Here is a 57,091-nt window from a genome sequence, read left to right as displayed (position 1 = left end):
GCAGAGCGAAGTGCTGGAAGACCATCGAAATGCGCTTGCGCCGGATCTCGCGCAGGCGAGCCGGGGAGGCGTCGGAGATGGACTCGTCGCCAATGGTGATGGAGCCTGCCGTCTGCGGGTGCAGTCCGTTGAGCATGCGGATCAAGGTGGACTTGCCCGAGCCGGACAGTCCCATGACGACGAAGATCTCCCCGCGGTTCACCTCGAAAGAGGCGTCGATCACGGCGGCGGTGGCTCCGTCGAGCTGGTCCCGTGGGGTTCCCCCGCGGAGCTTCTTGACGGCCGCCTCTGGGTGGCGGCCGAACACCTTGTACAGTCCGTCAGCTCGCAGCGCGATGCTGTCGTTCACGCGATTCCTCAGCACCCCGTGCGTCAGTCGGGGCTTGATTCGCGGCCTCGCAGTAACGAGGGGGCTCGCAGCCGTCGGACGGCAGTCACGGGCCCACGTGGCAACGGCCTTGGGGCTGTTGCCAGCGCTCGCCAACAGGGCTCTCGCTTGTGAGGCGGGCCCGAGGCCTGGGCTGGTCGATGGCGCTTCGGTCGTGACTGACGCGAACCCCGAAACGGCCCTTGGACGCTATCAACGTGGGGGAGTGTGCTTCAAGCCGACGCGGGCGCTCGGGGGCGTTTGGCGCTCACCGGCCGTCGATGTTATCCCTGGTAGAAGGGTGACATGTCGAGTTGAGTAACGTTTTGGTAAAGGCTCGGCATGGAATGTGCCGCATGGTGTGGTATGTCCACTCTCGACCACTTTGCGTCGGGTCGCTACTGTGGTGCCACGGGCGCGGGGGCGGCCGTGGCACTGCCTGGGAGGGGACCGAGAGGTAGGCGAGCATGGGTGGCATCGCTTTTGTGAGCCCGTTCACGAACACCGAGAACCCGTACATCGCGCGTCAGCAAGAGCAGGTGAGCGCCGTGGGCTGGCAGGTGCGGCCGCTGTCGCTGGGCGCGTTGGTGCGCGGGCGCTGCTGGGGTCTCGCGTCGCGCGACAACGTCGTGCTCGTCAGTTGGCCCGAGAACCGGATCTTCACGGTCGCGGCCGTGTCCCGCGGGCTCAGCGCCAAGGGTCTCGCGCAGTTTCTTGCCTACGCCGCGGTTCTCGCGCTGGCGCGAGCGCGGGTGGTCTACGTGGTCCACGACCACGAGGTGCACGACGTCAAGGCGTCACTGCGGCGCTGGTCTGTGCGGGCGATCGGCTTGCTGCGCCGCATGGCCGATGCGCGGATCGTGCACGACCCCAGCTTCACCGAGCGCTACGACGCCCACTACGTTCCCCACCCGCTCTACGAACAGCTCGCCGGTCCGTTGGCCCCGTCGATGCGCGACACGCCCACCTTCGCGGCCATGGGAGCGGTGCGGCCATACAAGCGCCTCGACGCCGTACTCGAAGCCTGGCCTGCGGGCGTCCCCCTCACCATCGCGGGCAAGGGCGACGACGACTACGTGGCGCAGTTGCGGGACATCGTCGCTCGCCGCGGGCTCGAGGACACGGTCACCATCGACGCGCGGTTCTTGAGTGACGAGGAGTTCCTGGGCCGCCTGGCCAGCCACGATGTGCTCGTGCTGCCTCACCGGGTGGGCGCCAACCTGGTCAGCGGCGCGTTCTTCGCGGCGGCTGGTCAGGTGCGCGTGGTCCTTGGCAGGCGCACGCCCTTCATCGACTGGGTGGGGACGCAGATGCCCGGGGTCGAGGCCTTCGACGGCGATGGAGAATTGGGCGAGGCCGTACTCGACGTCGTGCGCCGTTGGCCCGATCTGCGTGACGTCGACCCCTCGGCACCCGTGGAGGCGCTGTTCGGCGACGCTGCCTGCATCGCCGCCTATCGCGAGGTGCTCGGCCAACCCCGGGCGAGTGCCACCCAAGCCCACACCCCAGAGGGCCCGGCCAGCGCATCGGCCGGGCGAGTCCTTACCGCCGAAGGGAAGACGCATGGCTGATCATCTGTCGGGCTATCAGGCCAGAGACTGGGACGTCGTCGACTATCAGATGTACGTGGATCCCACCTCGGGGCTGTCGTTTCGCGGTCCGCGCCCCGAGGGCCTCACGCCCGGCCAATACGTGGTGTGCCTGGGTGCCGCGCAGACGTTCGGGTGCTTTGTCGACGAGCCGTATCCCGTGCTGCTCGAGCGCGACCTCGGCATGCCCGTGGTCAACCTTGGCTACGGCGGCGCGGGGCCACGGTTCTACGTGCGTCATCCCGAACTCCTCGTGCTCATCAACGGTGCCGCTGCCGTGGTGGTGCAGGTGATGAGCGCGCGCAGCGAGGACAACGGCCGGTTCGCATCGGGCGGGCTCGAGTACCTCACGGAGCGGGCGACAGGCGAGCGCGTGTCGGCCGCCGATGGGTATGCGCGGCTGCTCGCCGAGCACCCCGGCAGGGTCGGCTCGCTGCCCCGGCCGCTGCGCAAGGCAGTGCGGGTGGTCAAGGGTCCTCCGGCGGTGCGTGAGGTGCTCGCGCAGACCCGACGGTCGTGGGTCGAGAGCTATCGCGAACTCATGGAGGCGATCACCGTGCCCACCGTCATGCTGTGGCTGTCCAAGCGCTCGCCTGGACTGCACCGCTCGTCCAAGGCAGTGTGGTGGTGGCAGCGCTACGACGACGTCAACGCGATGTTCGGCGACTACCCGCAGCTGGTGAACCGCGCGATGGTGAGACAGATCCGTCCCCTCGCTGACCATTACGTGGAGTGCACGACGAGCGCGGGCTCCCCCCAGCCACTCGTGAGCCGCTTCACGGGCGAGCCCATCACCGTCGACTTTGGCCGCGACCGCGCCGATCTCGCCGAGGTCACCGGGGTCAACGCCTATTACCCGTCGCCCCAGATGCAGGCCGATGCGGCGGCGGCGCTCGTAGGCCCCGTGCGGCTGGCCGCCGGGCTGGCGCAGGGCCCCCGGGGCCACCAGGGACATCAGGGACACCAGGGCCGCGAGAGCGCCGGGAGCAAGCGGTGACGGCCGCGGCCGCCCAGCGGCCCATCGTGGTGACGGGATGCCCACGCTCGGGTACCACGTGGGTGGGATCGACCGTCGGCGCCTCGAGCGAGGTGTTCTACCTGTACGAACCTTTCAACGATCAGGCGCCGCACCCCCTCGACGTCTCCGAGCGGTACCTGTACGTGCCGCCGGACGCCCCGGCCGATGCGGTGGCTGACATTCCCACGCTCGTGCAGATGGGGGCCATGCGGGAGCGCGTCGCCGCCGGAGGCAGGGCCATGCGCTTGGGGCGCGGCTTCCGCACGGACCTGCCCGCGCACCTGGCCGCCCGTGAACTGCGTCACAGCCCCTCCGCGTTCGTGACCGCACGGCGCACGCTGTTCAAGGACCCGCTCGCCTTCTTCGCCGCGGAGTGGCTTGCGGCCAGGCACGATGCGCTCGTCGTGATGATGGTGCGCCACCCCGCCGGCATGATCAGCAGTTACGTCAAACTCGAGTGGCCGTGCGAGGTCGACAGCCTGCTGCGCCAGGAGGGGCTGAGCGACCGCTTCACCGCGCCGCTGACCGATCAGATCGACGCGTGGCGTGCGGACCCTGAGGATCGCTTGGGCGGGCTGATCTTGCAATGGTCGATCTTCGCTCACGCGGCGCTCGCGCTGCGGGAGGAGCACCCCGACTGGTTGTACATGTCCCACGAGAACGTCTGCGAGGACCCCGTGCCCCAGTTCACGGCGCTCTACGAGTACCTGGGCCTACGCTGGACGCCCGCACTCGAACGCAAAGTCATCGAGGATTCGACGGCCGCGCAGGTGGACCCCACGCGGCACACCCAACACCAGTTGCAGCGGGACTCAAAGGCGCTCGCCGGCGCGTGGAAGAGCCGGCTGAGCGCCGACGACCGCGCCCGCATCGAGGCCGAGACCGGCGACCTGTGGGCGCGGCTGTCGTCGCTCGCGTGGCGCACGGGTGAGCCATTGCCGCACGCCGGCGTGGCCCGAGAGGCGATCTAGGGGGACGGGGTGTCGTCAGGCGCGGTCGTCTTGGCACGTCCGCGCCCGCGGGGCATGAGCCGTGCGGCGAGGCCGCGTCCCTCGGCCCAGGCGCGTGCGACGTCGCTGCCCCCCGGCAGCAGGAAGTCGCGCGCGCGGACGTCCATGACGCGTGAGGCGGTCACCACGGCTACCGCTGTCATGGTGACGGTGCCAGCGATGGCCGCCCAGCCGGCACCCACGGCGCCGTGCGATGGCACCAGCACCAGGAACGCGCCCAGGTGCACCACGAGCGAGGCGACCTGGCTGGCGGAGCGCAGCCCAGGGCGCCCCCACGCCGCCAGGCCGCTGGTCGCCATCAGCCCGGGGATGAGAATGATCGCCGAGCCCAACAGGAGCAGGGTGGGCGCAATCGCCGCGGTGAACTCCTCGCCAAACAGTGGGCCGATCCACCACGGCAGAGTCAGGCCCATGGCCAGGCAGCCCGCGACCCCGAACAGCAGCGTGAGCCGCGACGTCAGGGTGACGCGCCCGGGATCGCCGGCCCGGCTGGAGACTCCGAACAGCGTGTTCTGGATCGCCATGGCCACGATGAGGGGCGCATCGGCGATCTGGGTGGCGACCGAGTACAGGCCCAGCGCCTGCGATCCCGACAGTGGCAGCATCAGCAGCGCGGGCAGGCGGGCGATCGCCATCGTCGCGATGCCCCCATGCCAGATCGCGGTGCCGTAGCGCATCATCGGGATGAAGACGCGGGGGTCGGGCGCGCCATCGTCAGCAACGTCGTGACCCTGCGGGGGCCTGCGAAGGACGGGGAGATACACCAGCCCCGACAGGATGGGAAGCGCGATGCTGACCAGCACGGCCACCTTGACCGTCAGCAGGTCCACAGCGAACAGGCCGAACAGCACGCCGATACGCGCGACGGTCAATGCAATGCGCTCCCACGCGATGACGCCCCACATCTGGCGGCCGGTGGCGGCCCCTCGCAGCACGCCCACCACCAGCGCGGGCACGTTCCACACGCTCGCGGTCATGATGAGCGCGGCGAGGTCCTCGTCGCCAGCGGACAGGAACGGCAGCGCCCACCACACCGCGGCCACGCTGAGCAGCCCCACGCCGGTGCTCACGAGCGCCGACCAGGCGATCGCCCGGCGAGCGATGGAGGGGCGCCGTGCCACGAGATAGACGAGGGCCTCCGGCAAGCCGAGCGTGGCGATGCCCAGCACAAGCGTGGCGGGTGCCAGTGCCGCCGCGACCTCGCCTCGGCCGTCGACGCCGAGTGCCTGCGCGAGCACGGGTGCGGTGACGAGCCCGCCCAGCGGCACGAGCACGCTCGTGGCGGTCATCAGCATGGTTGCCCGGCGGTATCCGCTCGAGGCCGCAGTCTCCGTCGTCACATCCCCCTCCGTGTGCTCGCCGCACGCCAGGCGCGCGTGACAGGCTCCCCCCTACAATGCCCACAGGCTCGCCCGAACACTATCGAGCGTCCGGGCGGGGTGGCTAGTGCCAAGGGGGAGTGGACTGCATGCGCCGGCTCAGCATTGTGATGCCCAACTACAACTATGAGGACTTTGTGGGCGCCGCCATCGACAGCGCACTCGCCGTCCGATGGCCCGACGTCGAGGTGGTCGTCGTGGACGACGGCTCGACCGATGGCTCTCGCGCGATCATCGCGGGCTACGGGGAGCGGATCACGGCGATCTTCCAAGCCAATGCGGGACCGCGAGCCGCGTGCAATGCCGGCTTCGCGGCCAGCACGGGCGACGTCGTGATCTTTCTGGACTCTGACGACATGCTCGATCCGGCCATCGCCGAACGCATCGCCGAGCATTGGCGGCCGGGGCTGAGCAAGATCCAGTTCGCCATGCAGCGCGTCGACAAGGCCGGTGCGCACGCCGGGGGAGTGTTCCCCGACTTTGGCTCGGTCCCGAGCCCTGAGCAGGTGCGTCACTGGATCGAGTCCACCGGCGCCTATCCCACGCCGCCTGGCTCGGGCAACGCCTACGCGCGCGAGTTCCTTGAACTGCTGTTCCCCTTGGATGGGACCTGTGGTGAGGACACCGACGCGTCCACGCTCGCGGCCGCGCCCTTCCTCGGCGACGTCATCACCGTGCCAGAACCGCTGGTCTACTACCGCTTGCACGGCTCCAACCGCAGCTACCTGCTGGCCGATGACGACCGCTTTCGGGAGCAGCTGGACCAGGCCTATCGCCGTCACCGGTACGCCCTGGCCGTCGCGGGCCGCCCCGAGCGCGACATTCGCGCGATCCTCAAGGGCCGCCACCTGCTGCAATTGCGGGTCGCCCACCATCGCATTCGCCCAGCTGAGCGGCCGATCCCCTTCGACTCGGGGGCGCAGATGGCGCGCGATGCCCTCACCACTCCGTTTGCGCCCGGACCCGAGGGGCTCGCGCATCGACTCATGGTGTCCGTGTGGGCGCTGACGGTGCTGGCCGCGCCGCAGGCGCTCGCACGCAAACTCATCGAGTCCCGCTTTAGCCAGTAGGTGGCACGCGGGGCAGTTGCTCCACCGATGTGGGCTCATGTGTAGACCCGCACCCAGTCGACATACATGTCCGCCGCATCGCCGGTGGGTGCGAGGTCGATGGGCCACCCGCCACCGAGCGCCAGGTTGATCAGGAAGTAGTACGGGAGGTCGTCCCTGAGCAGGCCTTCCTCGCTGTCCACGAGCGCGCCGTCGACGTAATAGTCGGCGCCGTGCGGGCGGATCCTCACGCCGTAGGTGTGCCACGTCATCGCCCAGTCGTCGGAGGACGCGTTCGCCTGGCAATGGACGCCCGCACCCTCGCGTGCGTCGACAGGCCAATTGTGCAAGGTGTGGCAGGTCGCTGAGGTGTCGTGGCCGTACAGTTCCAGCGCATCGACCTCTCCGGAAGGGCCCTCGGGCTCGACGGCGGAGATGGTGTCGAGCATCCAGAACGCTGGCCAGGTGCCGTGGCCTGCTGGTGCCAGGATGCGTGCCTCGAAGTAGCCGAACTGCGCCTGGATCCCCGAGCCTCCCACCCGGGTGGACGACAGCAATCCGCTGGCCATGGTGCGGCCCCAACCCCACGGGTCCTGGCCGTCCAGAGGCTCGGCCCTCAGGCGCATCGTGCCCTGCCATGTCCCCAGCAATGTCCTGCCCTCAGCCGGGTCGACAAAGACGGCCTCGCCAAACTCCGAGCCGCTCGCCCCCGCGGGTTTGGTGGCCGCGTAGACGGCCCCGGCGCCGTCCCACGTGGCCGACAGCGGCTCGTCAAAGGTGTCCTCGTACTGCAGGGTCAAGCCCCGGGGGGCGTAGCCCACCTCGGTCCGGTCCGCCCCTCCGGCGTTGAGAAGGTGGACGTACAGGGGGATACTGGCCGACGGCGACGTGATGCGCACGGTGACGGGCCCGGTGTGGAGCCGTGACAGGTCGAGGTCGAACGCGGCGCGTCCGTCCTGTCCCGCCGTGGCACGTCCGAGGACCTCGACGGCGCCTGAGACGAGGTCGGGCACCCACGCGTGGGCCGTGAGAGTCTCGCCCGGGCCGGCCTCGACGATCACCGTCGCCGTGTGCGTCGCCCCGACCCGCGCGCCCGTGGACGGGCACACGAGGGCGAGCTCCGATCCCTGTGCGTCACCGGTCGCCGCCTGTGAGGCGTCGCAGTCGGACGCCTCGGCGGCGCCGACGGTCCACTCGCCCGCGGACGGCCAGACGGCAGGAGTGGTCCCGGGGCCGTAGACGACGAACTCGCCGATGCTCGCGGCGCCCGCTAGTTCGAGTGTCACTGATGTGACGGTGCGGGGCGCGAAAGCGAGGGTGGTGAGGGGTTGGCGCCCGGAGCCGATGCCTGCCACCGCTACCTCGGACCCGTCGGAGAACCTGATGGTGCCGCCCACGCTCGGCTGCGTCACGTCCGGTCCGGCAATCTGGATGGCCGCGACCGCCACCGGGGTGGGCCAGGAGTAGGTGAGCGTCGCGCCTGACCGCTTCGCATCCCATGTTGCCCCCACCTTGCCGGCGCCGATATCTCCGTCAGCCACCGCATCGGCGCTTACGGGGGTGACCACACCGTCCGGTGAACCCGCAGGCGTGGAGGCGGGCGGCGCGCCAACCTCGGCGCCACCGTGGTCGACAGCGAACGCATGCAGGGCCACGGCCTCGACCCCCTCGACCGCGCCGATGAATCTCACGGTCGCGCTGGTCACGGTGCGGCGAGGAAAGGACACGAGGACATCACCGTGGGCGTCGGGCGTCACGTGGACCGCGCTGCCGTCGTCGAACATCACCAGGGCCGCGGCAAATCGACCGCCCGCGGCACCGTCGAGACGCACGCGGTTGACGTCGGTGGGCTGCTCCCAGCTGAGGGCAACCCACGCGCTCGCGGTCTCGCCGTCCGCCTTCCACGTCGCGTCGTCGCTGGTCTCGCTCGGAGAGGCGGCCGCTGCAGCGTCCACGAGAGCTTGCGCGTCGGTGCCGGTCGCGGTGGACGATGCCGTGGCCGTGACCGCCGTCTCGCCCTCTGTCGCGAGGATCGCCAGGGCGACGGCGACCGCGCCGGTCACCACGAGAGCGGCGATCACGGTGAGCCCCACGCGGCGGTTCACGGCGTGGACCTAGAGGTCGAGGATGCGTTCGGGGGTGATGCGCCCACGCAGCGCATCGCCCACGCCGAGTGCGTTGCCGCGCACGCGTTGGCGCCGCCAGGAGGCCTGGTCTCCCACCACCGCGTAGGCGAGGTTCTTCACGGTGGGACGGAAGATCTCCCAGGCCGCGAGCCAGAGCGGAAAGCTCCCTGTGCGGGCCAAGTGAACGGGGTTCATCAGTTGCGAATAGCCCAGACGCACGTGGTTGGTCCGGCCGCCGGAGGAGGCTCCGCGATGGACCACCACGCAGTCGTGAGCGCTGAGCAGGTGGCCGTGGTGCATCAGGCGACGCGCGAGGTCGTGGTCCTCGAGCCATGAATACAGCGGCAGGCGGTCATCGAAGCGGATGTCCGGCACGCGGTCGTGACGGAAGGCGAAGTTGCAGCCGTACAAGGTGCGGCCGCGAACGGTCGCGCCCGTGAGGGGCTCGGTGGTGGAGTGTGCGAGGGCTGCGAGCGCGCGCTCGCGCGAAACCTCCCCGGCCGAATGCGCCGCCCCGTCGAGCAGCACGCGACCCGTGAGCGCCACCGCGCAGGGGTGGCGCTCGAAGACGGCAAGCGACTGGGAAATGTAGTCGCTCCGGACCACGGCGTCGTCGTCGAAGAAGAACAGCACGTCGACCTCGCCCGCGATCGCCTCGATGCCTGCGTTGCGCTGGGCAGCCGCGCCGCGGGTGCCCACCACTGAGGTCCAATCCTTGAGGTCGGGGGGCAGGCTTGCGTGATCGGGAACTGAGATGACCTTGCGGGCGAAAGGGTGGTCCTGGGCGTCCAGGTCTGTCATCACGTCGGCCAGCAGGCCTGGCCTGCCGACAGAGGCGATGACCGCGCCCGCGCGCAGGGCATTCATCGGGCCCTCGCAGTGCAGTCGAGTGCTGCCTGAGCCACGACGGACGCTGAGGCGTCCCAGTCGAACCGTCTGAGATCGACTGCCTGGGTCGGGGTCAGTCCGTCGATGGCGAGCCGCAGTCCTTCGGCGATCGACTCGACGGAGTGAGGGTCCACGTAGTGGGCGGTATCCGCGCAGATCCACCGGAACACGGGGATGTCGGACACGACGAGTGCGGGGGCGCCCGCGGCGGCCGCCTCGACGAGCGGGAGGCCGAATCCCTCGGCTAGCGAGGGCATCGCTACCGCCAAGGTGCCGCGATACAGGCTCGCGAGCTCCGCATCGGTCACGTAGCCGGCCGCGCGCATGCCCTCAGGCCAGGCGCCGTCGACGTCGCGATAGATGGAGGCGCCGCCGCCGACGACGATGAGCGGGATCTCCTGCCGCACCGTCGCGGGCAACGACCCGTAGGCCCTGGCGAGCCGGGAGAGATTCTTGCGGGGTTCGAGGTTTCCCACCGTGAGCACATAGCCGCGCCGGCGTAGCCCCAAGGAAGCCAGCACCGCCGCGTCTGGCTCGGCGTCTCCTGCCGCGAATACGGCGCTGGGCGCATTGGGAGCCACGCGGACATCGACGCCAAAACGGTCTCGAACTTCGCGCGCGGCGGGCTCGCTGACCGACACCACAGCGGCGGCCGCGCGCACCTGAGCCCGCAGCGCAGGCGCATGGGTAGCGATATAGCGGCGCGAGTACCACTCGGGATGGGTCAGTACGAACAGGTCATGCACGACGAGCACCTGCGGGGTGCGCGCCGGAGCCCGTGACGTCAGTGAGACCAGGGTGCGCCCTCGGGCGAGGGTCGGCAGCCTGCCCAGCGTCCACGCCCATTCCTTCGCGGCAGAGCCAGCCCAGCGGCCGTCGGGGACCAGTTCGTCGAAATCGTGGTCGCTGAGAAGGCGATTGGCGATCTCGGTGGCATAGCGCTGCTGACCCGTGACGCGCTGGGGTCGGAACGCCCCGTTGACTACGACGTCCGTCATCGCCCCACCCACTCGCGGATCTCCTCGGCGAAGCGCTCGCGTGAGAACTGGCGCGCGTGTGAGCGAGCACTGTCCCGGCCCACGGTCAGCGCCTCCGACAGTGCTGCCGCGATCTCGGCGTCCGTCGAGAAGGTCGTGAGGGCGCCGCTCACGCCGGGCACGACGCTCTCCGCTGCGCCGCCGACGCTCTGCGCGAGCACGGGCGTGCCGCTGGCCATCGCCTCGATGGGCATGATCCCAAAGTCCTCGATCGCGGGGAACACGTAGACGCTGGCGCGGGCATACAGTGCGCGCAGCATCGCGTCGCTCGGGGCGATCTCGAAGTGCACGTCGACTCTCGCGTGGGCGGCCACGCTCCGCAGCGATGCCTCCTGCGGACCCTGGCCAGCGAGCACTACGGGCATGCCAGCGACCTCGCCCGCGCGCACCACGAGGTCGAGTCGCTTGTATGGGATAAAGCGAGAGGCCCCCAGGACATACCGCTCGGGCAGTGCCTCAAGCCGGTCGCGCTCCTCGTCGGTGAGTGCCTCGCTCCACGTGCGGGACTGGATGTGCGTCACCTCGACGGGCGGGTGGATCACGCGCGCGTCGACGCCCCACGCGTCCTTGATGCGACGGCGCACAAAGTCGCTGTTGGCAGCGAAGTCGGAGCCCTCCTGGGCGCGGCGGCGGTCGAGGTTCTTGAGCGCGGGGGCGGCCGCCCTCGCCGCCAGGCTCGCGCCGCGTGCGTCCAACTCGGGATTCCACAGGTACCGCGCGGGAGTGTGCACGTAGACGTAGCGCTCGATCTGGGGGTCGCGAAAGTTGGCGTGGTGGGCGAACAGGTGCGAGCTGATGAGCGCCCACTCGTACCCGTCGGAACGCAGCGCGCGCCAGGTGGCAGGCATGAGGGGCAGCGCGGCCGCCTTGGAGCGGCGCAGCGGCGATCGCGCGAGCCAGGTCTCGCGCACCCGTGCCGCGTCGAACCGACCTGTGGAGTCGTTCCAGAGACACACGATGTCCGTGTGCGGATAGACCCGACTCATCGCTTCGAGGACGTTCTCGCTGCCGCCCGCCTGCGCAATCCACTCGTGGACGAGGACGCCGGTCATGGCGTTCGCTCCGGCCGGGACGCCGCGGGCGCGCCGCCGTGAGCCGCCACGCATGCGTGCGCGCGCCCTCCCCCGAAATGCACGATCATGACAGGCCCCCCAGTCGACGGTGACTGAGCAGTTCAGTTCACCGACATCGAATCGCTGAGGCCGACGCTACCGGAGGAAGGTGCCCGCTGCCTATGGGGAGTGCGGCTTGTCGCCGCCCGGCTCCTCCGCAGGGGTGGCCGATGCGCGACCGTTCTTGGGTGCGCGCCGCGCCCTCGGCTTGGGCTCGGGCTTGGGTTCGGGCCCCGCCGATGTGGGCGCGCTGCGTTGCTCGCGGCCGTGGCGGCGCGCCTCGAGCGCGACCGCAACCGTGATGCCGATCGCGACACCGAGTGAGGTAGTGATGACCAGCACCCCTTTGGTCAGGGGGAAGGCAGGCGTGTCCGGGGCGCTGGCGGCCGCCAGGATCTCGATGGTCAGCGGCAGGTCGCCGTCCTCGCCGGTACCGCCCAGCAACTGGGGAATCTCGTCGCGAGCGGCAGCGGCTGCCGCGTTCGCGAGTGTGGCGGACAACTGGGGGTCGTCGGCGCGCACCACGATGTCAAGGGTGGACGTGAGCGTGCGTGGAGTCACCGTCGTCATGTCGACCAGGTGCTGCGCGGTGACCTCATCCGTCGCCGCTGATTCGAGCAAGGAGGGCGAGTCAATAATGGTGGCGACAGTCTCCGACAGTTGGATGGTGGTCGAGGCGCCCGACTGCGCATCGGGGATCGACTGAGGTCCGTTCGCGAGCAACACCACCGTTGCCGTGGCGTCATATTGCGCCGGGGTGACCTCGACGTACGCCAGGCCAGCACCCGCACCCACGAGCGTGCACCCGACAATCCACCACCAGCCGCGCACCGCTGCTCGCCGCAGGTCCCTCAGATCCATCAATCCTCCCGCCCCACCAAGCATCATTGCCCCTGTTGCGGGGCTTCATGCGCACGCTACCGTACGGATCATGATGGTCCTCTTGGGCACGACCGTGCTGGCGGTGGTGTACGGGGTCGTCTCGAAACGGTACGAGCGGGCGCTCGCGATCGGCGCCATCACGCCGACCGGGGCAGCGTTGGTCGCCGGGCCTCAAGCCGTGCCCACGTTCTATGCGGTGGCGCTCGCCGGTGTCGTGCTGTTGGTGTGGCAGTGGATCGCCAGTGGGGGAGTGCCCGGCGCGCCCCGACTGGCCCGCATCCCTGGTGTGCCCCTGATGATCGCGCTGGTGGTGTGGGCGGCTGTCGTGGTCGCGCTCGCCCCCATGCTGTTCCCTGGGCTCGAGACGGTGACCCAAGACGGTCGGTTGCTGACCCCAGGGATGCTTGACTCCTCGAACGTGGCTCAGGTGGTGTACCTCGCGCTCAGCGTCGCGGTCGTCGTCATCTTGGTGCGCTCGCCCACGACGTCGCCGGCAGTGCTGGCGATTCCCCTCGGTGCTGGAGTCGCCATCGCGTTGTGGCGTTACTTGTCGCTGCATGCGGGGGTGCCGTTCCCCGAAGGGCTGTTCGACAACTCGCCGGCGTTCCACTACAACGAGTCGGCTCCTGGTGGTGTCGAGCGCTTCCGCGGCATCCACTCCGAGCCTGCGGGCCTGGCAGGAACCGCCATCGTGGCGGCCGCGTACGGCCTGGCCTCCAGTGCGCGGGTGCGTGGCTGGGCGCGTGCGGCGGCGCTCGCCATGGCGGTCGCCGCTGTCTTCCTTGGCATCGTGTCCACCTCGACCACGTTCGTCATCGCGGGTGTCGTGTTGCTCATCCTCGCGGTGGCGAGTATCGCGTGGCGGCTGTTGACGCTCAAGTTGCGAGTGTCGCTCGCCAGCGTCATCGTGGCCGGGGTCGTCGTCGTGTCCACGATCGTGGCCCTGCCGGTGCTCACGGCGATGCTGCGGGCCCAAGTCGACGAGAAGGTCGCATCGTCCTCGTTCACCGAGCGGGCGGGCTCAGACAGCGAGGCATTCTCGGTGTTCCTCGACACGTGGGGCTTCGGGATGGGGCTGGGCGCCGTGCGCGCGTCGTCACTCGCGTTTACGGTGCTCGGGGCCGTGGGTACCGTGGGTGCACTTCTGCTCGTCGGAGCGATCGCCGCCATTGCCTTGCCAGCCATGCGCTTGCCCCAGTACGAGCCCGTGGTGTGGGCGCTCGCGGCCGCGTTGGTGGTCAAGGTGATCTCGAGTCCCGAACTCGCGGATACCTCCGGGCTCATGTGGTTGGCCCTCGGGGTGTTGGCCCACGGCGTGGTCACGCCGCGGCCTACCAGCGACGATGCGCTCACGAGAGGTGGCAAGCGGCCGCACCAGTCGCTCCCAGAAGCGGACATTGTTGCTTTAGGTGACGAACCGGTCCATCGGTAGTACAGTCGGAGCCAGGCCTGATGAGGGGTGACGGCCGAGGTCTTCACCCCTGCGACGGATCGGTTCGACTTCTGGGGTGGAGGCCACTGTGGCCACGATCGAACGGCTCGATTCGGGGGGTGCATCGGCTCGGCCCTCTGACGCTGCCAGCGCGGTGCACGCACCGCGTCGTGCGCTGCGCGTCGTGCACCTGCTCAAGCACACGTGGCGCGCCAACGGAAGCGTCCACGTGGCAGTCGATCTCGCGTGCGCTCAGGCCGACGCGGGCCTGGACGTGTGGGTGGCCTCGGTGGAGGGCTCGTACGACGACGTGCTGGCAGCGCATGGGGTGCGGGTGGTCGCCCTGCCCGCGCTCGGCGGTGCGCTCGGGACCGCGCGCCATGCTCGAGCGATCGCGTCGCTCGTGCGTCACGTCGATCCCGACGTGGTCCACGCCCACATGATGTCGTCCGCGGTGCTGGCGGCACCGGTGGTGGCTCTCAGCGGCGCGACGTTGGTGACCACCGTGCACAACTCGTTCGACAAGCACTCGTGGATGATGAGGACCGGCCGCACGGTCGTCGCCGTCAGTCAGGCGGAGCGAGACCTGCTTGTGTCGAGGGGCTTCCGTCCGGACCGGGTGCGGGTGGTCCTCAACGGCAGCGGCGACAGCGCCCGAGAGCCCTACTGCGAAGACCAGGTGGGCACGGTGCCCCGCCCGTGCGTGATGACTCTGTCGGGCCTACACGAGCGCAAAGCCATCGACGACGTGATCCGGGCGTTCGAGGTTCTCGCTCCCGAGTGCCCTGAGTGGCACCTGAACATTGTCGGATGGGGTCCCGCCCACGATGAACTCGCACAGCAGATCGCGCAGGCGGACCTCGGCGACCGTGTCCACCTCCTCGGACCGTCCTACGCGCCGTGGCACCCACTCGCGAAGGCAGACATCGTGGTCAGCGCCTCGTTGGCGGAGCCTTTCGGTCTGAGTCTGTCGGAGGCGCGTGCGGCGGGCTGCGCAGTGGTGGCGACCCGCGTGGGCGGGATGCCCGAGGTCCTGGAACACGGACGGGCGGGGCTCCTGGTGGAGCCGCGGGACCCGCAGGCACTGGCGGCCGCTCTGCGCCCGCTCATGACCGACCGCGAGGAACTCGAGCGCTGGCGTGCGCGTGCGCTCGACGGCTCCGAGCGTTTCACCGCCGCGCGCATGGCGCGTGACTATCTGTCCGTCTACCTGGACGCCATTGCGGCGCGCCGGGTCAGGCGGCTTGTGCAGGACGACCAGTTCGCACGGGCAGGGGGCCCGTCAACGGACGCCACGGTCGTATCACCGGATCGGACCCACAAGGCCATGTGATCCGGAGTTCATATCGGGGGGAGTACGTGTCGGCGGGGGCCGATGCGGGTGCACGGGGACGCCCACGGCGTCACCGGGCAGCACAACAGGGGGGAAGAACGTGGCAACGGCAGAAACGGTCCAGCAGCTCAGGACACCGCTCCTTGGGGAGCGCGCGCTCGCGTGGCGCACCGGCCATTGGGGCACGAGATACCGCGCCATTTTGCGCGTGACGGACACGGCCGTGGTCGTGGCGTCAGTGTTTGGGGGCACGGCGCTGTGGGCGCGGTTGTCGGGATCGACGCTCGGGGAAACCTACGTCGCGTCATGCACGGCGCTGGTCGTGTTGTGGCTTGGCGCACTGGTCCTGTTCGACACGCGCTCCGAGCGAGTGACGGGCGTGGGGATGGCGGAGTTCAAGCGGGTGTGGGACGCCTCGATCGCGTTGTCTGCTGGCATCGCGTTCGTGGTCGTTCTTGCTCCCCACGTCGCCTCGCCCGGCACGGTCATTGTGACCTTGCCCTTGGGGCTCACTGCGCTGCTGGTGACGCGGGTGCTGTGGCGCGAATGGCTGAAGGCACGCCGCCGCACTGGCGAATGGTGCACCCGCGTGCTGCTCGTGGGCTCCGCAGAGTCGGTCGACCACATCCGTGGCGAACTCTCGCGGGCGCCCTCAGCGGGCTTTCGGGTGGTCGGCGTCTGTACGGCGAGCGATGGGGTCGACGTCAAGACGGGTGCCATCATGGCTGCCCTCGACTCCACGGGTGCCGACACGGTGATCGTCACTAGCACCGATGACTTGCCGCCAGCCAAGGTCAAGGAGATCAGCTGGAGCCTCGAGCAAGGCCGCCACCACCTGCTCTTGGCTCCCAACATCACCGACGTGGCGGGTCCGCGCATCCATACCCGTCCTGCCGCTGGCCTGCCGCTGATCCACGTGGAGACGCCTCGCCTGGGGCGCCTGCAAACGCTCGCGAAGCGAGTGTTCGATGTCCTGGGGGCGGCCACGCTCATCGTGCTGCTCACGCCGGTCTTTGTGGTGTTAGCGCTGCTGGTGCGATCCTCCAGCCCCGGGCCAGTCCTGTACCGCCAACTGCGCATCGGCCAGCATGGCGAGGTCTTCCCCATGCTGAAGTTCCGCTCGATGAGGGTGGGGGCAGACGCCGAGCTGGCGGGCCTGCTCGAGGCTCAGGGAACGGGACAGACGCCCCTGTTCAAGGTGAAGGACGACCCGCGCATCACGCCCATTGGCAAGGTGCTGCGCAAGTTCTCACTCGACGAACTCCCGCAATTGTTCAACGTCTTGGGCGGGACCATGAGCCTCGTAGGCCCTCGTCCCCAGGTGGAGGCAGAGGTCGCGCTCTATACGAGTGTCGCACGCAGGCGGCTGCTGACGAGGCCAGGCATCACCGGTCTGTGGCAGGTGAGCGGCCGCAGCGAACTCGACTGGGAGCAGGCGGTGCGGCTGGACCTCTACTACGTCGAGAACTGGTCGATGTTCACCGACCTCGTGATCCTTGCGCGCACGGTGAAGGCCGTCGTGGCTCCCGGGGAGTCAGCGCACTAGGCCCGGACGTCGTCGGTCTGCGCCCCCTCAGGCCGGCGGCGGTCCGAGCCGGAACATGCCTTCTTGAGCGGCCGAGGCGACCAGGCGGCCGTCCTCGGAGAAGATCCACGTGCCGCCCAGTCCGCGACCACCTTGCGCGGTGGGGGCGTCCTGGACGTACAGGAGCCACTCGTCGGCGCGCACGGGCCGGTGCCACCACATCGCGTGGTCGAGGCTCGCGTAGTTCATCGAAGGGGTGGCCCAGGCCGCATCGTGTCGGCGCAGCAGCGGCTCGAGCATCATCGAGTCGCATCCAAATGCCAGCAGGGCTCGGTGAAGGAGATCGGAGCCTTCGATCGGCAAGCGCGTGCGCATCCACGCGGTCTGGTACGCCTTGGGCCGGGGGTCCGGCTTGGCGAAGACGGATCCCTCGACGTGGCGGATATCAAACGGCGTGCGCTCAAGCCAGTAGTCCACGGCGGGGTGGCCCTGCATGGGCGCCATGACGTCGACGCCGGACGGCAGCGTGTCGGGACCGGGGACCTCCGGCATACTCACCGAGTGCTCGGGGCCGTCCTGCTCAAGTTGGAAGGAACTGATCATCGACAGGATCGGCTTGCCGTCCTGGAGAGCGTGTGTGCGGCGAGCGCTAAACGAACGGCCGTCGCGCAGCACCTCCACCTCGAACTGAATGGGACGGCCCGCGTCGCCGGGGCGCAGAAAGTACGCGTGGAGCGAATGCACGGGCCGGTCTTCTGGCGTGGTCGCGCCCGCCGCAAGCATCGCCTGTGCGAGCACCTGGCCGCCGTACGCGCGCCCGTTGGGCATGGGCAGCGAGTCGCCCTCGAAGCGGGTGTCGGACAGCCGCCGAAGGTCAAGCACCGCCAACCCCGAGTCCACCGCCTGCTGTGCCCAGACGTCCTCGGTGCGCTCCATCAGTCGTTCTCCTGTCCAGGGGTGGGTTCAAAGGTGTTGATCATCGAATGGGCTGCCCGCTCGAGGTAGTCCATGAGGGTGACCGCGTGAAGGGGTGCGAGGTCCGCAGCCGCGACAGCATCCCGCATGTGGTGAATCCACCTGTCGCGGGCATCGGGATTGACGTGGAAGGCCACGTGACGCATGCGCAAGCGGGGATGGCCGCGCTGGTCGGAGTAGGTGGTCGGGCCGCCCCAGTACTGCTCAAGGAACAGGGTGAGGCGCTCAATCGCTCCCTCCATGTCGTGGGCGGGGTACATGGGCTGCAACACGGGGTCCTGAGCGACGCCGTCGTAGAAGCGGCGCACGATGCGCTCAAAGGTGGGGTGTCCGCCCACGGCCTCGAAGAAGCTCTGGCCGTGTTCCTGCGGCGGCTCGGCGCCCACGTTCATGCCGGGCGTCGTCACGTCAGTTGTTCTCCCCATCGCCATCGAGGTCATCGGACGCAGGCGGCAGTGGCTTGCCGTCGCCGTCCGTGGGCTGGTCATCGCCCGCCTTTCGGGGCGAGTCAGGGATCGTTCGGTCATCGTCGTCGCGAGCGTGGGACTCGACCACCATCGCGTCGCCGGGGATAGCCAGCCGGATGCCGCGCTCCGCAAAGATGCGTCGCATCTCGCGGCGCACCTCGCGTTGCACATCCCACTGCATGGCCGGGTTCACCTGGCACATGAGGCGCAGCATGACTGCGTTGTACTCTAGCGACTCGATGCCTGCCACCTGGGGCTCGCCCAGCAGCGCCTTGCGCACCGTCTCGGAGGATGCGGAGGCGGCGTTGAGGGCGTCGATCATCGCGTCCTTGGCTGCCTCGACGTCCGTGTCGTAGGCGAAACGCACCTCGATCATCACGCGGCTCCACAGGCGCGTCATGTTGCCTACCCGGGTGATCTCGCCGTTAGGGATGTACCACACGGTGCCGTCCAGCGACCGCAGCCTGGTGCAGCGCAGGCCCACCTCCTCGACCGAGCCGGACGCCTCGCCGAGGTCCACGACATCGCCCACGCCGTACTGGTCCTCGATGAGCATGAAGATGCCAGCGAGCACGTCCTTCACCAGCGACTGCGCGCCAAAACCGAGCGCTACACCGAGGATTCCGGCGGAGGCCAACAGCGGTCCCACGGGAACGCCGAGGACGCTCATCACTGCCATGAGCAGCATCGTGACGATGACGACGCCCAGCGTGGAGTCAAGCACCCGCCTGACCGTGTGAGCACGCTGACGCCGACGCTCCGCTTCGAGCCGCACCTCCGTGGTGTCGACCTCGGGAACGCGAATGCGCGCCTTGCGCAGCGCGGCGAGTGTGCGGGGGTCTCCAATCGGGGTGCCGCGCTCGATGCTCGCCGCGAAGGCCTTGATCACGAAGTGGCCCACGAGCCAGATCACGAGCGCGACGATCGCTGCGACGCCCAGCCCGGGTGCGCGGGATTCGACTCCCTCAAGCCATTCGCTGACCTCGTCGGGATCGACCTTGATCTCACTCACCGTGGGCTCGACGGTCGGCTCTGCGGACGCGGCGAGCAGGGCGCTGTAGATGGCATGCACGCCTCCCAGGGTAACCGGGTGGGTCATGCTCACTTCAAACGCGGTGGATCACCTGGCAGGATGGGTATGTGAACGAGGTGCCAGAGATCCCGTCGCCCGCGCTGGCGGAACTCGCCAGCGCCTGCGGCGTTGCCGTCGAGTACACGAGCTGGAACGGTCAGCCGGTCCACAGTTCCGTCGCTGCCGTGAGGGCGGTGCTGGCGTCGCTTGGCGTCGACGCGCGCGACGACGACGCCTGCCGGCGCTCGCTTGAGGACATCAAGGACCTCGAATGGCAGCGGCTCGCCCCGCCCGTCACGGTCGTCGTCGAGGGCGCGGGCGCGGACATTCACGTGCACGTCCCCGACGGCGCCCCCGCGGCGGCGTCCCTCACGCTCGAGCACGGCGAGACGGTGCCGCTTGAGCAGCTCGACGCCTACGTTCCGCCGCGCACGGTCGACGGTCGCCCGGTGGGGCGAGCCACGTTTGCCATTCCCGCGGACCTGCCGCTCGGCTGGCACCGACTCGAGGCCGCCACGACGGGCCGTCGCGGCAGGGGATGGGTCGTCGTGACCCCCGCGCGCATCGGCGTTCCCGACGCGGTGCGGCGCGAGCGGCCCTGGGGCCTGGCCGCACAGTTGTATTCGGTGCGTTCGGACCGCTCGTGGGGCGTGGGCGACTTCGGGGACCTTGCGGACCTGTGCTCGCTCGCGGCGATTCGCGAGGGCGCCGACTTCTTGCTGATCAACCCGCTGCACGCCGCCGAGGCGGTGCCACCGCTCGAGCCGTCGCCGTACCTGCCGACCTCGCGCCGGTTCCTCAACCCGCTGTACGTCCGTATCGAGGACATCCCCGAGGTCGCCTACGTGCCCTCGCAGCACCGCGCCGTCATTGAGTGGGAGTCCGAGAAGCCGCGCCGTGCCAATCACGACGCAGACAAGATCGACCGCGACGCGGCCTGGCGTGCCAAGTCGGCAGCGCTCGAGAAGGTCTTCGAGGTGCCGCGCTCGGCCGCGCGCCAGGCCCTGTTCGAGGCGTTCTGCCTGCGTGAGGGAGACGCGCTCGAAGAGTTCGCCACCTGGTGCGCCATCTCTGAGGCACACAAGGGCCTGCCGTGGCCCGCAGAGTTTTCCGGGCCGCGCTCACACGCCGTCGAGGCCTGGCGAGACGAGAACGGCGAGCGGGTCCTCTACTTTGCGTGGCTCCAGTGGATCGCCGACGAGCAGCTCGGCCGCGCTCAGGCCGCCGCGAAGTCGGCAGGCATGGGCATCGGCATCATGACCGACCTCGCCGTCGGGGTGCACCCCTTCGGTGCCGATGCGTGGGCGCTCGGCCGCGTGCTCGCTTCCGGCATGCAGGTGGGCGCACCGCCGGACATGTACAACCAGCACGGGCAGAACTGGTCCCAGCCGCCGTGGCAGCCACGCGCGCTCGAGGCCGCGGCGTACCTGCCGTTCCGCGACGTGGTGCGCACCGCGGTGCGTCACGCGGGCGCGCTAAGAGTGGACCACATCCTTGGACTTTTCCGTCAGTGGTGGATCCCTGCGGGACACCAGGCCAACGACGGCGTGTACGTCTACGTGGACCACCAGGCGCTCATTGGCATTCTCGCGCTCGAGGCGCAGCGCGCGGGCACCATCGTGATCGGCGAGGACCTCGGCACGCTCGAGCCGTGGGTCTCCGACTACCTCAACGAGCGCGGTCTGCTCGGCACTGTGGTCGCGCTGTTCGAGAAGGACCACGAGGGTCGCCCGCAGGCGCCCGAGAACTACCGCGCCGATGCGCTGGTGTCGGTGACCGTCCACGACCTGCCCCCCACGGCCCCCTTCCTCGCTGGCGAGCACGTCGCCGAGCGCGAGGCGCTCGGTCTGCTCGTGGGCGATCCGCAAGACGCGCACGACGCCGCTCTGCACGACCGCGACACCATGGTTGCCTACCTGCGCGAGCGCGGGTGGCTCATCGAGGACTGGGAAGAGGACGACCTGGTCGCAGGAGTCCACCGCCTGGCCATGCATTCGCCGGCGCTGCTCACCGCCGTCGCCTTGACCGATGCGGTGGGCGACCGCCGCTCGCAGAACCATCCGGGCACGCACAACGAGTACCCCAACTGGCGGGTGCCGCTCACGGACAAGGCCGGCGCGGTGGTGCTGCTCGACGACATCTTCGACTCGCCGCGCCTGCAGCGACTGCTCGAGGCGGTGCGCTCCGCGCGGTCCTGACCGGGTGGTCCTGATCGCGCGGAGCGGGAACCAGCCTCTAGGCCGACTGTGCCCGCAGCGCGCGGCGGACGTCGTCGAGCGACTCCGTGAGGATCTTCACGAGCACCGGGGGAGCGTCGGAGTTCTCGGCGAGCCAGGCCTCGAGCTGAGTCGTGAGGTCCGGGACCCGTCCCGCCAGCACGGTGGGGGAGGCATACGTCGCGGTCCGCATGGCCATGAACGCGTCCATGGACTCGAACATGGGCCGGTAGCCCGCGAGCAGCTCGTCCGCGAGGGGAGCGAGCAGTGCCGGGTCGGCGGCACGCATGAGACCCGTGGCGGTCTCGAAGGCCACGGCGTTGGAGGGGACGGGCCCCGTAGCGCCAGCAATCAGCGCCCACGCGCGCCGCTTGGCGTCGAGGTCAGCGATCGAGGCGCGCGCGCCCGCGGCACGACGCTCACCGGCCGGGCCGGGGTCGGCGGCCACCCGCGCGTCGATTTCATCGTCAGTGACTCGGCCGCACACCGCCAGCGCGGTGACCAGGTCCCAGCCGAGCTCGGCGTCGATCTCGAGACCCTCGAGTGTCGCGGAGCCGTCCAATAGGGCTGCGGCACGGTCGGCGTGCGTGTCCGTGCAGGCGAGCGCGGCAAAGCCGCGCAGTAGCGCCATCTGCACGTCGGAACCGGCGGGTGCGCCCTCCAACTGAGCCCAGAGCGCATCGGCCGTCCGGGCGCCGAGGGCGAGCGTGTCGGCGGGGGGTGCGTACAGCCGGACCGCCGTGGCCACGTTGGCCAGGTGAGAGGCGATGACTTGCGAGACGGTCAGGCTCGACACGCACGACAGCACGGCGTCGACGTAGGCGGCGGCAGGCAGTGCCCCGTCGCGGCACATGTGCCACAGCGAGTCCAACACCAGGTACTGAGCCATGGGTGAAGCCAGTGCCGCGATCGCCTCGCGGGAGGTGTCCAACGAGGTCGCGTCGAGGTGAACCTTGGCGTACGTGAGGTCGTCGTCATTCACGAGCACCAGCGCGGGCGCCTCGATGCCGACGGCGTCCGGTACGTGCGTGCGCGGCCCGTCGACGTCGACGTCGGCGAACCACACGCGCTCCAGGCGCTCGCCCACCCACGCGTAGGCCCCCACACGCAGCCGATGCGGGTGGGCCAGCACGCCCTCGGGCACCGTTTCGGTGATGACCAGGTCGGCCACGGAGCCGTTGGCGCCAAGCGTGACCTCGGCCGCCAGGGTCGTCACGCCGGAGGTCTCGAGCCAGGCGCGCGACCAGGGCGCGAGGTCGCGACCCGTGACGGCGGCGAGCTCGGCGAGCAGGTCCGCCAGGGTGGCGTTGCCGTGGTGGTGGGTGCGCACGTATGCCGCGACGCCCTCGAAGAAGTAGTCCGCGCCGAGCGTCGCCGCGAGCTGACGCAGGGCGGAGGCTCCCTTGGCGTAGGTGATCATGTCGAACGTGCCGGCGACCGCGTCGACCGTCGGCACGTCGCCCACCACAGGGTGCGTGGTGGGGCGCTGGTCCTCGCTGTACGCGACCGACTTGCGGGCGGCACCAAAGGTGACCCACGCATCGGCCCACCCGGCGACCTCTTCGGCGGCGAACGTCGCGACAAAGTCGGCGAACGACTCGTTGAGCCACAGGTCGTCCCACCACTTCATGGTCACGAGGTCGCCAAACCACATGTGTGCGAGCTCGTGCAGCACCACCACGTCGCGCTGTTGCAGCATCGCGGTCGTGGGGCGGGTGCGGTACAGGTAGCGGTCCTCGGAGATGGTGACGCAGCCCGCGTTCTCCATGGCGCCAAAGTTGAACTGCGGTACGTAGGCCTGGTCGTACGAGTCGTAGGGGTACTCGGTCGCGAAGACGCGTTCGTACAGGTCGATGCCGGCCTGCGTGACCTCGAACAGCCGGGCGGCGGCGAGGTGCTCGCCCACCTGCGGGCGGCCGTACACGCGCGCAGGGATGTCGCCCTTCGCAGAGGTCAGGGTGGCCTCCTCGAACACGAAGGGGCCAGCTACCACGGCGGCCACGTAGGTGGGCAGCAACACTGTGGGCGCGAAGGCCCAGGTGCGCGTGCCCGCGCCGTCATGGTTGACCACGGCACGCGTGTTGGAGACGACCTCCCAGGCGCTCGGCGCGCTCACCGTGAACTGGAAGGTGCCCTTGATGTCGGGCTGGTCAAAGCATGCAAAGGCGGCTCGCGCATCGTCCGCCGCGAACTGGCTGTACAGGAACGTGTGGCCCGTGTCGGGCTCGACGTAGCGGTGAATGCCGGAACCCGTGGTGCGGTAGGCGCAGTCCGCGTCGATGACCAGGAGGTTGGCCGGCTCCAGGTCGGTCAGCGGCAGTCGGCCGTCCACGAGAGTGTCGACGTCGAGTGCGCGCCCGTTGAGCGTCGCGGAACGCAAGGTGCCCACCAGGTCGATGAAGGTCTCGGAGCCACCCGGTGCGGTGAACTCGATCTGCGCGTACGAGCGAAACGTGTCGCCAGCGCCGGTGAAGTCCAGGGCGACCCTGTACTCGGCGGTCGGGATGATCAGGGCGCGGGCGTTGGCCTCGTCACGGGTGAGCATCGTCCCAGTCTCCCACGCGTGGGTCCCGCTTCACCCCGACCTCCCGCCGCCCTCCTTCCCGTCAAATGGATCCATTTGGCTCGTCAGGGGCGTGACAGCACGGAGCCCGGGCCCCCTCGCGGGGTACCCGGGCTCCAGACATCGGTGGGGCTTAGCCCTGTGCGTCACGCTCCTGGTTGGCAAGGGCGCGGCGCACGTTGTCACGGCCCTCAATGATCAGGCGACGCAGGGCGTCGTGAGCGTCGGCGTTGTTGGCGAGCCACGCATCGGCCTTGTCCTGCAGGTCGGCGACGCGTCCTGCCAGCTGTGCCGGGTACAGGCCCTCGATGAGGTTGGTGGCCATCTCGTTGGTCTTGTCCGAGTAGATGCGGCGCACGGCCGTGAAGTACTCGTCGACGTAGGGCTCGAGCACGGTCACGTCGTTGACGTGAAGGAACCCGGCCGTCGCCTCGAACTGCAGGGCGTTGGGCAGGTCCTTCTCGGCGTTGACCAGCAGGTCCCAGGCTGCGCGCTTCGCCTCGGCGGACGGCAGCGCGGCGCGGGCGTGCGCCGCACGGCGCTGGCCCGATGCGGTGGCGTCCTTGGCGAGCTGCAGCTCGATGCCAATCTCGTCGATGCGACCGCCGACGACTAGCCCGATGAGCAGGTCCCATGCCAGGTCGGCGTCGACCTCGAGCGAGTCGAGGTGCAGCTTGCCGTCGAGCAGGCCCTGCAGGTTGTCGAGCTGGATGTCGGTGCACGCCATCGACGCGAACGCCTTGACCACCTGCAGTTGCGTGTCGGAGCCGGGCACGGCCTCGATGGCGACCTTCCACAGCGCCTCGGCCGCCTCCGAGCACACGTCAGCCGCGTGGTCGGGGTGGACGTAGAGGTTCAACGTGGTCGCAAGCTGGCGCAGCAGCACCATCACGGTGGTCGACTCGGTCTCGCGACCGATGTTCTTGAGGACCAGGTCCACGAACTGGCGCGCGGGCATCTCGCCGTCGCGCGTCATGTCCCACGCGGCGGTGAGCACCATCGAACGGGCCAGCGGGTCGGTGAATCCGCCCACGTGCTCCACGGCGGTCGCGAGCGACTGCTCGTCGAGGCGCACCTTGGCGTATGCGAGGTCGGAGTCGTTGACCAGGATCAGCGCGGGGCGGTGGTTGCCCAGCAGCTCAGTGATCTCGGTGCGCTCACCGCTGATGTCGGTCTCGACGTACATCGAGCGCTCAAGGCGCGCGGCACCGGTGGTGTCGACCACCACGTCGTAGCCGCCGATGCCCAGGCGGTGCGGACGCTGCGTGGGCCACTCCTCGGGCACCTCCTGGACCACGGTGAACGCGACGATGTCACCGTGCGCATCGGTCTCGATCTCGGGGCGCAGCGTGGTGATGCCCGCCTTCTCGAGCCACACCTCGGACCACGAGGTCAGGTCGCGACCGGAGGTGGCCTCGAGCTCGACCAGCAGGTCGCGCAGGGTGGTGTTGCCGTGGTGGTGCTTGCGGAAGTACTCGGCGACACCGGCGAAGAACTGGTCCTCGCCCACCCACGCGGCGAGCTGCTTGAGGACCGAAGCGCCCTTGGCGTAGGTGATGCCGTCGAAGTTGACCTCGACGTCCTCGAGGTCCTTGATGTCGGCCATGATCGGGTGCGTGCTGGGCAGCTGGTCCTGGCGGGCCGCCCACGTCTTCTCGAGCGAGTTGAACGTGACCCAGTTGTTCTTCCACTTGGTGGTCTCGACGGTCGCGACGGTCGAGGCGTACTCGGCGAAGGACTCGTTGAGCCACAGGTCGTTCCACCACTTCATGGTGACGAGGTCGCCGAACCACATGTGGGCGAGTTCGTGCAGCACGGTGACGGTGCGGCGTTCGACGCGGGCCTGGGCCGACTTGGAACGGAAGACGTAGTCCTCGAGGAACGTCACGCAGCCAGCGTTCTCCATGGCGCCCGCGTTGAACTCGGGTACGAAGATCTGGTCGTACTTCTCGAACGGGTAGTCCATCTCGAACTTGTGCTCGTAGAAGGTGAAGCCCGCCTGGGTGTCGGCGAGGATCACGTCCGCGTCGAGGTAGGGGGCGAGGGCCTTGCGGCAGTACACGTCGGCGCCGAGCGTGCCCTTGCGCGACTCGACGGTGCCTTCCACGCGGTGGTACGGGCCGGCGACGATCGCAGTCACGTAGCAGGGCAGGCGAGTGGTCTCGGTGAACTCCCAGCGGGCGACGCCGCGGGTCACATCGGCGATGGCGACGCTCGCTCCTTCAACCTCGTGCTTGGTGCCCGGGTTGTTGCTCAGCACGTGCCAGTGCTCGGGGGCCGTCACGGTGAAGGTGAAAGCCGCCTTGAGGTCGGGCTGCTCAAACACGGCGTACACGCGGCGGGTGTCCGCGACCTCGAACTGCGAGTACAGGTACACCTCGCCGTCCTCGGGGTCGACAAAGCGGTGGAGGCCTTCGCCGGTGTTCATGTACGCGCAGTCGGCCACGACGGTCAGCTCGTTGCTGTCCTGCAGGTCGGGCAGTTCGATGCGGCTGTCCACAAAGTGCGTGGCCGGGTCGAGCTGCGTGCCGTTGAGCACGATGCTGTGCACGGTGGGCGCGATCAGGTCGATGAAGGTCGACTCGCCAGCGGTGGCCGTGAAGCGCACGGTGGAGGTCGAACGGAAGGTCTCCTCAGAGGTGGTGAGGTCGAGTTCGACGGAGTAGGTCTCGGTGGAGACCACGGAAGCGCGGGCCTGAGCTTCGTCGCGCGTAAGGTTGGTACCTGGCATGGGCTGATTGTGCCACGCCTAGGGGTCCCCCCATGGTGGGACTGTTGGCCCAGCGCGTCGCGGTACAAGCCGCGGGGGCGCGCTTACTCCACGCTGTGCCATCCATCGGTCGAGCGCGTCAGGGGCAGTCCACGGCGTCCAGACCTGGACGGGTGGCTCGTCGAGGCGTGCCCAGCGGCCGGCGGTGGCCTTGAGCGCCGCTGGCAGGGCGCCGCGGGCGGTGCGGCGGGTGCGCGCCGTGCGATAGAGGGCTTCGATGCGCCGCATGCGGGTGACGAGCAGCCAGAACTGGTGGGTGCCGTAGGCGGTGACGTGCACCACCACTGACCGATAGTCAGTATCGCTCAGGCGCCGGCGCACCAGACCGAGCCGTTCCATGCGCGTCGCGATCTGGCTCACATTGGCGAGGGTCGTGCCGGTGTGCTCGGCGAGGGTCGACATCGCGAGGCCCCTGGGCGCCCTGACCAGGTACTGCGCGTAGTGGGCCTGAATCGCGGTCATGACGAGGCCTTCTTGGGCGAGGCGACCGCGGCGTCGCGCGTCGCGGTCGCCGTGGCGCATGGCGTCGATGAGGGGTGCGTGGCGGGCGAGATACCCGACTTCTGTTTGCGCCATGCTTCACACGTTAAGCAAATGCGGAATCGTCGTCGCATCCCCACGGCCATCCCTGGGGACAGCCGCCTTAGCGGCAGCCCTGGGGGCACACTCCACACGGCCGATGCGACCTAGACTCTCCCGGTGAGTTCACCAGACGAGACAGCCGCCACCCGCCGCCGCCTGGTTGACCTCGCACCACTCAAGGCTTCGCCGGCCTTCGCCCGCCTGTGGTTCGGCGGCGCCGTCTCCGCGATCGGCGCGCAAATGTCGATCGTCGCGGTGGGCCTGCAGATTTACGACATGACCGAGTCGAGCTTCCACGTGGGGCTCGTCGGAGGACTCTCGCTCGTCCCGATGATCATCGCCGGGCTGTGGGGCGGCGTGCTCGCCGACGTGTTTGACCGGCGCCGACTTCTCATCACGTCAAGCCTGGTCGCATGGTGCTCGACCCTCGCCCTGGTGGCGCTCGCCTCGTGGGACGCAGCCCTCGTGGGGCAAGGCACACGTGCAGCGCTGTGGCCCTTCTACGTCGTCACGACCGTGAACGCCGTGGCCGCCACCATCTCGGGTGCCACGCGCAGCGCACTCGTCGGACGCATCCTGCCCGGCGACATGATTTCTCGCGCCGCCGCGCTCAACGGCATCGGCATCGGCGCGGCATTGACGGTCGGCCCTGCGCTCGCGGGCGTGCTTGCCGCCACCGTGGGCCTCGCATGGACCTTCGCCATCGACGCCGTGCTGTTCACCGCAGGATTCCTCGGCGTGTGGATGCTGCCCGCCCTGCCGCGGCTGGGAGAGAAGGTGCAAGCTGGCTGGCCCGTGCTGCGTGAGGGCCTGGGCTTTCTCAAGCGCTCACCGAACATCCGCATGAGCTTCATCGTCGACATCGTGGCGATGACGTTTGGGCGGCCGGTGGTGCTGCTCCCCGCTCTCGGCGCGACGATCGTCGGCGGAGGTTCGCTGACCGTCGGTGCCCTCACGGCCTCCGCGGCCGTGGGCACCATCCTGGTCAGCCTGTTCTCGGGGCCTGTCGCGCACGTCCACCGCCACGGCCTCGCCGTCTCGCGCGCCATTACCTCGTACGGTATCTTCGCCGCGCTGTTTGGTGCCGCGATCCTCGCGATGACGCTTGTTGACCACGACGCGGGTCCGAGTTGGTCGGGGATCTACTGGCCAGCGCTGATCCTGTGCGGCCTCGCGATGGCCGGCATGGGCGCCTCGGACGAGGTCAGCGCGATCTTCCGCCAGACCATGCTTATCAGCGCCGTGCCCGACGGCATGCGCGGGCGCCTCCAGGGCATCTTCGTGGTCGTGGTGACGGGCGGCCCGCGCATCGGAGACATGTACGCGGGCACCCTCGCGGTCGCCGTGGGACTGTGGTGCCCGCCGCTCCTGGGGGGCTTGGCCATCATCGGTCTCATCGCCGTCCTGACACGCCTGCGCGACCCCCGCATCGGCGCGTCGTTCCGCGAGTACGACGCCCGTCACCCCGTTCCCTAACGGGGTTCAGCCGCCAGCGGCGGCCGACGACGAGACCAGCGACTGATCAAACTGTGGAACGAGGTCAGGGAAGTACTCATCGATGGCCTCGTCAGAGACGTTGATGCCGTCGACGGTGCGCACGTGGAAGCGCAACCCGTCGTCGGCCATGCCCGTCACCGATGTCACTGACACACGGACCGCGCGATCGGGGTCGGTCGCCGTCGCATACGGATCCGTGTCAGTGCCGACCGAGCCATTCATCTGCTCCGAGGTGATGTCGGTGAGGCCGGCTGCCGTCATCGCCTCCTCGAGCGCGGCCTGCGAGGGAAGCTCGCCCGCGAATTCCCCTTCGACGCCAAACCAGAACCGTGGGGAGCTGCCTTCCAAGCCTCCACCTGTTTCCGGAGTCGATTCCGCCTCGATGACGGTGAGATCGAGCGACTGCGCCACCGATGGAATGACGTCTTCCGCGAAAGACAGCACGTGGTCACTTTCCTCGACCATGGCATCGGTTCCCAGGACCGGACTGCAGCCGGCGAGCACGGCCAAGCCGCCTATGGCCGCAGCAGCCACCGTTGCCCACTGTCCCGACAGCGCGCCTGTATCCGCCATGCCGCGACGCTACCAGCGAGGCAGAGGCGCCGAAAGGCCTCGTCAGGCGGGAGCGTCGAATCCCGACTGGCGCCACGCCTCGTACGTCACGATCGCAGCGCAGTTGGCGAGGTTCAGCGAGCGCCTACCGGGCAGCATCGGAATACGCACGCGATCGGTCACCCGCGCGTGCGCCATCGTTGACTCCGGAAGTCCCGTGGGCTCGGGGCCAAACAGCAGCACGTCGTCGGGACGGTACTCGACCTCGGAGTGCACCGTGGTGGCGTGCGCGGTGAAAGCGAACACCCGCGAGTGCGGCATCGTCTCGAGTAGGTCGTCGAAGCTCGCGTGCACGGTGACCGACGCAAGGTCGTGATAGTCCAGCCCGGCGCGGCGAAGCTTGGGCTCGGACAGGTCGAACCCCAGCGGCTCGATCAGGTGCAGGTGCGCGCCAGTGCAGGCGGCCAGACGGATCGCGTTACCGGTGTTGTTGGGGATGCGCGGCTCATAGAAGGCGACATGCGGGGCAGGCATGGTGCCATTTTCTCAGGACTCGAGGACGCCGATGCCCAGGTGGCTCGCGAGGAGGGGCGCCAACTCCCACAACTGCTCGCTGGTGACGGTCGCGCCCCGCAGTGCGCTCGGGTCATCGATGCCGCCCAGGTCGAGTCCGCGCAGGTCGACATCCTTCATGCTCGCGCCGCGCACGGTCAGGGTCGTCACACGGCACCCGTGGAAGGCCACGCGCTCGAGCCGGGCATCGAGAAGATCGAGGTCGTCGAACACGCAGTCACGGAACTCGACGTCTTCAAGTCGAGCGCCACGGAGGTTGAGATAGCCGACCTTGCACCCGGTGACGCTGGTGGACTTCCAGGCACCTTCGTACAGTTCCGCAGCGCCGATGCGCGAGCGCGTCACCTCCGTACGCCTCCACGTCGAGCGAGGGGCGTGGAGCATGGTTGCTGTGGCCTCGGCCAGCCGAGTGTCGATGAACTCGGCGCCCACGAGCGAGGCGCCATCGAGTTGCGCGCGGCTCAGGTCGCATTCCTCGAACACGTGGTCGTCGAGGTCACGACCGCCCAAGTCCAGGCCGCTCAGGTCGAGCCCGTCGAGGTGTGGGCCCTCGTCGAGGTCGTACTCGTCCGCGGGTCTGAGCACGGGCTCGGCGCGGCGCGCGAGCTGAGGCGGCCGTGGGGTACTCGACGAGCGGTGGGGATGCACGGCCACGTCTAGCGGATGGGGCGGAGCTTGGACGAGGCGAGGATCGCCACGAAGTGGCCGGCCAGGATCACCGGGGTGATCGCGGTCACGGCGATGAGGACCCACCACATCACGGTGGCGCCGGCGATCGCCTGGATGATGGCGGCCACGAGGATCACCTGCGTCATCTCGACCGAGTGGTAGATGCGGTGCAGGGGCACGAGGTTGAACGCCTTGCGAGCGAGGCCGAGGGCCGAGTGGCCGATCCGGCGAGCCTCAACCGAGTCGGGCATCGGCCCCAATCCCACCTTCGAGCGCGAGACGTGAACCGCATCGTTCAGTGCCTTGTTCATGAGCACCATGCAGCCCAGCAGGGCCCCGAGCGCGAGCGGCAGCGCATCGTCCATGGCGAGCGCGAGCGACGCTCCCCACACGATCGGGATGCCACCTTCGGTCGTGTAGTGCGCGATCTTGTCGAGGAAGATGCCGCGCGGCCCGGACGTGCCGCGCACGCGGGCGACCTCGCCGTCGGAGGCGTCGACGAGCATCTGCAACTGCGCGAAGATCGCGGCGAGCAGGGGCCCAGCAAACGACGGGATTAGCAACGAGAGCGCGGCGAGCCAGCCGGTGACGATCACGCCGATGGTGACCGCGTCGGCGCTGAGGCCCCCGGCTAGGAAGCGCTGCGTCAGGAAGGGCGAAACTCGCCGCCAGTACAGGGCTGCGCTCCAGTGCTCGGCCGTGGCGCGGGCACGGATCACGTCGGGTTGGCCGAGTTCGCGAATGGTCGCGATCGACACGTCCAGCTTGCCCAATCGGGGCGCAGCAGCAGGCGTGTCAGGCGTGTCGTTTTCCACCGGGCAAGGGTAGCAAGCGGGCCCGGCGCTACCCTGACCGCATGAGTGTGCCCGCCCCGCCAGGATCGCGACGTGCGGCCCTTGGCGGCAGCCCCGGCAAAGGCGTGGCAGGCCGCGACGAGGCTGCCCAACGCGAGCACAACGCACAAGCCCCGCAGATTCCGCACCTGTGGCGCCGGGTAGCGGAGTTGTTCCGCCCCTACCGGTCGCGGCTCGTGCTGACCGGCGCGCTCGTGGTGGTCACTGCCGCGGCAGGGGTGGTTCCGCCGCTCGTGATCGAGCGCATCTTCGACGATGCGCTGTTCCCCGCAGACGCTGCAGGTCCCCACGTGGGGCTCCTGGTCGAACTCACGGTCCTGGTGATGGTGATCTTCCTGGCCACCGCGGCGCTCGGCGTGTGGCAGACGTACGTCATGGCGACCGTGGGCAACAGCGTCACCGGTGACCTACGGGTGCGCCTGTTCGATCGCCTCCAAGCGATGGATCTCGCATTCTTCACGCGCACCAAGACCGGCGTGATCCAGTCGCGGCTGCAAAATGACGTGGGCGGCGTGTCAGGGGTGCTCACCACCTTCGTGTCGAGCATCGTCGGCAACACCGTGACGGTGATCGCGTCGCTGATCGCGATGCTCGTGCTCGACTGGCGCCTCACCCTCGTCGCGATCGTGCTCATGCCCTTCCTGGTGGCCGTGCAACGTCGCGTGGGGCAGGTGCGCGCCCGCCTGGCCTCGCGCACCCAAGAGTCGCTGTCGGAGATGACGGCGATCACCCAAGAGGCGCTGTCCGTGAGTGGCGTGCTGCTGTCCAAGGTGCACAACCGTCAGCGCATGGAGTCACAGCGCTACGCGGCAGAGAACACCAACCAGGTGGGCCTACAAGTCAGACTGTCGATGTCGGGCCAGTGGTTCTTCGGGCTCGTCACGGTGATCATGAGTTCGGTGCCTGCGGCGATCTACCTCGCCGCCGGCCTGGTGATCGCCCGCGAGGTGGGGCAGGATCAAGCGCCGTCCATCACCGCGGGCACCATCGTTGCCTTCACCGCGATCCAGGGCCGCCTGTTGTTCCCTCTCATGGCGCTCATGCGCGTCGCGCTCGAGGTGCAGACCTCGCGCGCGCTGTTCGCGCGCATCTTCGAGTACCTCGACCTCGAGCCCGCCATCCGGGATAGCGCCGATGCGGTAGAGGCCTCCGCAGCGCCCGGTCCCACGGGCAAGGTCGAGTTTCGCGACGTGACCTTCCGTTACCCGGATTCGCCGACCGCCACGCGGCCGACGCTCGATGGGGTCTCGTTCGTCGCTCAGCCGGGCCAAACGGTGGCGTTCGTGGGGCCGTCGGGTGCGGGCAAGACCACGATCGTCTACCTCGCCGCACGCCTCCACGAGGTCAGCGGCGGCGCCGTCGAGTTTGCGGGCGCGGACGTGCGCTCGCTCACGCACGAGTCCGTCGTTGACCGGGTTGGCGTCGTCACTCAGGAGACCTACCTGTTCCACGCGTCGATCGCCGACAACCTGCGTTACGCCAAGCCGGATGCGACCGACGACGAGCTCGCGTCGGCTTGCCGGGCCGCGAATATCCATGACCAGATCATGACCTTCGAACACGGCTACGACACGGTGGTGGGGGAGCGTGGGTACCGGCTCTCAGGTGGTGAGAAGCAACGCATCGCGATCGCGCGGGTGTTGCTCAAGGATCCCCCCGTGCTGCTGCTCGACGAGGCGACGAGCGCGCTCGACAACGTCAGCGAGAGGGTGGTCCAGGCCGCGCTCGACCGCGCCGCCGAGGGCCGCACCACGTTGGTGGTCGCGCATCGCTTGTCCACCGTGGCAAGCGCGGACGTGATCCACGTGGTCGACGGCGGCCGCATTGTCGAATCGGGCGCGGCCGTCGAGCTTGCTGCCGCCGGTGGGCTGTATGCACAACTGGCCGCCCAGGAGCCCGCCTAGCGTAGACGCGAAAGGCGGGACCGGACCCGTAGGTCCGATCCCGCCAGTCGTCTAGAAGGAAGTGGTCGACTAGCTGTGGCAGCTACCGCCGCAGCATCCGCCTTCTTCAGCGGAGGCCACCTCGATGGTGTCCTTGTCGAGCAGGTCGATGTTCTGCTTGTCACCCATATGCGACTCCCTTCGTTGGTGGAACGCCCCACTGAAGGTGAGGCCTGCCGCCCAGCCTAACCCGGGCATCGGCGCTTTCACCAGATGTTGACGCGGTCCTCGCTGGCGAGCCACAGTTCGTCGTCCTCGCTGACACCAAACGCCTCGTACCAGGCGTCAATGTTGCGCACCACGCCGTTGACTCGGAACTCGCTGGGCGAGTGCGGGTCGGTGGAGATGCGCGTGATGAGGGCCTCCGAGCGCACCTTCATGCGCTCGGTGAGTGCGTACCCGAAGAAGAAGCGCTGGAGGGCGGTGAGGCCGTCGACCTCGGGGGCCTCGGCGATGGGAGTGCCCAGCGCGATCTCATAGGCCTTGAGCGCGATCTCGACGCCCGCGAGGTCGCCGATGTTCTCGCCCACGGTCAGGGCGCCGTTGACAAAGTGCGAGCCGTCGAGCTGCTTGGGGGAGTAGCCGTTGAACTGCTCGATGAGGACGTTCGCGCGCTCCATGAACGCGCTGCGGTCCTCTTCGGTCCACCAGTCCTCGAGAGCGCCGGTGCCGTTGTACTTCGAGCCCTGGTCGTCGAAGCCGTGGCCGATCTCGTGGCCAATGACGGAGCCGATGCCGCCGTAATTGATCGCGGCGTCCGCCGAGGGGTGGAAGAACGGCGGCTGCAGGATGGCAGCGGGGAACGCGATCTCGTTGGCCAGCGGCAGGTAGTACGCGTTGACCGTCTGCGGGGTCATGAGCCACTCGCTGCGGTCCACGGGCTTGCCGATCTTGGACCACTCCCAGTCCTCTTCGAACGCCGATGCGCTGCGGACGTTGGCGAGCAGGTCATCGGGGGTCGCCGTGAGGCCGGTGTAGTCGCGCCACTTCTCGGGGTAGCCGATCTTGGGCGTGAACTGTGCGAGCTTGTCGAGGGCGCGCTGCTGGGTCGCGGGCGTCATCCACTCGAGCTGGGTGATGGAGATCCGGTAGGCCTCGATGAGGTTCGCGACGAGCGCGTCCATCTGTTCCTTGTACTCCGGCGGGAAGTGCTTGTCGACGTAGACCTGGCCCACGAGTTCACCCGCGACGGCCTCGACAAAGCCCACTCCACGCTTCCAGCGCTTGCGCTGCTCCGTGGCGCCGGACAGGACGGTGCCGTAGAAGTCGAAGTTGGCCTTGGTGATCTCGTCGGTGAGGTACGGCGCACGCGAGTTGACGACGCGCCAGCGCAGGTACTCCTGCCATGCCTCGACGGAAGTGTCCTGCCACAGCTGGGCAAAGCCCTCGAAGTAGCTGGGCTCGGAGGCGATGAGGAGGTCATGGGCGGCCTCGGGCATCTGAATCGCACCGGCCCACGTGGTCCACGCGAAGCCGGGGGCCTCGTCGACCAGGCGGCTCAGTGTCGTGGGGTTGTGGGTGAGGTCCGCCTCGCGGGTCTTGACCACGTCCCAGTGGTGCGCGGCCAGCGCGGTCTCGAGCGCCATGACGGACGCGGAGTCGAACGGGATGCCCGTGAGAGCGGACATGCGGTCGATGTGGGCCACGTACTTTTCGCGCGTCTCGGCGTGCGCGTCCTCGCGGTAGTACGCCTCGTCGGGCAGGCCAAGGCCGTACTGCGAGAGGTACACGACGTTGTCGTCGGGACGGTTCTTGTCCGCGAACACGTAGTAGCCCACGGTGCCTGTGACGCCCGAGCGGGCCAAGGTGCCCATGGCCGCGGCCAGTGCGTTGTGGTCACCGGCGTTCGCCACGATCCCGAGATCCGCGTCGAGCGGCGCGGTGCCCAGCTCGTTGATGCGGTCGATGTTCATGAAGCTCGTGTAGAGCGCGCCGATGATCGAGTCGGGCTCAGCCGCCTCGATGATCTTCCTGGTGTGCTTCTCCGCCTGGTCGCGCAGCGTGTAGAAGCTGCCGTCGGCCGCGCGGTCGCCGGGGATCTCGTGGGTGTCCTCCCACGGCCCGTTCACGTAGCGGAAGAAGTCGTCCCCCGCACGCACGGTCGGGGAGAACTCGGACTTGTCAATGCCTGAATCGAGTGCCATGTCCTCACCCTATGGGCGCGCACCCACACTGCACCGGTCGTTTCGCTCACGGCGAGGGACGCCCGCAGGTGCGCGGGCCTGGCAGGATGGAGCCATGCGCATCCACATCGCCGCCGATCACGCCGGATTCGAGCTCAAGCAGCACCTCAAGGCCCACTTTGCTGAGGCCGGCCACGACGTGGTCGATCACGGCGCGTTGGAGTACGACGCACTCGACGACTACCCGTCGTTCTGCATCTCTGCCGCGGAGGGTGTGCGCGACGAGCCCGGCTCGCTCGGCATCGTCATCGGCGGCTCTGGCAACGGCGAGCAGCTCGCGGCCAACCGCGTGACCGGCATCCGTGCCGCGCTGATCTGGTCCGAGGAGATCGCGCGCCTGGCCCGCCAGCACAACGACGCCCAGGTGGGCTCGCTCGGCGGACGCATGCACTCCCTCGAGGAGGCCACCGCGATCGCGGACGCCTTCATCAACGAGCCCTTCAGTGGCGACGAGCGCCACCAGCGTCGCATCGACGAGATGACGGCGTACGAGGGCCAGCGCTAGCGACCGCGGCTCGCGCGTTCACGCTGCTCCGTCGGCGCGCGCGTTCCAGTGGGACATGAGGGTCAGAATCTGCCCGAAACTGACACCTATGTCCCACTGGCGCGCAGGAGTGGCTTAGAAGTCCCAGTTCGTCAGCGGCGCCACGGGCGACAGCATCGCGATCGCGAGTTGACGCGCCTGGCCCGGCGTGTGCTCGTGCACGAGTCCTGCCGCGGTGAGCGCCTCGACGGAGGTGCCGCCCAGGTACACGGTCGACAGGTGGCGCGCGTCCATCGCGAGGTCCGCCGCTTGCGTGGGATCGTCGCCCAGCTTGGTGACGGTCGCATCGGGCCCTGACACGACGATCCGCCACACGCCAGCGTTCTCGGGGACATGACGGTCGGTGAGCGAGAACGTCACGTCGCAGTCGTGGAAGTACTCGCGCGACTCCAGCGCAGTGCGCACGTCGAGCAGGCGCACCCACAGGTTGTCGATCACCTTCGAGCGAGCCCCGCGCGCGTCCTTGAGCTGGTGCAGAAGTGGGTCGTCGGTCGCGAGGTTCTCGGTGTGGGTCGTGCCCACGAGGTCGAAGTCGGTGAGCGTCGCCCATAGCCGCTGCGACGCGGCGGGCGTGAGCGAGCCGTGCTCGCGCACCTGGCACACGCCATCATGGATGCCCACCTCGGAGTCGGCCTTGCGGCGGAAGAACGCGTACGCGACCGGCTCGCCGCGGTCCTCGACGATCGCGATGCGCCACCTCTCGTAGCCGTGGCGGTTGCCCACCGGGTCGGTGAAGCGCGCGTTGCGCCCCGAGCCCACGGGGTTGAGGATCGTCGCCGGTCGGGTGAGCTTGGACTGCAGGTCGGCCACCACCTGGTCGTGGCGCTCGAAGTCGGCGCGCTCCAAGCGCACCGTGAGCGCATCGGCGCCCTCGACCGGCCACAAGCGGGAGCCGCGCGGGATCGAGGCCTTGACCGTCTGCGAGGCCATGCCGTAGCCAAAGCGCGCGTAGATCTCCGCTTCCATGGCGTACAGCGCGCTCACGGCTTCGCTGCGCTCGAGGCAGCGCGCAAAGTGGTCGCGCATCATCGAGGTCATGAGGCCGCGACGTCGGTGGGCGGGGTGGACGCTGAGCCACGACAGGCCCGCGGTCGGCACGCGTCGGCCGCCTGGCGTGATCATCTCGGTGCCAAAGCTCGCGTGCACCGCGGCGAGCTCGCCCACGGGTCCGCGACGCTCGTCGGTGACCTCGATGCCGCGTGCGCGTTCGGTGGGGAGGGCATCGACGTAGTCCTGCCGATCCTCCCTCAGCCACTCGCCTACGAAGGCCCACTGGACCACCTGAAAGAAATCGTCGAGGCGGTCCGTGGGGACGGAAATGGACTGGTAACCCTCTGCCTTCTTCATCTACCCAGGCTTTCAGGTTTCTTGGTCTGCGCCAAACCTTCCGCGTGTCACGGGCGGGTACCCGGCGGCCGATGCACGCTCACCCAAGCGCGCATCGGCCCTGCTAAAAGCCGAAGTTGGTGACGGGCTGCAGGTCGCTCGACATGGCCCGCGCCAGTTGGTCGGCTGCGCCGTCGCGGCGCTGCTTCACGAGCCCCGCGCGGTACAGATCGCCGATGCTCGTGCCGCCAAGATAGGCGGCGCCCAGTTCCTGCACGTTCATGGCGAGGTCGGCGGACTCAGCGTCGGCGCCGTCGATCTTGGAGACCTGGGCGTCGCCGCCAGTAACGGCGATGCGCCACACGCCTGCGTTGTCGGGCAGGGTGGGATCGTCGAGCGCCACGGTGACGTCGCAGTCGGCGGCGTAACCGCGTGCCTCGAGCGCCGCTTTGGGGTCCAGCACGCGGCACCAGACGTTGTCGCGCACGCCGAACTTGCCGCCGCGCAGGTCCTTGATGAGGTACACCAACGGATCGTCGAGGGCGATGCGGTTGGCCCACGTCTTGGCCATGAGGTCGAGGTCGACAAGCACGCGCCACAGGCGCACGGTCGCCTTCGCGTCGAGCGCGGCCCAACCGTGGACGTTGACGGTGCCGTCGGGGCCGAACGGGGTCCAGTCACCCTTGCGTTGGAACAGCGCCCACGCGACGGGGGTGTCCCCGTCACGCACGATGGCGATGCGGCGCTCCTCTTGGCCGTTGCGGTCGCCTTCGAGGTCCATGAAGATGTCGGCGATGGTCTCGTCGGGAAAGTCGACGATCGCACCGGGTCGGAGCATCTGTGCCTGCACCTGACGAATGACGGCGCCATCACGCTGCGCTGAGGCGCTGTCGATGGTGACCGTCAGGTCATCGGCGCCCTCGACATCGCGGAACTCGGTGCCCCGCCCGAATTCGACGCCCAGGTCCCGTGCGGCGAGGCCGTAGCCGAACCGTTGGTAGATCGCCGTCTCCGCGGCGTACAGGAGCGACACCGCTTCCCCGCGCTCGAGCGAGCGGGAAAAGTGGTCGGCCATCATGGTGCGCAACAGGCCGCGGCGGCGGTGGCCCGGGTGCACGGCAACCCAGGTGAGCCCAGCGGTCGCGACTTCGCGCCCGCCCGGCACCCTCATGCGGTACGGGAAGGAGGCGTGGACGGCGGCGAGAGAACCCACCTCGCCGCGTGACGCATCGGCGATCTCGATGCCGCGGGCACGATGCCACGGCATGGCGGCGGCAAGGGCGCTGGCCTCTTGGGCCGGCGGCGTGAAGGCGAACGCGAAGCCCCCCACATGAACGTAGTCGGCCGAACGCTCGGCTGGAACGTTGACAACGGTGTAACCCTCGGGAGTGCTCACGCTTGCGATTGTGGCACCGCGCTGTGACATTGGCGAGGGATGCCCCGTCGAACGCCTGCTACGCCGCGCGCTCGGCTTCGATCTCGGGTCGCAGCCGCTCGTATTCGACCTTGATGCAGTGGTTCTGCACGACGGCGAGACCCGCGTCGCGCGCTCGCTTCGCAGACTCCTCGTCCACGACGCCCAATTGCAGCCATAGCGCGCCTGCGCCTACCTCGATGGCCTCGTCGGCCACCGGCGCCACGTGTTCGGAGCGCCGGAAGACGTCGACGATGTCGGGCACCACGGGCAGGTCGGCGAGTGAGTCATAGAAACCGTGGCCGCGGATCTCCTGCCCGTCTGCCTGGGGGTTGACCAGGTAGACCTCGTAGGGAGTGCGCGCCATCATCCACGTCGCGATGTTGTACGAGGTGCGGTGGTCCTTGGGGGAGGCGCCCACGATCGCAACGGTGCGTGCCCTCCCGAGCATGCGCGCGAGCAACTCTTCGCTCGGCAGGTGCTCGTGTGTAGGGGCGGGGCAGGCGTCCCCGCGCGAGGTCTGCTCGCCGGGCTCGAAAGGCAGGTCGATGCTCATACAGAGGGAACGTACCTAGTGCGGCGGTATTCCGCAGGGACCTTGGTCGCTCGCGCCCGAGCGAAGGGAATGCTCGGATGGAGGTGTCGGTTGTCCCCACAGACGGGCCCCGCGAGGGGCACACGAGACACCAAGGGAGAGAACGGTGACTGAGCACACCCCGAACATTGGCATCGAAAACAAGGCGCTCAAGGACATCAACGCCGGGTTGGCGCAGACGCTGGCTGACACCTTCACCCTGTACCTCAAGACCCACGGGTATCACTGGAACGTGACCGGCCCGCACTTCCGCTCGCTGCACCTCATGCTTGAAGAGCAGTACCAGGCGCTCTTCGCGGCGACCGATGAACTTGCCGAACGCATGCGTGCGCTGGGTGACAAGGCGCCTGGGTCCATGGCGGAGATGCTGGAGTTGACCACCATCAAGGACCACGAGCCCACCGAAGACGCGCTGGCGATGGTGAAGAACCTCCTGCGCGACCACGAGCAGGTCGCCACCGCCATCCGACCCTTGGTGGAGGTCGCCGAGGACGCGGGAGACGGTGCGACTGCAGACCTGTACAACGCCCGCCTGGCCTTCCACGAGCAAACTGCCTGGATGCTGAGGTCGTTTGCCGCATAAGCCCCACAATGCCACGATGGAAAGATCGGTCGGCGTGGCGCTTGCGGCGTTAGTCGCAGTTCTGGGAATGTATGATTGACGTTCTGTCGCGCGGCCGGTCTGATCATCGGCTCGCTTGCGGCAACAGATGTCCCACCCCCCTGGGACGAGTCGCCCCACCCCCCCCGGGGCGCAGAGAACCCCCCGCCCACAAGGCGGGGGGTTCTTCTCGTTGTGACCGGTTTCAGATCCAGTACATGGCCGGCTCGCGCTCGCGCAGCTCGTGCGGGATGGCGTCTAGATCAGGGTGGCGGTGAGAATCGCCAGCATCGACGGACGATGCGGCGGTTCCCGCCTCGCGCACCGTCGGGTGGTCGCGGACCTTGGCCGGGATACCGACGGCCGTCGCCCCGTCAGGGACGTCCTTGACGACCACGGCATTCGAGCCGATGCGCGCATCGCACCCGATATGCACGGGACCCAGCACCTTGGCGCCGGCGCCGATGACGACCCGGTCGCCCACGGTGGGGTGGCGCTTGCCGGGGCTCATGGTGACGCCGCCCAAGGTCACGCCGTGGAACAGCAGTACGTCGTTGCCGACCACGGCCGTTTCGCCCACGACCACTCCCATGCCGTGGTCGATGAACACGCGACGTCCGAGCGTCGCACCGGGATGAATCTCGATCCCGGTGCGCGCGCGGGCGTGCTGCGACCACAAGCGACCGTAGGACTTCAGCCCGTGAGTCCACAGCCAGTGGGCGATGCGGTGATGCCACACCGCGTGCACTCCTGGATAGGACAGGGCGATCACCAGCCGTGAGCGCGCCGCGGGGTCGCGGCGCATCGCGGTGTTGATGTCCTCGATCGCGCGGGCGATCGGGCCCATTCGGTCAGTCATGCGGGGACGTGCCTTTCGAAGGAGTCGATCAGTCCATGAGGTCGGCGTACAGCACCGACGACAGGTAGCGCTCACCGAACGACGGGATGATGGTGACGATGGTCTTGCCAGCGTTCTCGGGACGCTTGGCGACCTCGATGGCGGCGTGCAGGGCGGCACCAGAGGAGATGCCGACGAGCAGGCCCTCCTTGCGGGCGGCGGCGCGGGCCGTCGCGATGGCGGTCTCCGAGTCGACGTCGAAGACCTCGTCGTAGATCTCGGTGTTGAGGATCTCGGGCACAAAGTTGGCGCCGAGGCCCTGGATCTTGTGCGGGCCGGGCGCGCCACCGTTGAGGATGGCGGACTCCTTGGGCTCGACGGCGATGATCTGGATCTCGGGCTTGCGGGCCTTGAGGACCTCGCCCACGCCGGTGATGGTGCCACCGGTGCCGATACCGGCCACGATGATGTCGACCTCGCCGTCGGTGTCGTTCCAGATCTCCTCGGCCGTGGTGCGGCGGTGGATCTCGGGGTTGGCCTCGTTGGCGAACTGGCGGGCCAGGATCGACCCGGGGCGCTCCTCGGCGATCTTGTTGGCGGCCTCGACGGCGCCCTTCATGCCCTCGGGTCCGGGGGTCAGGATCAGTTCCGCGCCGAAGGCACGCAGCAGGCCGCGGCGCTCCTTGGACATGGTCTCGGGCATCGTGAGCACCACGTTGTAGCCGCGGGCAGCGCCCACCATGGCCAGGGCGATGCCGGTGTTGCCGGACGTGGCTTCGACGATGGTGCCGCCGGGCTTGAGCGAGCCGTCCGCCTCTGCGGCGTTGACGATGGCCACGCCCAGGCGGTCCTTGACCGAGTTGGCGGGGTTGTAGAACTCGAGCTTGCCGAGCACGGTGGCGCCGGCGCCCTCAGCGAGGGTGTTGATCTTGACGAGCGGGGTGTTACCAATGAGGGCAGTGGCGTCCTCGTAGATCTTTGCCATGGGTTCTTTTCCTTAGGTGGGTGGGTGCCCGCGTGGGGCGTGGGACGGTGTGGACAACACAGTCGCATCGATTCTGATGCCGGGGCGAGCGCTGGCGGCGTGGGGCCCGGGTATCCGGGCGCGCGTCAGCGCTCTACAGACAGCAGCAGCACATGCACATGCAGGTGCTGGAAACGCCCATCAGCGGGGCAGGCGAGGACGGCGCAAGGGCGCGTCGCTCGGTGCTCATCTCGCTGACCTTTCGTGGGGCTTTGCGGTCAGGCTAGCGCTGAATCGCGTGCGGGGGCAAGCACGGGGGCCGGCGAGCGTGAGCGGCGGGATCGACCACACGTTGACCGGTGACATACCTGGGCACGGGTCGCTATGGTCTGGTCATGCCGATCTACCGCATGCGGGCCGAGCACTCCACCGTGGTTCCCGCCACCCTGGCCCAGGTGTGGCGCTTCGTCGACGATCGCGAGGCGCAGGTCGAGTATGACCCCCGACTGATGCGGATTGACGTCATCGAGGGTGCGTGGGCGACGCCCGGGTGCCGCGCCGTGGCCACCGCCGTGACCCCCACTGGCGAGGTGGTGCGCTTCGAGCAGCGCACCGAGACCGTGGACCGGCCGCACTCGTTTTCGACCTCGACGGCGTTCCCCGACGGTATGACGCGCGCGTTCCACCGGTTCGCCGAGGTTGACGGTGGGGTGACCTGGACTCACCGCATCGAGGTTCAGACGCGCGCGCTGTCGTGGCCGGAGTTCCTCGTCGTGAAGACCACCGAACGCAAGCGCCGTGCGCAGGTGCGCGACGACTACGAGAGGGACAGGCAAGCGCTGGTGGCCGCCGTGGCTGCCTACAGCCAAAGTGAACGGGCATAGCCCGGCTGCGAGCGCATCGGCCCTGCTGTGCCCTGCCAACGGTGGGGTGCGCCACTAGGCTGGAACTCAGCGACCGGGCGTCAAAGGAGAGAGCCGATGGCCACGAGCACTGTGTCTGTGGAACGTGAGATCCACGCCGATCCCGCCGCCGTGTGGCGCGTGGTCACCGGGCTCGACCGCGCCACCGAGGTCTTTAGCGCCATCACGGCCGTCGAGCGGCTCGAGGGCGAGGGCTACGACGTGGGGGTGCGCTGGCGCGAGACCCGCAAGGTGTTCGGCAAGGAAGAGACCGAAGAGATGTGGGTGAGCGCGATAGAGCCGATGCGCTCGACCACTGTCGAGGCACGCTCGGGTGGCGCTCACTACACGACCCGGTTCTTCCTGGACTCCAGCGATCTCGGAACGCAGCTCAGGCTTGAGTTTTCGGTGAAGCCCCTCGAAAAGGGGATGGCGAAGCTTGCCTGGAAGGTCTTCGGGTCGTTCGGCATGAAGGCCACGCAGAAGGCGCTCGTGCAGGACTTGGCGGACATTGCCGCCGCAGTGGAGTCGCGCGACTGACGCGACCGGAGCAGGGGAGAGGTCATGGACTGGTTCACGCTGGAAGGGCTGCCGTGGGTGGGGATCGCGCTGGCCTTCATCGCAACGTTCGTGCTGGGGTGGTTCTGGTACTCACCACAAGGGTTCTTCAGGCCCTGGCAGCGTGCCGTGGGGTTCACCGATGAGGACATGAAGGACGCCCGCATGGGGCTGGCGTTCGGGCAGATGGTCGTGGGCAACGTGCTGGGGCTGGTGGTGCTTGCGGTGCTGCTGGTGGCTCTTGGCGTGGATTCATGGTCCGGCGCGGCGCTCACCGGCGTCGTGGTGGGATTTGCCTTGCGGGGTGGCGCTCACCTGATCCACGACGGCTTCGCCTTGCGTGGGCCGGTGGCCACCTGGATTGACATCGCGCACGACACCGTCGCGCTCGCGGTCGCGGGGGCATTGATGGGGCTGTTCCTGTAATCAGGGAACTGCCAGGGAAAATGGAGCGGGTGACGGGAATCGAACCCGCACCATCAGTTTGGAAGACTGAGGCTCTACCATTGAGCTACACCCGCGGGGCCGGCTGTCCGGCGCACCTAGCGTAGCCGAGCCTGGGCCCAGCGCGGTAATTGACGCGGCGCGCGTTAGAGCAGTGAGATCGCCAGGGTTACGAGAGCGAGCGCTGGCAAGGTGCCCTGCTTGAGCGCTGCCGACGCCTGCGTGCGGTCGTGCGCCACAAGCACAATGGCCGCTGCGAGCATCGAGCCCACGCCCGCGACGATCAGGGCGGCGCCGACGGCATGTTCGCCCATGGCGGTCGCGATCACGCCCGCTGCCGCGATCATGGCGAGAAAGAGGTTGTAGAAGCCCTGGTTGAAGGCCATGGGTGCGAGTGCGCGGGCCTGGTCTTCATCGTCGATGCCAAAGACCGCTCGCGTCGAGGGCCGGGTCCACAGGACGGACTCGAGCACAAAGATGTACACGTGGAGGGCCGCAGCGAGGCCGGCGAAAATCAGCGAGAGGGTGAGCATCGGGGCTGCTCCTTTGGGGTTGGGGTGCCTGATGCTTCGAGCCTAGCCGCGCGCGTACTAGAGTGGGCGAGCCCACACGGGCAGTCGCGGGGTGTAGCGCAGCTTGGTAGCGCATCTGCTTTGGGAGCAGAGGGTCGCAGGTTCAAATCCTGTCACCCCGACGGTAAAAGTCCTGGAAACTCACGAGTTCCCAGGACTTTTCTCTTGGTGGAAACATGACCATGGCATCTTTTACTCATCACTCTGGGCTCTCAGGAGCCTCTGGCTGCCGCTCCGTTCCGGCTCGAGCGCGATCGTGCTGGTTGCCTCCGAACGTTCTGGGCGTGTCCTCCGCACCTGTGAGGTATGAGCACCGAACTCCACACGGTCGAGAACTCCTGGGGCCTGGAGCCCCTGCTCGACGTCACCGAACTTGCTGCCTACCTGGGCGTGCCGGTCTCGACGGTCTACGAGTGGCGCACCCGTGGTACAGGGCCCCGCGCGTACCGCTTTGGCAAGCATCTGAAGTTCGCCGTCTCCGACGTGCGGATCTGGGTCGAGGCAGCAGCGCGACGGCTCGTCTCCCGAGAGGCGGTGACGCCATGGGACGCGAACGCCTGACTATCGGCACCTTCGGCGAGGTCGGATTCCCCGACGCCGCGAACGGGCGCGTGGTCGCGCGGACCCGCTACCGCGACTGGGACGGCAGATACCGCCTGGTCCAGGCGACGGCAGACACCCGCAAGCAGGCGGAGCGGGCGCTCAAGGCGAAGCTCGCCGAGCGAAGCCTGTTTCAGCCCGCCGAGACTGTTCTGTCTCCCGACAGTCCGTTCCCCGATCTCGTGGCCTACTGGCTCGACGATCTCGAGCTCGAGGGGCGGGTCACGAAGCGCACCCTGCAGCTGTACGAGCGCGACATGCGCACGCTCGTCATTCCCGCCTTCGCGAATCTCACGCTCAGGGAGATCGGCGTGGCTCGCTGCGACCAGTTCCTCAAGCAGCTCGCGAAGCAGAGCTACAACCGTGCGAAGCACGCACGCGTGGTCCTGCTGGGCCGCCCCCTTCATTCGGTCCGGACGATGTGTGAGTCGTCGGTTTCGATGTGATGGGTGCATTGCCGAGCGTACTCGGCTGGGGGTAGGTAGCCGAGCGAGGAGTGCCGGCGGTGATGGTTGTACTCGTCCTTCCAGTCGCCAATCACGACCTGGGCGTGCAGCAGCGAGTAGAAGCTGTTGTTGTTGAGGCACTCGTCGCGGATCCGGCTGTTGAACGACTCGACGTACCCGTTGCGCCACGGCGATCCCGGTGGGATGTAGCTGAGGCCGGTACGGGTGCCGGCCCAGTCGGCCATGGCGTCGCTGATGAACTCCGGCCCGTTGTCCGACCTGAGCACCGCCGGCGCACCGCGGATGGCGACGAGGTCCTCGAGGTGCGCGGTGAGCCGGTCGGCGGTGACCGACCGTTCGGTGAGCCCGCCGATGCACTCCCGGGTGTGCTCGTCGACGATCGAGCAGATCTTGATCGGGCGGCCCTGCTCGTCGGCATCGAACTGGAGGTCCACCGCCCACACCACGTTCGGCGCGTCCGCCGTCGGCGCGTCGACGGTCGAGGACCCGACGCGCTTGCGGCGCCGCCGCTGCGGCACGCGCAGGCCCTCGTCACGCCACAGGCGTTGGATCTTTTTGTGGTTCACGATCCAGCCCTCTGCGCGGGCATCGTGATACGCCCGCCGGTACCCGTACCGGGGGTGGTTCTTCGCCCAGGCGCGCAACCAGTCCCGCAGCGCCCGGTCTGGGTCCGCGGTCGTGTCGCCCTTGAGCGGGCGCCGGTATGCGGAGCGAGAGAGCCCGACCAGGCGGCACGCCATCCGTTCACTCACCTGGAGCTTGCGCACCAGGTGGGCGACGGCGGCGCGGCGCCTGCCCGGGCCTAGAAGTTTCCCTCAGCCAACTCCTTGAGCGCGGCCTTCTCGAACTCCGCCTCGGCCAGCAGCCGCTTCAAGGTTGCGTTCTGCTTCTCGAGCTCCCTGAGGCGCTTCGCGTCGTCGGCCTCGAGGCCGCCGTACTGGTTCCGCCACCGGTAGTAGGTCTGCTCGGACACGCCGAGCTCTCGGCACACCGCCGCGACATCCTGTCCGTCAGCGAGCATCCTGTCGGCCTGTCCGAGCTTGCGGACGACCTGCTCCGGGGTGTGACGCTTCCTGCTGTTCGTCATGATCTGACCAGTCTCCCTGCCCGCGACCGCGGGCAACAAGACGACTCTCACAACCACCGGACCTACGAAATGGGGTCAGCCCAGTCGGACTCGCGCCTTCAGTTGCGGCATCGAGCGTGCTCGCGGATGACCTTGGGATCGGCACCGAGAACACCGCGATGTGGCTCGCGCGCCACGACCACGGCGAAGCCAGCTTCGCTGCGGGCCAGCTCGTCATCATCGACGAGGCGAGCCTCGTCGGCGATCGGGCGCAGCTTCAGTCGGTCGAGGCAGGGGGCGCCTTCGGAATGCTCGTTGCGGACCGCGACGATGCACCCGAATTGGTCGACGTACACCGCTTCGTTCACGCCTGGGAGAAGCGAGCGTCGCTGGACCTGCGGCACGGTCGAGCCATCGCGATCGACGCCTACGACCGTCACGGCCGCATCGTCGGAGGCGACGACGATGCCATGGCCGACGCTGCGTACGCCGCCTGGCGGCGAGACCGCGAGGCTGGCCTCGCATCGGTCCTTATCGCCGACTCGAGCGATACCGTCGTCACCCTCAACCGCCGAGCCCGTGCCGCCCTCGTGCTCGCCGGCGTTGTCGACGCCTCCGCAGAGGTCGCTCTCCACGACGGCACCGCTGCGTCGGTCGGAGACGTCGTCGTTACCCGGCAGAACGACCGCCGGCTGCGAGCCGGACGCGATTGGGTTCGCGACGGGACGCGCTGGACCGTCACGGGGTTGCGGCGCGACGGATCGCTAGTGGTGCGACAGGCTTCGCGCAGTCGGGGTGGCACTGTCGTGCTGCCTGCGTCCTACGTCGCCGCGCACGTGGAGTTGGGATACGCGGTCACCGCCTACCGCGCCCAGGGCACGACGACGGACACCGCCCACGCGCTCGTCGAGCCGGCGACCACGCGCGAGAACCTCTATGTCGCCATGACCCGTGGGCGTGCGTCGAACGCCGCCTACGTGGCGCTGAACCGACCCGACGATGATCACGCCAGTTCGCACCCGGGCGATAGCGACGAGGCGACGGCCCGTTCGGTGCTTGCGGGTGTGCTTGCCCATGTGGGTGTGGAGCCGTCGGCAACCGAGACGATCGCCGCGGAGCAGGAGACCTGGGGCTCGATCGCGCAACTCGCCGCCGAGCACGAGCCGATCGCTTCCGTCGCGCAGCACGATCGGTGGGTCGCGCTGGTGCGGGCGTCCGGGCTGTCGCCTGCGGACGCCGAGGCAGTCATCGAGTCGGAGGCGTTCGGAGCGCTCGCGGCCGAGCTGCGGCGAGCTGAGGCGAATCACTACGACGTCGACGACTTGCTCCCGCGACTCGTCGCTGTGCGTGGGTTCGCCGATGCCGAGGATGTCGCAGCGGTGCTGCATGGCCGTGTCGAGCGGGCGACCGCGCGTCTGCGGTGGTCGGGTACGACGCGGCGCACAGCGGAACTCATCGTGGGGCTCGTGCCGGTGGCGTCCGGGCCGATGGACGCCGACATGCGCCGGGCGCTCGATGAGCGAGACGAGCTCATGGAAGCCCGTGCCGCCGCGCTTGTTGATCGGGCCGTCGCGGCGGGGGAGTGGTGGGCGCGAAGTCTGGGCCTTCAGCCGGAAGCGTCGTCGCCGTCGTCCGAGTGGGAACGTGCCGCCCGCATCGTCGCCGCCTACCGCGACCGGTACCGCGTTGCTGGTGACGGTCCGACCCTCGGTGCACCGGCGGTCACGGCGGCACAGCGCGCCGATGAGGCGCGTGCTGCGGCGGCGGTTCGCGAGGCTCGTCGGATCACAGCTGGTGTCGCCGCGTCTTCGGGATCGCGTGTCGTGGCGGGGGAGAGCCGGTCGCTAGCTCTTTGACCGGGGCGGCCCAGTCCTCTCCAGGTAGGTTTACGCCGACACCCCACAACCTGGGACGATCCTCCACGTTGTCGAGGGTCAGGCGTACATTGGTTGACGAGGCAGAAGACACTGACTCAAGCGTCCTCCGGGACAGACGCCTGCGGGCACCCTCCACGCGCCGCCTCCTCGGCGGAGAATCGCGCTTCCACGGGAGGCCGGGATCATGTTCCGACTCATCTGGACCACGGGCGTCAGCATTCGCGACTTCCTGCAGCGCTACATGCCCTCGAACACCCTCATCCGCGCCACGCGCCGGCGTGCGGGCCTGAAGTGGGGCGTGCCGGCAATGCTCGTCGCTGGAATCTACCTTGTGATCGCGGCGACGCTCGTGCAGTGGATCGCCGACGGTGGGCCTGGGTGGGTGAACCTCGCCGTTCTGGTGTGCCTCTGGAACGCGCTGAAGTTCGTCGTCAACGGGCCGGTCACGTTAGTGCTGCTGATGCGCGTGCGTTCGGCGGAGCCACGCGAGCGCACGGCACGGGGCAGAGACCACGCGCGTGGAGGTGCTTCCGCAGCACCGAGCCCCGTCTGTGGCGCGCAGTTGTAGCGGACGGTGCCCAGAGAGCAGGCTCGCACCTCCTCCGAAGGTGGGGTGCTTTCAGTTCGGACTCTGAACTCGGAAACGCACGGGAAAGGCGGACGCGCGGGGCGAGTCTTCGCCTCCGTGTCGGACCGCCCCGGTGCAGTTGGCGCTTCGGGCGAACTTGTCCCGGAAGTCCTGCGATTCGAAGATGTCCGCTTGCCTCGTAGGGCTGCCTCGCTCGCTGTACCTGGTGATTGCCTGGACGTCGCCCATCATCGGGGCTGCGGTGCTACGCGACAATGCATGCGAAGCAGGCGTGCACACTCGAAGTTCTCGGCGCCACCGGCCTTCGCCATCTGGGGCCCGCGAATCGGGCCATGGGGCCGAAAGGTTGCTCGCCGAACCGCGCGTGAGCAGATGCTCGACATCCGGACTTTTGACCGATGGGGTCGCGCCCTCGGCTTAGCCTTGAGATGTCTTCGTACGTATCTCAATGAGGAGAAGTGATGTCTATCAAGAGCAAGAAGGTGCTGTTCCTCACGGGAAGCCAGGAGCTTTACGGCCCCGAGGTCCTAGAGAGGGTCGCCTGCCAGTCGCAGGCGGTCGTCGACGCGCTCAATGCGGCGCCGGACGTCGCTCTCGAGATCGTGTGGACCCCGGTACTTACCAGCTCCGACGCAATTCGCAGACAGATACTTGACGCAAATGCCGATGACGATGTTGTCGGGCTGGTGGCATGGATGCACACATTCTCGCCGGCGAAGTTGTGGATCCGCGGGCTGTCAGTACTGGCCAAGCCGCTGCTGCATCTGCACACCCAGGCGAACCAGGCTCTGCCGTTCGGAAGCATTGATCCCGACTTCATGAACCTGAACCAGGCTGCCCATGGCGACCGCGAGTTCGGCTACATCCTCACGCGCATGGGTATCCCCCGCAAGACCGTGGTCGGCCACGTCAGCGATCCTCGGGTCACGGCTGAGATAGGTCAGTGGGCGCGAGCCACCGTCGGTCGCGATGCATTGGCCTCGATGCACATGATCCGTTTCGGCGACAACATGCGGCAGGTTGCTGACACCGACGGAGATAAGGTCGACGTCCAGATCAAGCTCGGGGTGTCGATCGACACCTGGTCTGTGTCTGACCTTGCGGCGTCCGTGGCGCAGGTCGGCGAGGACCAGATCGATGCACTGATTGCGGAGTACATCGATACGTACGACGTCGCTGCCGAGTTGCTGCCTGGTGGCGACGCTCACGAGTCGCTGCGGTATGCCGCGCGTCAGGAGTGTGGCATCAAGGGGTTCCTGGACGCTCGCGGCGCTACGGCGTGGGTGTCGTCGTTCGAAGACCTCGGCGACCTTCGCCAGCTTCCTGGGTTTGCCGCTCAGCGCCTGATGGCCCAGGGTTACGGCTACGGGCCCGAGGGTGACTGGAAGACCGCGCTGCTGGTACGCCTCGCGATCGCGATGGGGGAGGGGCTGCCGGGTGGAGCGACGCTGATGGAGGAGTACACCTACCACCTCGTTCCTGGCCGCGAAGGGATCCTGGGCTCCCACATGCTGGAGGTCTCTCCGTCGATTACGACGGCACGGCCCTCGCTCGAACTGCACCCGCTGACGATCGTGCCGCGTGAGAATCCCGTGCGGCTCGTATTCGATGCTGATCCCGGCACCGGAGTCATGATTGACCTGGTGGACATGGGTGACAGGCTCAGTCTTCTCGGTACAGAGATCGACCTTGTCACGCCCGACGAGCCCATGCCGAATCTGCCGACCGCACGCGCCTATTGGAAGCCGCGTCCCGACTTCGTGACCGCAGCGAAGACGTGGCTCGCGGCCGGCGGTGGGCACCACCATGCGCTGAGCACGGCGACCACCGCCGAGACGTGGAATGACCTCGCGCGAATGCTCGACGTTGAGTGGACCCTTCTGAGCGCGACCAACGTGCGATGACTGGCGCCGGTGGGGTGCACGACGGTCCTGACGAGTTGGTGTTGCGCGCAGCCTGGCTCTATCACGTCGACGGAATGACGCAAGCTGAGGTTGCCTCTTCCCTGCATGTCTCGCGCCCCACCGTCGGCCGTTTCCTCGAGCGGGCCAGGGACCGTGGCTTCGTGCGGACCGAAGTCAGTGCAGAGCATCTGGCGTCGTTCGGCCTTGCAGCCCGGGTCAAGGACGAGTGGGGTCTTGACGACTGTGTCGTCGTGCCGCGCTCAAGCCTTCGCATCGACGACGGCCACCGTAATGCCCGGCTGGCCTCCGCTGCGGCTACTTTCATACGGCGTTTCCTACACCCCGAGACCGTGGTCGGCGTTGCGTGGGGAGATGCGGTGCAGCGCACCCTCAGCGCGCTCCCTCCTGCTGCGCTCGACGGCGTCACTCTGGCCACACTCAGCGGTGGCATCGAGCACATCACTCAGCGCATTCTCTCGACCCCGGCGCTGACGGCACGGTTACGTGCAGTGCCGGCACCGCTGATCGTGTCCCGACCTGAGGTTGCTGAAGCGCTTCGGGAGGAGGCGTCGGTCAAGGAGGTCCTCACCCTCGCGCAGGGTGCGAACATCACCCTCACCGGCATCGGGACCGCCCTACCTGGATCGTCCGCGGCGCGCAGCGGGATGCTCAGCGACCAACAGGTGTCCCAGTTCGCGGCATCCGGGGCCGTTGGGGACATGGTCGGAGAGTTCTTCACCGCAACGGGTGAGGTACTGCCAGCCACTTCGGACAGGCGCATCGGTGTCACGCTCGAGCAGATGCGAGACATGCCCCACGTTGTTGGAGTCGCCGGGGGAGTGGACAAGGCGAACGCCATCCGCGGCGCCCTCTCCGGCCACTACCTCAACGTGCTTGTCACCGACGAAGAGGCTGCGGAGGGCCTCGTCAAGAGCGCCGGCTGAGTGTCGACGCACCACTGAACGCTCAACTCATACGGCGCAGGTCGCCGCAGACATGGATTGGAAGACAACGATGAGTGGAATCAGCATTCGCACCGACCGCCTGTTCGACCGCGAGTCGGGGAGATCTTTCATGGTCGCCATCGACCGCACGGTGAGTGTGGGTCCCGAGCCGTTCGCAGGAGATGCTGGCGCCCTGATTGCGTCGATCGTCGACGGCGGCGCCGATGCGATCCTCATGAGCCTCGGCCTCATCAAGCAGTTCGGTAGCCTCGCCGCCTTCCGCGGTGGTCCGGCGCTCGTGGCCCGCGCTGATTTCCCGTTCATGTACGGCGTCACCCAGGGAGAAGGCGAGGAGTTCCGCATGATCGCGACTGCCGAAGAGGCCGTCGCGCTGGGGGCGGACGCAGTCGTCATGTTCCTCACCGGCGCCACGCACGAACGCCGTGTCTTCGGCGACAACGCCGCTGCAGTGGCAGCGATGGCGGCCGAGTGCCGTCGTCTCGGTGTCCCGCTCATCGTCGAGGCGGTGCCGTGGGGCGCTGCGACACCAGATATGCGGGACCCGAAGCTGGTCGCCGAGCTCAGCCGCGTGGCTGCTGAGCTCGGCGCCGACATTGTGAAGACGGAGAACGTCGGTTCGGCCGAGGCGATGGAGCATGTTGTCCGCTCATGCCCCGTCCCCGTGCTTCTGCTAGGCGGGCCCATGGAACCGCTGCCGCAGCTGCTGGACAAGACCGCCACCGCGCTCGACAGCGGTGCGCGAGGCGTCGTATTCGGGCGCAACGCATGGCAGCGCGATGACTCCGCCGATGCGATGAGCAGCCTGCGGAGCCTTGTCCACGGCCGCCCGCGGGCGTAGCGATGTCTTCCTACGGAGGCCTCCGGCTCATCGGCCTCGACGCAGGGGGCACCTTCATCAAGGCAACTGTGTTCGACCTTGGCACCGGTGCGACTGCCACGAGGACCAAGCGCACCGAGGTGACACACCCGAGCCCCGGATGGGCCGAACGCGACCCGGACGGCCTGTGGCAGGCAGCGACGCACGTGATTCAGGCCGCCCTGGCCGATCTTCCGCCAGGAGGACAGATCGCGGCACTAGGGGTGACGGCACACGGCAACGGCGCCTACCTTGTCGACCAGGCGGGGGCTGCTGTGAGGCCCGCAATCCAGGCCGCCGACACGCGAGCCGCCGCCTTGGTCGCTGGCTGGCGCGCTGATGGCGTGGTTGATCGGCTTCGTCCTCGCTGCTGGAACGGGCTGTGGCCTGGACAGCCGGGCCCGGTGGTCGCGTGGCTTGCCGCACACGAGCCCGCCGCGTTATCTGACTCGAACCGCGTGCTGTTGTGCGGCGACTACCTGAGAGCGCGCCTCACTGGACAGCTGGCCGGTGAGATCACTGCCTGGAGTTGCTCGGGTCTCGTCGACAACGTCACCGGCGACTACAGCGCCCAAGCGCTTGTGGCCCTGGGGATCGATCATCTGAGGCACTTGCTTCCAGAGCTGATCGATTCGCTGACGGTGGCCGGGGCCGTGTCCGCCGACGCTGCGGCGGTGACCGGTATCCCAGTCGGGACGCCGGTGATCGCTGGGGCGGTCGACAACGTTGCCATGCAGATCGGTGCGGGGGCGACAGACGAGTCAAACGCGCTCGTGGGAGCGGGCACGTGGTCCATCAACCAGCTGCTGGTCCCCGTCTCCGACATGGTCATGGACGGTCCGCTGGGCGAGGTGGCGCCGTACGCAGCTTGCTTGGCTGTGCCGGCATCGCGAGCCCTCCTGATCGAAGCATCTGCGACATCTGCGTCCACCCTCGGGTGGGCCCTCCATCGGGTCCTCCGAGGCGTCGCGGCGGACGCCGACCGCGCTGGTGAGAATGTGTACTCCTATGCCCTCCAGGTCGCGGGCATGCGCGAGCTCGATGCCGAGTCACCGTACTTCCTCCCGTTCCTCGACGGATCACGGGACTGGGCGTCGGCACGTGGCGAGTGGAACGGTCTCTCGTCATCGCACGACGACTACGATCTCGTCCTCGCGACTGTTGAGGGAGTCTGCTTCGAGCACAAGCGCCACATCGAGCGTCTGGCGCGCGCACGGACACCAATAGGCACGATTCGGTTGGCCGGCGGCGCCGGTCGGAGCCACGTATGGTCCCAGATGTATGCGGACATCCTTGGTATCCCTGTGGAGGTCAGTGAGGTGGAGGAGGTCGGAGCCCTTGGGGCCGCAGTGATCGCAGGTTCCGCGGTCGGTCTGTTCGCATCTGTCGATGCCGGTGTGGAGGCGTTGAACCCCACGTTCGTGCGTTTCGCGCCACGCCCCGCACAGCACGATCTCGCACGGCTCCGATACCAGGAGTATCTCAGACGTGTCGGAGCGGCCGAGAGTGCGACTCACGCGGCTTCGCCCGCCGTCGAGAGTGTGGCCTCGTGATACCCGCCGGCCTGATCCCACATGCGTCGACCCTTCTCGCTGAGGGCTACGTGTCGCGCGCCGACGCGATCGCAGAGGTTCGATATGTCGCGTCTGATCCCTTTGCGTCGTCGTCTCGCGCGATCCATGTGCGCACCCTCGGAGGGCTATCGGTGGAGATCCTTCCTGAGCGAGGCCTCGACCTTGGGTCAGTGTGGTGGTGCGGCTACCCGATCGCGTGGCGCTCGGCTCTGGGGCCGCGAGGCGCGTCATCGGATCCCGCGTCGTCCGGATGGATTGGACGCTTCGAAGGTGGCATGCTCGCTACCTGCGGCGTAGACAACATCGGACCGGCACGCGACGGACTCGGCCTCCATGGCTCCCACCATCTCACTTCGGCGTTCGACGTTGCGGTCACGCGGGACCGGGACCACGCCGTCACCATCACTGGAACAGTTGACTCGTCGTCAGTCTTCGGCCGGTGTGTGGAAGTGCGACGCCGCATCCGGCTCGACGCCGACGTTCCCCGTGTCACCGTCCGTGACATGATCATCAACCTTGGAACCACTCCTGCGCCGACACCGGTGCTGTACCACCTCAACTTCGGTGCGCCATTTCTCATGCCAGCGACCGCCATCGAGGTTGATGCGGAGCAGACGCTTGCCAGAGATGCACTCACCGGCGGCGCTGACTGGATGTCCTATCCTGAGCCGACGGATGAAGTTCGCGAGTATGTGTGGGAGCACTCCGGAATCGTTCCTGATGCTGCGGGTGGCAGTTCCGTTGCGATCCGCTCGTCGTCTTTGCCGGCGACCGCAGTCGTGAGTTGGCGTGCGGAAGAACTCCCGAGGTGCGTGCAGTGGGTCTATCCGGCGCGGCGGGGATGGGCATTGGGCATAGAGCCCACGAACGCACCGATCTTCGGGCCTGCGCGTGATCACCCGGATGCGGGTGCCCCGATCCTTGAACCCGGAGAGGCGCGCAGCTCCGGGTTCACGCTCGAATTGCGGCCCACGTGAACGCGCGTTCGAGACGCAAACCGCGCGGAGAAGAAGAGGGTGAGTGCTCTGGCTAGCCTCCGCGTGCGCTGGACTCGCGGCGCTGCTTGCCCTGGGCACCGTTGCATGGCAGACCCCGTGGCTCGGGTTCGTCGGTTCCGTGGGCGGGCATGTCCCTGGGTGGATGGTAGTGGTCGCCGCGCTGGGCGCGGCGACCGGGGTGATGGCCTGGACGCATGACCACTCGGTGGGGTCGATGGGCGCCACTGCCGTGTCATCGCTCGCTGGGGTCGCGGGAGCAAAGGTGCTCGCGGATCAGGTGCGTGCCCTGCGCCAGCTTGGGGTCCGGGCGTCGTGGGGGGACTTCTTCGGGCCACTCCGTGGTGTGGCGCTGGGACCCGATGCGGTGGTCACTCTAGGTCCCGTCGGCTCTTTCACGCCGCGCGTGGGTGTATTCGGGCCGCCTGGCATGCAGACGCCTCGTGGCGTCGTCGTCCACATTCATGGAGGGGGATGGGCCGGCGGCAACGAGGCGAGTGACGTGGTTCACGTCCGCCAGCTGGCTGCCCGTGGGTTTCTCGTATTCACGCCCACGTACGCGCTCGCGGCTCCCGGCGCGCCGACCTGGGAACTTGCGCCACGACACATTGCGCACGCACTCGTTGCCGTGCGGCGGATCGCCCCCGCGTACGGCGGGATCGCAGACGAGGTCTTCCTTTCCGGGAGTTCCGCCGGAGCGCACTTGGCGCTTCTCGTGGCCAATAGAGTCGCGATCGGCGACACGTTCGAGTTATCGAACGTATCGATGCCAACAATAGGTGCCGTCGCTGTCACGGTTCCTGCAATTGATCCGGCAGCAGGGCAAGAGAATCAGTTCGTTCCGGGCGGCGCTATTGGCAGGCGGATGATCGACGCGTTTGTGGGCGGCTCCGTGACTGAGGTCCCTGAGCGGCACGCGGCCGTCGATGCCGCTGCGCATGTGACATCGGCTTCGCCGCCCGCTCTGCTCGTCTACGGTCCGTGCGATTGGATCGCGCCGAGCCTCGGCGTCGCGATGTACGCCTTGCGGTGTCGTCAGCATGGCGTAGAGGTGAGAGACGTGCCCATTCCGTGGACAGGTCACCTTGTGAAGATGAGTGGCGCGGCCACGCGCGCAGGAGTTGAGCTGACGTCGAGTTGGTTCCAGGCGCACACGCGTGGGAGCTAGTGCGCTTACGCGCGTCCGGGATGCTTCCGATCGCTGACGGCCAGGCCGGGGCTCGTTCATCCAGGTGCGCGGATGCGGTGCTGGCGCGCGCATGTGTGCATCCGGACGTCACGCGAGGAAAGCGTTCTGCCGCACGCCTGTGGCCCGCACCGCCGGACCCTGGGTGGCCCCACGGGTGACCGCAGGGGCCGCTAGCCCAGACGCGCGGCTGCTTCGTCCCTAGAGATCTCGCCGGCATTGGCCTGCGCCATGGTGACGATGTGACGTCGGCGGAATCGAACAAAGAGGAAGAAGATGCACGCGATCGTCAGTCCGATCGACGGGTAGTAGTGCCCCTTAGAGTGGTGTAGCGCCCGTCGGTGGCAAGCCTTCTCGTAAATGAGGAAGCGGCCACCGCGGGACCTTCGAGTATCACCTTGCACAGTTCTTCTCGAGTGGATCACCACGATGACCGCATCCCATATTGTCGACCCTGCCCGCGGGACAAGGCAATCTCCTCACCGACGCGTCGCCGGACCTGATGCGCTCGCTGTTGCAGACCATGATTAACGCGCTGCTCAGCGCCGACGCGGACGCCGTGGTCGGAGCCGAATGGGGCCAAGCCTGCGT

Annotated in this window: 49 protein-coding genes, 2 tRNA genes and 2 pseudogenes (1 of these 53 cut by a window edge); 27 read left to right on the top strand and 26 right to left on the bottom strand. The window is 68.3% G+C overall.

What is annotated here, in order from left to right:
• Window positions 1–349: the start of a quaternary amine ABC transporter ATP-binding protein gene (locus ACK5NO_RS03395; protein ID WP_416811262.1), read on the bottom strand. It extends 926 nt beyond the left edge of the window; only the first 349 of its 1,275 coding nucleotides appear in the window; the start codon lies at window positions 347–349; the stop codon falls past the left edge of the window.
• 485 nt (window positions 350–834) lie between these two features.
• Between ACK5NO_RS03395 and ACK5NO_RS03390 the strand changes: the two genes are divergently transcribed.
• The 3 genes from ACK5NO_RS03390 to ACK5NO_RS03380 are packed head-to-tail and all read left to right on the top strand — an operon-like array spanning window position 835 to window position 3,945.
• The gene (locus ACK5NO_RS03390) at window positions 835–1,938 is read left to right on the top strand and encodes a hypothetical protein (RefSeq protein ID WP_416811261.1); all 1,104 of its coding nucleotides are present in this window, start codon (window positions 835–837) and stop codon (window positions 1,936–1,938) included.
• Window positions 1,931–2,953, top strand: coding sequence for a DUF6473 family protein (locus tag ACK5NO_RS03385; RefSeq protein ID WP_416811260.1), 1,023 nt, complete (start codon window positions 1,931–1,933; stop codon window positions 2,951–2,953). Before ACK5NO_RS03390 ends, ACK5NO_RS03385 begins: the two co-directional genes overlap by 8 nt.
• Complete coding sequence (locus ACK5NO_RS03380) at window positions 2,950–3,945, top strand: sulfotransferase family protein (RefSeq protein WP_416811259.1); 996 nt, start codon at window positions 2,950–2,952, stop codon at window positions 3,943–3,945. The genes ACK5NO_RS03385 and ACK5NO_RS03380 overlap by 4 nt, the downstream gene beginning before the upstream one ends.
• On the opposite strand, the gene ACK5NO_RS03375 is transcribed toward ACK5NO_RS03380, so the two are convergent.
• Complete coding sequence (locus tag ACK5NO_RS03375) at window positions 3,942–5,324, bottom strand: lipopolysaccharide biosynthesis protein (RefSeq protein WP_416811258.1); 1,383 nt, start codon at window positions 5,322–5,324, stop codon at window positions 3,942–3,944. The genes ACK5NO_RS03380 and ACK5NO_RS03375 overlap by 4 nt on opposite strands.
• Before the next feature lie 128 nt (window positions 5,325–5,452).
• Between ACK5NO_RS03375 and ACK5NO_RS03370 the strand changes: the two genes are divergently transcribed.
• The gene (locus tag ACK5NO_RS03370) at window positions 5,453–6,433 is read left to right on the top strand and encodes a glycosyltransferase family 2 protein (protein ID WP_416811257.1); all 981 of its coding nucleotides are present in this window, start codon (window positions 5,453–5,455) and stop codon (window positions 6,431–6,433) included.
• 35 nt (window positions 6,434–6,468) lie between these two features.
• Here ACK5NO_RS03370 and ACK5NO_RS03365 read toward each other — a convergent pair whose 3' ends face one another.
• The 5 genes from ACK5NO_RS03365 to ACK5NO_RS03345 form a co-directional block, all read right to left on the bottom strand.
• Window positions 6,469–8,517 carry a glycoside hydrolase family 16 protein gene (locus ACK5NO_RS03365; protein WP_416811256.1) on the bottom strand — a complete coding sequence of 683 codons (2,049 nt, stop codon included), beginning with the start codon at window positions 8,515–8,517 and terminating at the stop codon, window positions 6,469–6,471.
• Window positions 8,518–8,526: 9 nt separating this feature from the next.
• Window positions 8,527–9,405: a glycosyltransferase gene (locus ACK5NO_RS03360; RefSeq protein ID WP_416811255.1), complete on the bottom strand. Its 879-nt coding sequence runs from the start codon at window positions 9,403–9,405 to the stop codon at window positions 8,527–8,529.
• Complete coding sequence (locus ACK5NO_RS03355; protein WP_416811254.1) at window positions 9,402–10,424, bottom strand: glycosyltransferase family 4 protein; 1,023 nt, start codon at window positions 10,422–10,424, stop codon at window positions 9,402–9,404. Before ACK5NO_RS03355 ends, ACK5NO_RS03360 begins: the two co-directional genes overlap by 4 nt.
• Window positions 10,421–11,515 carry a glycosyltransferase gene (locus ACK5NO_RS03350; protein WP_416811253.1) on the bottom strand — a complete coding sequence of 365 codons (1,095 nt, stop codon included), beginning with the start codon at window positions 11,513–11,515 and terminating at the stop codon, window positions 10,421–10,423. Before ACK5NO_RS03350 ends, ACK5NO_RS03355 begins: the two co-directional genes overlap by 4 nt.
• Window positions 11,516–11,695: 180 nt before the next feature.
• Window positions 11,696–12,436, bottom strand: a complete 741-nt coding sequence (locus tag ACK5NO_RS03345; RefSeq protein WP_416811252.1) for a YveK family protein — start codon at window positions 12,434–12,436, stop codon at window positions 11,696–11,698.
• A gap of 70 nt (window positions 12,437–12,506) precedes the next feature.
• On the opposite strand from ACK5NO_RS03345, the gene ACK5NO_RS03340 reads away from it, so the two are divergent.
• The 3 genes from ACK5NO_RS03340 to ACK5NO_RS03330 all read left to right on the top strand — a co-directional run bounded on the left by ACK5NO_RS03340 (window position 12,507) and on the right by ACK5NO_RS03330 (window position 16,768).
• Window positions 12,507–13,889 (top strand): hypothetical protein, encoded by a 1,383-nt coding sequence (locus ACK5NO_RS03340; protein WP_416811251.1) that lies wholly within the window; start codon window positions 12,507–12,509, stop codon window positions 13,887–13,889.
• Between the two features lie 88 nt (window positions 13,890–13,977).
• Window positions 13,978–15,222 carry a glycosyltransferase family 4 protein gene (locus ACK5NO_RS03335; RefSeq protein WP_416811250.1) on the top strand — a complete coding sequence of 415 codons (1,245 nt, stop codon included), beginning with the start codon at window positions 13,978–13,980 and terminating at the stop codon, window positions 15,220–15,222.
• A gap of 100 nt (window positions 15,223–15,322) precedes the next feature.
• Window positions 15,323–16,768, top strand: a complete 1,446-nt coding sequence (locus tag ACK5NO_RS03330) for a sugar transferase (protein WP_416811249.1) — start codon at window positions 15,323–15,325, stop codon at window positions 16,766–16,768.
• Between the two features lie 27 nt (window positions 16,769–16,795).
• Here the strand turns inward: ACK5NO_RS03330 and ACK5NO_RS03325 are convergent, their stop codons facing one another.
• From ACK5NO_RS03325 to ACK5NO_RS03315, 3 genes are read right to left on the bottom strand one after another with little or no spacing between them, the layout of a single operon-like run.
• Window positions 16,796–17,683, bottom strand: a complete 888-nt coding sequence (locus tag ACK5NO_RS03325; protein WP_416811248.1) for an acyl-CoA thioesterase — start codon at window positions 17,681–17,683, stop codon at window positions 16,796–16,798.
• A complete protein-coding gene (locus tag ACK5NO_RS03320; protein ID WP_416811328.1) occupies window positions 17,683–18,114 on the bottom strand; it encodes a globin in 432 nt (143 codons plus the stop codon). Before ACK5NO_RS03320 ends, ACK5NO_RS03325 begins: the two co-directional genes overlap by 1 nt.
• Before the next feature lie 16 nt (window positions 18,115–18,130).
• Window positions 18,131–19,261 carry a mechanosensitive ion channel family protein gene (locus ACK5NO_RS03315; protein WP_416811247.1) on the bottom strand — a complete coding sequence of 377 codons (1,131 nt, stop codon included), beginning with the start codon at window positions 19,259–19,261 and terminating at the stop codon, window positions 18,131–18,133.
• A gap of 68 nt (window positions 19,262–19,329) precedes the next feature.
• Here ACK5NO_RS03315 and malQ point away from each other — a divergent pair, with 68 nt between their 5' ends.
• Complete coding sequence (gene malQ / locus ACK5NO_RS03310; RefSeq protein WP_416811246.1) at window positions 19,330–21,459, top strand: 4-alpha-glucanotransferase; 2,130 nt, start codon at window positions 19,330–19,332, stop codon at window positions 21,457–21,459.
• A 37-nt stretch (window positions 21,460–21,496) separates the two neighbouring features.
• Here malQ and pepN (ACK5NO_RS03305) read toward each other — a convergent pair whose 3' ends face one another.
• The 3 genes from pepN (ACK5NO_RS03305) to ACK5NO_RS03295 form a co-directional block, all read right to left on the bottom strand.
• Window positions 21,497–24,022, bottom strand: a complete 2,526-nt coding sequence (pepN, locus tag ACK5NO_RS03305; protein ID WP_416811245.1) for an aminopeptidase N — start codon at window positions 24,020–24,022, stop codon at window positions 21,497–21,499.
• A gap of 151 nt (window positions 24,023–24,173) precedes the next feature.
• Window positions 24,174–26,771, bottom strand: a complete 2,598-nt coding sequence (pepN, locus tag ACK5NO_RS03300; protein ID WP_416811244.1) for an aminopeptidase N — start codon at window positions 26,769–26,771, stop codon at window positions 24,174–24,176.
• 18 nt (window positions 26,772–26,789) lie between these two features.
• Window positions 26,790–27,386, bottom strand: a complete 597-nt coding sequence (locus ACK5NO_RS03295; RefSeq protein ID WP_416811243.1) for a MarR family transcriptional regulator — start codon at window positions 27,384–27,386, stop codon at window positions 26,790–26,792.
• A gap of 123 nt (window positions 27,387–27,509) precedes the next feature.
• Between ACK5NO_RS03295 and ACK5NO_RS03290 the strand changes: the two genes are divergently transcribed.
• Entirely contained in the window at window positions 27,510–28,868 is a 1,359-nt protein-coding gene (locus ACK5NO_RS03290; protein ID WP_416811242.1) for an MFS transporter, read from the top strand.
• Between the two features lie 6 nt (window positions 28,869–28,874).
• On the opposite strand, the gene ACK5NO_RS03285 is transcribed toward ACK5NO_RS03290, so the two are convergent.
• From ACK5NO_RS03285 to ACK5NO_RS03270, 4 genes are read right to left on the bottom strand one after another with little or no spacing between them, the layout of a single operon-like run.
• A complete protein-coding gene (locus ACK5NO_RS03285) occupies window positions 28,875–29,462 on the bottom strand; it encodes a hypothetical protein (protein WP_416811241.1) in 588 nt (195 codons plus the stop codon).
• A 42-nt stretch (window positions 29,463–29,504) separates the two neighbouring features.
• The gene (locus ACK5NO_RS03280; RefSeq protein ID WP_416811240.1) at window positions 29,505–29,975 is read right to left on the bottom strand and encodes a tRNA (cytidine(34)-2'-O)-methyltransferase; all 471 of its coding nucleotides are present in this window, start codon (window positions 29,973–29,975) and stop codon (window positions 29,505–29,507) included.
• A gap of 12 nt (window positions 29,976–29,987) precedes the next feature.
• A complete protein-coding gene (locus tag ACK5NO_RS03275; RefSeq protein WP_416811239.1) occupies window positions 29,988–30,668 on the bottom strand; it encodes a pentapeptide repeat-containing protein in 681 nt (226 codons plus the stop codon).
• Between the two features lie 2 nt (window positions 30,669–30,670).
• Window positions 30,671–31,498, bottom strand: a complete 828-nt coding sequence (locus ACK5NO_RS03270; protein WP_416811238.1) for a CDP-alcohol phosphatidyltransferase family protein — start codon at window positions 31,496–31,498, stop codon at window positions 30,671–30,673.
• 41 nt (window positions 31,499–31,539) lie between these two features.
• On the opposite strand from ACK5NO_RS03270, the gene ACK5NO_RS03265 reads away from it, so the two are divergent.
• Window positions 31,540–33,441 carry an ABC transporter ATP-binding protein gene (locus tag ACK5NO_RS03265; RefSeq protein WP_416811237.1) on the top strand — a complete coding sequence of 634 codons (1,902 nt, stop codon included), beginning with the start codon at window positions 31,540–31,542 and terminating at the stop codon, window positions 33,439–33,441.
• Window positions 33,442–33,686: 245 nt separating this feature from the next.
• Here the strand turns inward: ACK5NO_RS03265 and ACK5NO_RS03260 are convergent, their stop codons facing one another.
• Entirely contained in the window at window positions 33,687–35,624 is a 1,938-nt protein-coding gene (locus ACK5NO_RS03260; protein ID WP_416811236.1) for a M13 family metallopeptidase, read from the bottom strand.
• Window positions 35,625–35,718: 94 nt separating this feature from the next.
• Here ACK5NO_RS03260 and ACK5NO_RS03255 point away from each other — a divergent pair, with 94 nt between their 5' ends.
• On the top strand, window positions 35,719–36,168 hold the full coding sequence (locus ACK5NO_RS03255) for a ribose-5-phosphate isomerase (RefSeq protein WP_416811235.1): 450 nt from the start codon (window positions 35,719–35,721) through the stop codon (window positions 36,166–36,168).
• Between the two features lie 114 nt (window positions 36,169–36,282).
• On the opposite strand, the gene ACK5NO_RS03250 is transcribed toward ACK5NO_RS03255, so the two are convergent.
• The 3 genes from ACK5NO_RS03250 to ACK5NO_RS03240 form a co-directional block, all read right to left on the bottom strand.
• Entirely contained in the window at window positions 36,283–37,554 is a 1,272-nt protein-coding gene (locus tag ACK5NO_RS03250; RefSeq protein WP_416811234.1) for a GNAT family N-acetyltransferase, read from the bottom strand.
• Window positions 37,555–37,657: 103 nt separating this feature from the next.
• A complete protein-coding gene (locus ACK5NO_RS03245) occupies window positions 37,658–38,929 on the bottom strand; it encodes a GNAT family N-acetyltransferase (RefSeq protein WP_416811233.1) in 1,272 nt (423 codons plus the stop codon).
• A 58-nt stretch (window positions 38,930–38,987) separates the two neighbouring features.
• A complete protein-coding gene (locus tag ACK5NO_RS03240; protein ID WP_416811232.1) occupies window positions 38,988–39,503 on the bottom strand; it encodes a CoA-binding protein in 516 nt (171 codons plus the stop codon).
• A 145-nt stretch (window positions 39,504–39,648) separates the two neighbouring features.
• On the opposite strand from ACK5NO_RS03240, the gene ACK5NO_RS03235 reads away from it, so the two are divergent.
• Complete coding sequence (locus tag ACK5NO_RS03235) at window positions 39,649–40,125, top strand: Dps family protein (protein ID WP_416811231.1); 477 nt, start codon at window positions 39,649–39,651, stop codon at window positions 40,123–40,125.
• Between the two features lie 223 nt (window positions 40,126–40,348).
• Here ACK5NO_RS03235 and cysE read toward each other — a convergent pair whose 3' ends face one another.
• Window positions 40,349–41,002, bottom strand: coding sequence for a serine O-acetyltransferase (cysE, locus tag ACK5NO_RS03230; RefSeq protein ID WP_416811230.1), 654 nt, complete (start codon window positions 41,000–41,002; stop codon window positions 40,349–40,351).
• 28 nt (window positions 41,003–41,030) lie between these two features.
• The gene (cysK, locus tag ACK5NO_RS03225; RefSeq protein ID WP_416811229.1) at window positions 41,031–41,966 is read right to left on the bottom strand and encodes a cysteine synthase A; all 936 of its coding nucleotides are present in this window, start codon (window positions 41,964–41,966) and stop codon (window positions 41,031–41,033) included.
• Between the two features lie 374 nt (window positions 41,967–42,340).
• Between cysK and ACK5NO_RS03220 the strand changes: the two genes are divergently transcribed.
• From ACK5NO_RS03220 to ACK5NO_RS03210, 3 genes are all read left to right on the top strand, one after another.
• Window positions 42,341–42,829, top strand: coding sequence for an SRPBCC family protein (locus ACK5NO_RS03220; protein ID WP_416811228.1), 489 nt, complete (start codon window positions 42,341–42,343; stop codon window positions 42,827–42,829).
• 96 nt (window positions 42,830–42,925) lie between these two features.
• The gene (locus tag ACK5NO_RS03215) at window positions 42,926–43,387 is read left to right on the top strand and encodes an SRPBCC family protein (RefSeq protein WP_416811227.1); all 462 of its coding nucleotides are present in this window, start codon (window positions 42,926–42,928) and stop codon (window positions 43,385–43,387) included.
• Between the two features lie 24 nt (window positions 43,388–43,411).
• A complete protein-coding gene (locus ACK5NO_RS03210) occupies window positions 43,412–43,831 on the top strand; it encodes a DUF1761 domain-containing protein (RefSeq protein ID WP_416811226.1) in 420 nt (139 codons plus the stop codon).
• Between the two features lie 21 nt (window positions 43,832–43,852).
• On the opposite strand, the gene ACK5NO_RS03205 is transcribed toward ACK5NO_RS03210, so the two are convergent.
• Window positions 43,853–43,926, bottom strand: a tRNA-Gly gene (locus tag ACK5NO_RS03205).
• Between the two features lie 69 nt (window positions 43,927–43,995).
• Window positions 43,996–44,382, bottom strand: a complete 387-nt coding sequence (locus tag ACK5NO_RS03200; RefSeq protein WP_416811225.1) for a DUF1304 domain-containing protein — start codon at window positions 44,380–44,382, stop codon at window positions 43,996–43,998.
• 87 nt (window positions 44,383–44,469) lie between these two features.
• Here ACK5NO_RS03200 and ACK5NO_RS03195 point away from each other — a divergent pair.
• The 3 genes from ACK5NO_RS03195 to ACK5NO_RS03185 all read left to right on the top strand — a co-directional run bounded on the left by ACK5NO_RS03195 (window position 44,470) and on the right by ACK5NO_RS03185 (window position 45,467).
• Window positions 44,470–44,543: transfer RNA gene (locus ACK5NO_RS03195), tRNA-Pro, on the top strand.
• Window positions 44,544–44,727: 184 nt separating this feature from the next.
• On the top strand, window positions 44,728–44,982 hold the full coding sequence (locus ACK5NO_RS03190; RefSeq protein WP_416811224.1) for a helix-turn-helix transcriptional regulator: 255 nt from the start codon (window positions 44,728–44,730) through the stop codon (window positions 44,980–44,982).
• Window positions 44,964–45,467, top strand: a complete 504-nt coding sequence (locus ACK5NO_RS03185; RefSeq protein ID WP_416811223.1) for a hypothetical protein — start codon at window positions 44,964–44,966, stop codon at window positions 45,465–45,467. The genes ACK5NO_RS03190 and ACK5NO_RS03185 overlap by 19 nt, the downstream gene beginning before the upstream one ends.
• Here ACK5NO_RS03185 and ACK5NO_RS03180 read toward each other — a convergent pair.
• A protein-coding gene (locus ACK5NO_RS03180; RefSeq protein WP_416811327.1) for an IS3 family transposase occupies window positions 45,425–46,575 on the bottom strand; the annotation gives its coding sequence in 2 pieces (ribosomal slippage) (window positions 45,425–46,305 and window positions 46,305–46,575; 1,152 coding nt in all). The genes ACK5NO_RS03185 and ACK5NO_RS03180 overlap by 43 nt on opposite strands.
• Before the next feature lie 77 nt (window positions 46,576–46,652).
• On the opposite strand from ACK5NO_RS03180, the pseudogene ACK5NO_RS03175 reads away from it, so the two are divergent.
• The 9 genes and pseudogenes from ACK5NO_RS03175 to ACK5NO_RS03135 form a co-directional block, all read left to right on the top strand.
• Window positions 46,653–48,410 (top strand): annotated as a pseudogene (locus ACK5NO_RS03175) (AAA family ATPase); the annotation flags it as partial.
• A 205-nt stretch (window positions 48,411–48,615) separates the two neighbouring features.
• Window positions 48,616–48,999 (top strand): sulfate permease, encoded by a 384-nt coding sequence (locus ACK5NO_RS03170; RefSeq protein ID WP_416811222.1) that lies wholly within the window; start codon window positions 48,616–48,618, stop codon window positions 48,997–48,999.
• A gap of 482 nt (window positions 49,000–49,481) precedes the next feature.
• Window positions 49,482–50,924: an L-arabinose isomerase gene (araA, locus tag ACK5NO_RS03165; RefSeq protein WP_416811221.1), complete on the top strand. Its 1,443-nt coding sequence runs from the start codon at window positions 49,482–49,484 to the stop codon at window positions 50,922–50,924.
• Entirely contained in the window at window positions 50,921–51,868 is a 948-nt protein-coding gene (locus tag ACK5NO_RS03160; RefSeq protein ID WP_416811220.1) for a sugar-binding transcriptional regulator, read from the top strand. The genes araA and ACK5NO_RS03160 overlap by 4 nt, the downstream gene beginning before the upstream one ends.
• 70 nt (window positions 51,869–51,938) lie before the next feature.
• Window positions 51,939–52,727 (top strand): class I fructose-bisphosphate aldolase, encoded by a 789-nt coding sequence (locus tag ACK5NO_RS03155; RefSeq protein WP_416811219.1) that lies wholly within the window; start codon window positions 51,939–51,941, stop codon window positions 52,725–52,727.
• A gap of 2 nt (window positions 52,728–52,729) precedes the next feature.
• The gene (locus ACK5NO_RS03150) at window positions 52,730–54,298 is read left to right on the top strand and encodes an FGGY-family carbohydrate kinase (RefSeq protein WP_416811218.1); all 1,569 of its coding nucleotides are present in this window, start codon (window positions 52,730–52,732) and stop codon (window positions 54,296–54,298) included.
• Window positions 54,295–55,296, top strand: a complete 1,002-nt coding sequence (locus ACK5NO_RS03145; protein ID WP_416811217.1) for a DUF4432 family protein — start codon at window positions 54,295–54,297, stop codon at window positions 55,294–55,296. The genes ACK5NO_RS03150 and ACK5NO_RS03145 overlap by 4 nt, the downstream gene beginning before the upstream one ends.
• 43 nt (window positions 55,297–55,339) lie before the next feature.
• Entirely contained in the window at window positions 55,340–56,482 is a 1,143-nt protein-coding gene (locus tag ACK5NO_RS03140; RefSeq protein WP_416811216.1) for an alpha/beta hydrolase, read from the top strand.
• Between the two features lie 447 nt (window positions 56,483–56,929).
• Window positions 56,930–57,091 (top strand): annotated as a pseudogene (locus ACK5NO_RS03135) (IS256 family transposase); the annotation flags it as partial.

This window comes from Demequina sp., assembly GCF_047975725.1.
Classification (GTDB): Bacteria; Actinomycetota; Actinomycetes; order Actinomycetales; family Demequinaceae; genus Demequina.
The sequence above is the reverse complement of the archived record's forward strand: the minus strand, read 5'-3'. Positions and strand labels throughout refer to the sequence as shown.

Coding starts and splice junctions, on each gene's coding strand:
- ACK5NO_RS03325 (WP_416811248.1), bottom strand. CDS start 17,683: ATGGAGCGCACCGAGGACGTCTGGGCACAGCAGGCGGTGGACTCGGGG.
- ACK5NO_RS03185 (WP_416811223.1), top strand. CDS start 44,964: ATGGGACGCGAACGCCTGACTATCGGCACCTTCGGCGAGGTCGGATTC.
- ACK5NO_RS03155 (WP_416811219.1), top strand. CDS start 51,939: ATGAGTGGAATCAGCATTCGCACCGACCGCCTGTTCGACCGCGAGTCG.
- araA (WP_416811221.1), top strand. CDS start 49,482: ATGTCTATCAAGAGCAAGAAGGTGCTGTTCCTCACGGGAAGCCAGGAG.
- ACK5NO_RS03215 (WP_416811227.1), top strand. CDS start 42,926: ATGGCCACGAGCACTGTGTCTGTGGAACGTGAGATCCACGCCGATCCC.
- ACK5NO_RS03370 (WP_416811257.1), top strand. CDS start 5,453: ATGCGCCGGCTCAGCATTGTGATGCCCAACTACAACTATGAGGACTTT.
- ACK5NO_RS03280 (WP_416811240.1), bottom strand. CDS start 29,975: ATGCCTGCCCCGCATGTCGCCTTCTATGAGCCGCGCATCCCCAACAAC.
- ACK5NO_RS03210 (WP_416811226.1), top strand. CDS start 43,412: ATGGACTGGTTCACGCTGGAAGGGCTGCCGTGGGTGGGGATCGCGCTG.
- ACK5NO_RS03350 (WP_416811253.1), bottom strand. CDS start 11,515: ATGACCGGCGTCCTCGTCCACGAGTGGATTGCGCAGGCGGGCGGCAGC.
- ACK5NO_RS03340 (WP_416811251.1), top strand. CDS start 12,507: ATGATGGTCCTCTTGGGCACGACCGTGCTGGCGGTGGTGTACGGGGTC.
- pepN (WP_416811245.1), bottom strand. CDS start 24,022: ATGCTCACCCGTGACGAGGCCAACGCCCGCGCCCTGATCATCCCGACC.
- ACK5NO_RS03255 (WP_416811235.1), top strand. CDS start 35,719: ATGCGCATCCACATCGCCGCCGATCACGCCGGATTCGAGCTCAAGCAG.
- cysE (WP_416811230.1), bottom strand. CDS start 41,002: ATGACTGACCGAATGGGCCCGATCGCCCGCGCGATCGAGGACATCAAC.
- ACK5NO_RS03190 (WP_416811224.1), top strand. CDS start 44,728: ATGAGCACCGAACTCCACACGGTCGAGAACTCCTGGGGCCTGGAGCCC.
- ACK5NO_RS03265 (WP_416811237.1), top strand. CDS start 31,540: ATGAGTGTGCCCGCCCCGCCAGGATCGCGACGTGCGGCCCTTGGCGGC.
- ACK5NO_RS03285 (WP_416811241.1), bottom strand. CDS start 29,462: ATGGCGGATACAGGCGCGCTGTCGGGACAGTGGGCAACGGTGGCTGCT.
- ACK5NO_RS03295 (WP_416811243.1), bottom strand. CDS start 27,386: ATGGCGCAAACAGAAGTCGGGTATCTCGCCCGCCACGCACCCCTCATC.
- ACK5NO_RS03320 (WP_416811328.1), bottom strand. CDS start 18,114: ATGAACGTGGGCGCCGAGCCGCCGCAGGAACACGGCCAGAGCTTCTTC.
- ACK5NO_RS03150 (WP_416811218.1), top strand. CDS start 52,730: ATGTCTTCCTACGGAGGCCTCCGGCTCATCGGCCTCGACGCAGGGGGC.
- ACK5NO_RS03360 (WP_416811255.1), bottom strand. CDS start 9,405: ATGAATGCCCTGCGCGCGGGCGCGGTCATCGCCTCTGTCGGCAGGCCA.
- ACK5NO_RS03260 (WP_416811236.1), bottom strand. CDS start 35,624: ATGGCACTCGATTCAGGCATTGACAAGTCCGAGTTCTCCCCGACCGTG.
- ACK5NO_RS03160 (WP_416811220.1), top strand. CDS start 50,921: ATGACTGGCGCCGGTGGGGTGCACGACGGTCCTGACGAGTTGGTGTTG.
- ACK5NO_RS03385 (WP_416811260.1), top strand. CDS start 1,931: ATGGCTGATCATCTGTCGGGCTATCAGGCCAGAGACTGGGACGTCGTC.
- ACK5NO_RS03345 (WP_416811252.1), bottom strand. CDS start 12,436: ATGGATCTGAGGGACCTGCGGCGAGCAGCGGTGCGCGGCTGGTGGTGG.
- ACK5NO_RS03240 (WP_416811232.1), bottom strand. CDS start 39,503: ATGAGCATCGACCTGCCTTTCGAGCCCGGCGAGCAGACCTCGCGCGGG.
- pepN (WP_416811244.1), bottom strand. CDS start 26,771: ATGCCAGGTACCAACCTTACGCGCGACGAAGCTCAGGCCCGCGCTTCC.
- ACK5NO_RS03220 (WP_416811228.1), top strand. CDS start 42,341: ATGCCGATCTACCGCATGCGGGCCGAGCACTCCACCGTGGTTCCCGCC.
- ACK5NO_RS03250 (WP_416811234.1), bottom strand. CDS start 37,554: ATGAAGAAGGCAGAGGGTTACCAGTCCATTTCCGTCCCCACGGACCGC.
- ACK5NO_RS03390 (WP_416811261.1), top strand. CDS start 835: ATGGGTGGCATCGCTTTTGTGAGCCCGTTCACGAACACCGAGAACCCG.
- ACK5NO_RS03355 (WP_416811254.1), bottom strand. CDS start 10,424: ATGACGGACGTCGTAGTCAACGGGGCGTTCCGACCCCAGCGCGTCACG.
- ACK5NO_RS03170 (WP_416811222.1), top strand. CDS start 48,616: ATGTTCCGACTCATCTGGACCACGGGCGTCAGCATTCGCGACTTCCTG.
- ACK5NO_RS03200 (WP_416811225.1), bottom strand. CDS start 44,382: ATGCTCACCCTCTCGCTGATTTTCGCCGGCCTCGCTGCGGCCCTCCAC.
- cysK (WP_416811229.1), bottom strand. CDS start 41,966: ATGGCAAAGATCTACGAGGACGCCACTGCCCTCATTGGTAACACCCCG.